This window comes from Verrucomicrobiota bacterium (genome assembly GCA_027622555.1).
Classification (GTDB): Bacteria; Verrucomicrobiota; Verrucomicrobiia; order Opitutales; family UBA2995; genus UBA2995.
Map to the genome: position 1 here is coordinate 57,672 of JAQBYJ010000007.1, position 40,386 is coordinate 98,057.

Annotated in this window: 32 protein-coding genes and 2 tRNA genes (1 of these 34 cut by a window edge); 13 read left to right on the forward strand and 21 right to left on the reverse strand. The window is 46.4% G+C overall.

Going from position 1 to position 40,386, the window contains the following annotated elements; translation table 11 throughout:
- Positions 1-773 carry the 3' portion of a sulfatase gene (locus O3C43_03390; protein MDA1065528.1) on the forward strand. It extends 559 nt beyond the left edge of the window, so 773 of the gene's 1,332 nt are visible here — the last part of the coding sequence; its start codon lies beyond the left edge, outside the window; its stop codon occupies positions 771-773.
- Between the two features lie 577 nt (positions 774-1,350).
- Here the strand turns inward: O3C43_03390 and O3C43_03395 are convergent.
- Positions 1,351-2,343: a DUF697 domain-containing protein gene (locus O3C43_03395; protein MDA1065529.1), complete on the reverse strand. Its 993-nt coding sequence runs from the start codon at positions 2,341-2,343 to the stop codon at positions 1,351-1,353.
- A 166-nt stretch (positions 2,344-2,509) separates the two neighbouring features.
- On the opposite strand from O3C43_03395, the gene O3C43_03400 reads away from it, so the two are divergent.
- Both O3C43_03400 and O3C43_03405 read left to right on the forward strand, forming a co-directional pair.
- Entirely contained in the window at positions 2,510-3,730 is a 1,221-nt protein-coding gene (locus tag O3C43_03400) for an LL-diaminopimelate aminotransferase (protein ID MDA1065530.1), read from the forward strand.
- 255 nt (positions 3,731-3,985) lie between these two features.
- Complete coding sequence (locus O3C43_03405) at positions 3,986-4,510, forward strand: GNAT family N-acetyltransferase (GenBank protein ID MDA1065531.1); 525 nt, start codon at positions 3,986-3,988, stop codon at positions 4,508-4,510.
- A 252-nt stretch (positions 4,511-4,762) separates the two neighbouring features.
- On the opposite strand, the gene O3C43_03410 is transcribed toward O3C43_03405, so the two are convergent.
- On the reverse strand, positions 4,763-5,311 hold the full coding sequence (locus O3C43_03410) for a flavin reductase family protein (protein MDA1065532.1): 549 nt from the start codon (positions 5,309-5,311) through the stop codon (positions 4,763-4,765).
- A gap of 455 nt (positions 5,312-5,766) precedes the next feature.
- On the opposite strand from O3C43_03410, the gene O3C43_03415 reads away from it, so the two are divergent.
- The 3 genes from O3C43_03415 to O3C43_03425 are packed head-to-tail and all read left to right on the forward strand — an operon-like array spanning position 5,767 to position 8,984.
- Complete coding sequence (locus O3C43_03415; protein ID MDA1065533.1) at positions 5,767-6,840, forward strand: FAD-dependent oxidoreductase; 1,074 nt, start codon at positions 5,767-5,769, stop codon at positions 6,838-6,840.
- A complete protein-coding gene (locus O3C43_03420; protein MDA1065534.1) occupies positions 6,837-7,415 on the forward strand; it encodes a methyltransferase domain-containing protein in 579 nt (192 codons plus the stop codon). Before O3C43_03415 ends, O3C43_03420 begins: the two co-directional genes overlap by 4 nt.
- A 57-nt stretch (positions 7,416-7,472) precedes the next feature.
- Positions 7,473-8,984: a pyridoxal-phosphate dependent enzyme gene (locus O3C43_03425; GenBank protein ID MDA1065535.1), complete on the forward strand. Its 1,512-nt coding sequence runs from the start codon at positions 7,473-7,475 to the stop codon at positions 8,982-8,984.
- Between the two features lie 454 nt (positions 8,985-9,438).
- On the opposite strand, the gene O3C43_03430 is transcribed toward O3C43_03425, so the two are convergent.
- From O3C43_03430 to O3C43_03445, 4 genes are all read right to left on the reverse strand, one after another.
- The gene (locus O3C43_03430; protein ID MDA1065536.1) at positions 9,439-9,672 is read right to left on the reverse strand and encodes a hypothetical protein; all 234 of its coding nucleotides are present in this window, start codon (positions 9,670-9,672) and stop codon (positions 9,439-9,441) included.
- A gap of 77 nt (positions 9,673-9,749) precedes the next feature.
- Positions 9,750-10,310 carry a DUF6236 family protein gene (locus O3C43_03435; GenBank protein MDA1065537.1) on the reverse strand — a complete coding sequence of 187 codons (561 nt, stop codon included), beginning with the start codon at positions 10,308-10,310 and terminating at the stop codon, positions 9,750-9,752.
- 216 nt (positions 10,311-10,526) lie between these two features.
- Positions 10,527-11,702, reverse strand: coding sequence for an AI-2E family transporter (locus O3C43_03440; GenBank protein MDA1065538.1), 1,176 nt, complete (start codon positions 11,700-11,702; stop codon positions 10,527-10,529).
- Positions 11,703-11,753: 51 nt separating this feature from the next.
- Positions 11,754-12,038, reverse strand: coding sequence for a glutaredoxin family protein (locus O3C43_03445; protein ID MDA1065539.1), 285 nt, complete (start codon positions 12,036-12,038; stop codon positions 11,754-11,756).
- Positions 12,039-12,260: 222 nt separating this feature from the next.
- Here O3C43_03445 and uvrA point away from each other — a divergent pair, with 222 nt between their 5' ends.
- Together uvrA and O3C43_03455 are read left to right on the forward strand one after the other, a co-directional pair.
- Positions 12,261-15,125: an excinuclease ABC subunit UvrA gene (gene uvrA / locus O3C43_03450; protein MDA1065540.1), complete on the forward strand. Its 2,865-nt coding sequence runs from the start codon at positions 12,261-12,263 to the stop codon at positions 15,123-15,125.
- A gap of 82 nt (positions 15,126-15,207) precedes the next feature.
- On the forward strand, positions 15,208-16,221 hold the full coding sequence (locus tag O3C43_03455; protein ID MDA1065541.1) for a M23 family metallopeptidase: 1,014 nt from the start codon (positions 15,208-15,210) through the stop codon (positions 16,219-16,221).
- 168 nt (positions 16,222-16,389) lie between these two features.
- On the opposite strand, the gene O3C43_03460 is transcribed toward O3C43_03455, so the two are convergent.
- From O3C43_03460 to O3C43_03475, 4 genes are all read right to left on the reverse strand, one after another.
- On the reverse strand, positions 16,390-17,328 hold the full coding sequence (locus tag O3C43_03460) for an MFS transporter (GenBank protein MDA1065542.1): 939 nt from the start codon (positions 17,326-17,328) through the stop codon (positions 16,390-16,392).
- A gap of 406 nt (positions 17,329-17,734) precedes the next feature.
- Complete coding sequence (nadA, locus tag O3C43_03465; GenBank protein ID MDA1065543.1) at positions 17,735-18,718, reverse strand: quinolinate synthase NadA; 984 nt, start codon at positions 18,716-18,718, stop codon at positions 17,735-17,737.
- An 89-nt stretch (positions 18,719-18,807) separates the two neighbouring features.
- The gene (locus O3C43_03470) at positions 18,808-19,170 is read right to left on the reverse strand and encodes a hypothetical protein (protein MDA1065544.1); all 363 of its coding nucleotides are present in this window, start codon (positions 19,168-19,170) and stop codon (positions 18,808-18,810) included.
- A 9-nt stretch (positions 19,171-19,179) separates the two neighbouring features.
- Positions 19,180-19,650 carry a Fur family transcriptional regulator gene (locus tag O3C43_03475; GenBank protein ID MDA1065545.1) on the reverse strand — a complete coding sequence of 157 codons (471 nt, stop codon included), beginning with the start codon at positions 19,648-19,650 and terminating at the stop codon, positions 19,180-19,182.
- Between the two features lie 101 nt (positions 19,651-19,751).
- Between O3C43_03475 and priA the strand changes: the two genes are divergently transcribed.
- Positions 19,752-21,992 carry a primosomal protein N' gene (gene priA, locus O3C43_03480; protein ID MDA1065546.1) on the forward strand — a complete coding sequence of 747 codons (2,241 nt, stop codon included), beginning with the start codon at positions 19,752-19,754 and terminating at the stop codon, positions 21,990-21,992.
- 21 nt (positions 21,993-22,013) lie between these two features.
- On the opposite strand, the gene cysE is transcribed toward priA, so the two are convergent.
- The 4 genes from cysE to O3C43_03500 form a co-directional block, all read right to left on the reverse strand.
- Positions 22,014-22,808 (reverse strand): serine O-acetyltransferase, encoded by a 795-nt coding sequence (cysE, locus tag O3C43_03485; GenBank protein ID MDA1065547.1) that lies wholly within the window; start codon positions 22,806-22,808, stop codon positions 22,014-22,016.
- 94 nt (positions 22,809-22,902) lie between these two features.
- Positions 22,903-23,331, reverse strand: a complete 429-nt coding sequence (locus tag O3C43_03490; GenBank protein ID MDA1065548.1) for an arsenate reductase ArsC — start codon at positions 23,329-23,331, stop codon at positions 22,903-22,905.
- A 106-nt stretch (positions 23,332-23,437) separates the two neighbouring features.
- Complete coding sequence (locus O3C43_03495; protein MDA1065549.1) at positions 23,438-24,115, reverse strand: aquaporin; 678 nt, start codon at positions 24,113-24,115, stop codon at positions 23,438-23,440.
- A 135-nt stretch (positions 24,116-24,250) separates the two neighbouring features.
- Entirely contained in the window at positions 24,251-25,033 is a 783-nt protein-coding gene (locus O3C43_03500; protein ID MDA1065550.1) for a PhzF family phenazine biosynthesis protein, read from the reverse strand.
- Positions 25,034-25,410: 377 nt separating this feature from the next.
- On the opposite strand from O3C43_03500, the gene O3C43_03505 reads away from it, so the two are divergent.
- From O3C43_03505 to O3C43_03515, 3 genes are all read left to right on the forward strand, one after another.
- Positions 25,411-27,087 carry a fibronectin type III domain-containing protein gene (locus O3C43_03505; GenBank protein MDA1065551.1) on the forward strand — a complete coding sequence of 559 codons (1,677 nt, stop codon included), beginning with the start codon at positions 25,411-25,413 and terminating at the stop codon, positions 27,085-27,087.
- Complete coding sequence (locus tag O3C43_03510; protein ID MDA1065552.1) at positions 27,084-30,290, forward strand: fibronectin type III domain-containing protein; 3,207 nt, start codon at positions 27,084-27,086, stop codon at positions 30,288-30,290. Before O3C43_03505 ends, O3C43_03510 begins: the two co-directional genes overlap by 4 nt.
- Before the next feature lie 126 nt (positions 30,291-30,416).
- A complete protein-coding gene (locus O3C43_03515; protein ID MDA1065553.1) occupies positions 30,417-31,091 on the forward strand; it encodes a hypothetical protein in 675 nt (224 codons plus the stop codon).
- A 5-nt stretch (positions 31,092-31,096) separates the two neighbouring features.
- Here O3C43_03515 and larA read toward each other — a convergent pair whose 3' ends face one another.
- From larA to O3C43_03550, 7 genes are all read right to left on the reverse strand, one after another.
- Positions 31,097-32,359 carry a nickel-dependent lactate racemase gene (larA, locus tag O3C43_03520; protein MDA1065554.1) on the reverse strand — a complete coding sequence of 421 codons (1,263 nt, stop codon included), beginning with the start codon at positions 32,357-32,359 and terminating at the stop codon, positions 31,097-31,099.
- Positions 32,360-32,524: 165 nt separating this feature from the next.
- A tRNA-Tyr gene (locus O3C43_03525) sits at positions 32,525-32,610 on the reverse strand.
- Positions 32,611-32,723: 113 nt separating this feature from the next.
- Positions 32,724-33,437, reverse strand: a complete 714-nt coding sequence (radC, locus tag O3C43_03530) for a DNA repair protein RadC (GenBank protein MDA1065555.1) — start codon at positions 33,435-33,437, stop codon at positions 32,724-32,726.
- 128 nt (positions 33,438-33,565) lie between these two features.
- On the reverse strand, positions 33,566-34,561 hold the full coding sequence (locus O3C43_03535; GenBank protein ID MDA1065556.1) for a peptidylprolyl isomerase: 996 nt from the start codon (positions 34,559-34,561) through the stop codon (positions 33,566-33,568).
- A gap of 145 nt (positions 34,562-34,706) precedes the next feature.
- Positions 34,707-38,075 (reverse strand): transcription-repair coupling factor, encoded by a 3,369-nt coding sequence (mfd, locus tag O3C43_03540; protein MDA1065557.1) that lies wholly within the window; start codon positions 38,073-38,075, stop codon positions 34,707-34,709.
- On the reverse strand, positions 38,068-38,772 hold the full coding sequence (rnc, locus tag O3C43_03545) for a ribonuclease III (protein ID MDA1065558.1): 705 nt from the start codon (positions 38,770-38,772) through the stop codon (positions 38,068-38,070). Before rnc ends, mfd begins: the two co-directional genes overlap by 8 nt.
- A gap of 18 nt (positions 38,773-38,790) precedes the next feature.
- Complete coding sequence (locus tag O3C43_03550) at positions 38,791-39,573, reverse strand: ParA family protein (protein MDA1065559.1); 783 nt, start codon at positions 39,571-39,573, stop codon at positions 38,791-38,793.
- A gap of 118 nt (positions 39,574-39,691) precedes the next feature.
- Here O3C43_03550 and O3C43_03555 point away from each other — a divergent pair.
- Positions 39,692-39,766 (forward strand) — tRNA-Cys (locus O3C43_03555).
- Positions 39,767-40,386 lie beyond the last annotated feature (620 nt).

Genomic DNA, 40,386 nt, shown 5'->3' on the forward strand with positions numbered 1-40,386 from the left:
TTATTAGGCACCAGGCGTCAGCGGGGAATCCTTTCTATCTTCAGATTTCTCATTATTTTATTCATCTGTCAGCGGAAGCGTTACCAGTAACTTTGGAAAAGCACAAAGGACGCGAACCAGGAAAAGTTCATACAGCCTATTGGTATGCGGCCATGCTGGAGGACCTGGATCAAGCGGTGGGCCGAATTATTGATACAGTTGAAGAAATGGGTTTGATGGAAACAACCTACATTATTTTCACATCCGATAACGGCGGGACGGCGAGGCAATTCCCCGACTTCAACAAACCCTTGCGAGGAGGGAAGGGGTCTTACTACGAAGGAGGCATTCGTGTTCCGTTTTTTGCTGTTGGGCCAGGCATTGAAGCTGGGACCTATTCGACCGTGCCGATTATTGGGTACGACTTACTTCCTACCTTCGCAGAGTTAGCTGGAATTACGGATCCACTCCCACCCGAAGTTGAAGGAGGTTCCTTCCTTTCGGTTTTGAAGAATGAAGGCAGGGGAACTGTAAAACGTGAGCGCGATGGAATCTACTTCAGCAGGCAAATCGATGCGGTACTCATACAGGGAGCTAATAAACTGATTCTAACTCATCGGACGGGAGAACTTCAGCTCTATAACCTGGCAGAAGACATTTCCGAAATAAACGATTTGTCCGAATCGCAACCGGATATTAAAGAGAAGCTTTTCGCAAAGTTGAAAGACTGGATGGATGCCAATGATGTCCTGACACCTTCGCCGCATGCACCTCGAGCTCAGAGGCGACCATAATAAAGAGATCTTCGTCGATTGTTTATTTCTTCGTCTTAATCTTACTCTTCGTCGGTATTTTGATCCCTGGATTGCTCAGAATATTTATTAGGTTTTCCGAGATCATCGAATGCAAATACGGAGGGGTGCCATTTTATCTGCGGGGAGTATTCGGCCTCTTGGTCGAGCAAACGGCTCAATCCAATTTTCCTTTTAACCGAGATGGGTAGGGCGACTGCGTCCTCGCAGTGCCGTGTATTTCCGGGACCTTCGGCGGCGGTGCCTGCCTTCGCGCAAGGCTACGGCACGGTGCGACAGGGACGCACCCGCCCTACCTGTTTGTCTGTGGGAAACCGGAAATCAATTGAGTTAATCTCCTGACTTCCCGCACTTCTGGTTACGCCCAATACGGATGGTGTGGGTATTTAATTGGCCTTCGAGGATCGGGGCATAAAGCCCCCTCCTACAGCTGGCAGATCGAGATTTGTAGGAGCGAGCTTGCTCGCGATATGAGCCTGGAAAATTGAGGACGAGGGAGAGTAAGATTAAGACGAAGAGTAAGATTAAGACGAAGACGAAGATTAGGATTTAAAGCACATCAATAACGAAATGGCTTACTCACTTTAGACAGCGTATTCTTAACCGATTGACCGACTCCTTTGACGGCACCGCTCGCCTTGCCGATGGCATCTCCGGCTGCACCTTTGGACGCATTCCAGAAAGTGCTGGATACTTTTTGTGAGCCTTCGACAACGATACTTCCGAGATGAATGGCCGCTTCCGTTACCGCCATTTTGCGGGCTCCTGATTTGGTTTCGCGATTCATTGGATCGCAATAGAGTCGGGTGATAGCTCCTACCCGAAGAGTCAGGAATGCGTTTACCGTTCCCTCAAATATCATGTTTGTGAGCATATTTGAAGCAGTGGCGAATCCCGGAATGGCTCCTCCGGCCATGTTGCCCATAACTTTTGAGACGATGGGGGTAACTTGCTGGCTGATATCAATATCCTCCAACTTGCTTGCGAGAAAAGTAGAGCCAGCCACGTTGGAATAGAGCCACAACATTTCCTTCGGGTTGGGACGTTGATTATAGAGATTGGAAATATTCCAAACCAAACGCATCTGAGCCATCAAAACCATGAAGGCATCGAGTCGGCCATTTTGCGAAATCGCTGTGCTGAGAAACACCGCACCCGCTGAGTTTTGGGTAAAAGTGAGTGCCCGTTGTTCGAGCACCTTACTGGCAGAAACCAGGCCATTTTCTTCAAATACATCGATACCCGCTTCTTTGACAATTGGATTCTTTTTTAGCCGGATCCGAAAATCTTGCAGATAGCTTTCGTAAGCTGGTCCCGTTTTATCTTCAGGCGGAACCAAGGCCGGAGGAAGGCTCCACCATAGGTAAAGCGGATAAAAAATGAGAAATCCTATGGCGGTAACAGAAAGTACCAGAACTACCAGACCAAAGTATGAATTAAGATTGTTCGCCAGGCCAACGACACCCGCAATTTGATTAACCAGGAATATGATAAACGCAGTGGCGAGAAGGAGTCCGAGGATCTTTGCAAAGTGCTTTATTTCGTTGATCATGGTATGAAAGTAGGTGTTTCCGTCTTCAAGACACTGAAATCAGGGCAAAAGTTGCAATCAGTATTAATTTGGAGATTTGGTTCGGTATAAGTTTTGAGCATCTTAATTCGACTGGTAAAGCTTTTGACTTTCAAATCCGACTTTATCAACTTCTCGCCCTTAAATTATGATCAAGATCAACGAAAACTTTCTCAAGCTTAAGGCTTCGTATTTATTTGCCGACATCGCCAAGCGTGTGTCCGAGTTCCAGGCAGCCAATCCGGATCGTCCAATTATCAAAATGGGAATTGGAGATGTAACAGAGCCACTGCCGGACAGCGTCTTGAAAGCCTTTCATGAAGGAGTGGACGAAATGGCAGATCGAAAGACATTCCATGGTTATGGTCCTGAGCAAGGTTACGCGTTTCTTCGCGAAGCAATTGCAGCTGTTGATTTTCAGGCCCGCGGAGCTGCGGTTGACGCCGACGAAATTTTCGTCAGTGACGGAGCAAAGTGCGATTGCGGAAATGTGCAGGAAATTTTTTCAAATGACGTTCGTATCGCTGTGCCCGATCCGGTTTACCCGGTGTATGTTGACACCAACGTCATGGCTGGTCGCACGGGCCAGAATGTGAACGATCGCTATGAAGGGCTTGTTTACCTGGAATGCACACCGGACAACGGCTACTTCCCCGCACTCCCCAGCACTCCGGTCGATGTTATCTACCTGTGCTTTCCAAACAATCCCACCGGTGCCACGGCCACCAAGGAACAACTGGAAGCGTTTGTGAAGTACGCGCAGGAAAACAAGGCGGTCATTCTTTATGACGCTGCTTATGTGGCTTTCATACGCGACGAATCGTTGCCTCAGTCGATTTATGAAATTGATGGTGCTGATGAAGTTGCCATTGAATTTCGGAGTTTGTCCAAGACCGCCGGTTTTACCGGAACCCGCTGTGCTTACACAGTAGTGCCCAAAAAGCTGATGGGCTACGATGCTGCTGGAAACGCAGTTAGTTTGCGCAACTTATGGTCTCGTCGGCACAGCACCAAATTTAACGGGACTTCCTATCCGGTTCAAAAAGCTGCCGCTGCGGTTTTCACACCTGAAGGACAGGCCGAGACGCGTGCGTTGACCGACTACTACCTCAAGAATGCAAAACACATTCGCGAGAAAATTCAAGAGCTTGGCCTGGGCTGTGTCGGTGGCGATAATTCGCCCTACGTCTGGATCGATATGAAAACGGATTCCTGGAGCGCCTTCGACATGTTTTTGAACAAGGCTGGTGTTGTTTGTACTCCTGGTGCCGGATTTGGATCCTGCGGTAAAACACACATTCGTTTGTCGGCTTTTAATTCGTACGAGAACGTGGTTAAAGCGATGCAGCGTATCGCCGAAGCTTTATAAGTTTCTTACACACATTGCGGTTGACATATCAAAACAGGAATTATTTCTAAGTATCTTCAATGATACAAAATCTTCACATGCATCTCTCTGCGTCCTTCACTTTTTCGGTGGTGGCGATTGTGATTGTGTCCAAAAAATGGATGCACGGAGCGGGCATGAAGCTGACTGTTAACTAACAGATACCAAAACAAATTTCATGAAACCCGTTCCCGAAAAGGAACGGGTTTTTTTTATGTCCTAAATCCAAAACCCGTCATGAATGACCGAAACTCAAAACCAAAACTGGAACCGTTGGAATGGCGCCACGCTCACGATTTGCAGCGTGTGGTAAATGACCCGACCATGACTGAATGGTCCAACATGCCGCATGCCTACTTTTCAAATGGAGCTCAGTCACTCATTCAACGAAGCCTGCATCAGGCTCGCAATGAGGGGAACCATATGCTCGCACTTTACATCGAAGATGATCTCTCCGGTGTGTTCAGCATTCAGCGGGATTCAGTAGTGTCCGACAAAGGGCATCTCCTCTTTTGGGTCGAGGCAAACTGTTGGAAATCCGGGCGGTCTATCGCCTACCTTACGGATGTTGTCGGATTTGCGATGAAGCAACTTGGGTTATCTCAACTCTTCACCACCTGTCTCGAGCGAAATACAATTTGTACACGTGCCCTGGAAGATGTCGGGTTTCAGCGTTTTGGTCGGCAGCGATCCTGTAGCCTCAGCGGTGACTCAGACGATACCGAGCTGCGTCTTTTTGTTCAGGCAGAACAAGGAATTTGAAGAGAACGACCCTCATTACCAAACGACATTGTTGTTGAAACTGACCTTGCCGGACGGACCCTCAATCGACCCTTGAGGATCGGGGCGTAAAGCCCCTCCTACAAAATACGAATAGAAAACTGTAGGAGCGGGTTTATCCCGCGATTGCTTGGGGGAGATTAGAAAGCAGAGAAGCGTGGTGAGGTCGAAAACTTTCAAGTAAGACGAAGATGTATTTAAATACCTACCAGGACTTGGGGTCGCTGTAGTAAACTAGTCTGGTCGAACGACAGTTATGATGTCACCGATGGTTGAATAATCGTTGCCACCGAGACGGGCAATCGGATCGAGTGCCTTTGCATCGATCTTCAAACGATTGTTTTTCGTGGTGGCGATTCCGTCGTTTATGTATGCTGCCAACACTTTCCCGAGAATCAGGCCTCTTGGACCTTCGCCCACTTCGTGAATTGCAAATCGTTCACAGAGAAAGGCAATACGGGGATCCTTAAGTCTGGGTAGCGGCCAACCTTCAACCGGCTCGGTTTCCAGCTTTAAAAAATCTACCTCGGATATTCCTTCGTCGAGACTTGCCGCAGAACCGCTTACGGCCTCTGCCATTTCTCTATGAGGAATGTGAATTACAAAATCACTTCGTTCCTCGATGTTTTTCCACGTGTCTTTTTGTGATCCGTCCTCTTTGCGTCCCGCGGCGATGGATACAATCGGAGGTGTTCCGCAAACGCCGTTAAAAAAGGAGAAAGGGGCCAGGTTGTGCGATCCGTTTGCATTTTGACTCAACACCCAGGCTACGGGTCGGGGCACAATCGTTTGAATTAGCGTATAGTATATTTGATCGGAACTAAGATTTTGAAAATTGAGTAGCATATTGTTAGAAAAAGAAAAACAGAAACGAAGGCAACATCAAGGGGACATCGATGAGTGGCTTGAGGTTTTCCCTGCCGTTTTTGGTCGTGTAAATGCAGGCAAGCAATTGCCACGGTTGAAATGAGAAGTAAGAAAGAAAATATCCCAAAATCAAGCAGACTCATTATTACTCCTGAAATGAGGTTCACAGAAACCATTATTATCAATAGTGCCTGACGGTTAAGGCCTTGGTTCCCAGCTGGCTGTTTGTCCCAGTTGCCTGAAGAATACCTCCTGCCAAATGAGCCCAGCCGTCACTGCATCCAATGAAAGCTACTGCATTCAACGAAAGAAGAAGATAGCTGTGTTTTCGGTTTTGATACTGACCGAAGTTATGAAATGCTGAACCTGAATTGAAAGAAGTATCTAAAGTGAAGTATGATTATCTCATCGTCGGCCAAGGTATTGCCGGCAGTTTGCTCGCGCTAAATCTAATCGGTCGAGGGAAGCGCGTACTGGTGGTTGATGACGGGCACATCCATTCGGCTTCCAAAGTAGCTGCCGGGTTGATTAATCCCATAACCGGGCGAAGGCATGTTCTGACCTGGCGATTTCTGGAATTCTGGAAATTCCTTCTCGAAGATTATCCGAAATGGGAGACGCAGTTGGGGAGCGTGTTTTTTTATCAAAAACCGCTGCTTCGGTTTCTTAAGACCGCTGACGAGAAAACCTTTTTTGAGCTAAAATATAACGCGGGCGATTTTGAAGGAATTGATTTAGAGTATCCTGTAAAAACAGATTCGTTGTCTGGATTGCTGGTGGAAGAAGCAGCTTATCAACTTCAACAAACGGGTTTTGTGGCCCAGAATGAATTTATTCTAAAGACGAGGACGTGGTTGAATAAAACGGGGTGCTTGCTGGAGGATACCTGGAGTTCACTTGATTTTGATCGAGATCCTGAGGGAGTTCGATGGAAAGAATATCGAGCATCAAAGGTCATATTTACCCAAGGGTTTCAGAACGATTCGAATCCTTATTTCAAAGATTTGCCCTTCCGTCATGCGAAGGGGGAACTGTTGGAATTGGAGGGGCCAAAGCTAGATGGAATGCCCGTTTTGAATCGTGGGAAATGGCTTTTACCTCTTTCACCCGGTCGTTTTCGAGCGGGTGCGACCTACGATCTTAAAACTACAGATTTATCCGTTTCGCTGGAAGGGAAAGAAGAGACACTCCATGCGTTGGGTGAGCTCGTCGATTGGGAGTTTAAGGTGATTGGGCAAGAAGCCGGTGTGCGCCCGGCGCTGCACGATTTTAAACCGGTTGTCGGTCGGCATCCCTGGTATCCTGAGTTGATTATTTTTAATGGACTGGGTTCGAAGGGATCGCTTCAGGCCCCACTATTAGCTAAGGAATTGGTCGATCATCTGGAGGATGGTTCTGCGCTTCACCCTGACTCGGATGTGGATAGGTTTCGAAAGTATCTATGAATCCATTCAGTCCAGTAGAAGTAGCGCATCGTTTTGTGGGATCCTTGGTTTCTGAAGGAGATCACTGCATCGATGCTACTTTAGGAAATGGAAATGATACGGTTTTCCTTGCCCAGCTTGTTGGAATTTCCGGGCACGTCCTTGGTTTCGATGTGCAGGAAACGGCTGTCAAGAATGCTCAAGCTCGGTTACTCGGACTTCAATTACAGAATGTCGTTACCTGTCATCATGGTGGTCATGAGTTAATTGACAGCAGGCTCAGGTCTCTCGGGTGGGATTCAATTCAACTGGCCATGTTCAATCTTGGTTACCTCCCCGGTTCTGATAGGTCAGTCATTACGCATAGTGAAACAACCTTGGTGGCTCTCCGGGCTTGTTTAGGTGCGCTTTCTCCAGGAGGCGCAATCTCGATTGTGTCCTATCGGGGGCATGCCGGAGGAGTTGATGAATGTAACGCGATTGAGGAGTGGTTCCGCATACTCCCGAGAGATGAATTCTTTACCGTGCGCTATGAACGATGGACAAAAGAAAAAGGGATAACTCCGGTATTATTTTGGCTACAGCGGCGGACCTAAACTAGAGGGTTGCCTAGGGCACTCTAATCCACAGATTGTCCCCATCTTCCCTGTAGCATGAACGATCAACTGATAAGCGAAATTCTTCTGGCACGCCAACGAGTCTATGCCTTGGCTCCAGCGACGCCTTTGCAGTCGTTGGAAATTGATTTGGGTTTCGAATGTTTCATAAAGCGCGAAGATCTTTCGCCCATCAATGCATACAAATGGCGGGGTGCATTTAATCGGATGTCTCTTCTCAGCGAAGATGAACTTAAACGTGGCGTCGTAACTGCTTCAGCGGGAAATCATGCGCAAGGCGTGGCTCTGTCTGCTAAAAAGATCGGCACCCACGCACGCATCTACATGCCGCTCTCAACCCCAAAAATGAAGCAGCTGGCGGTCAAGCGACACGGGGGTGATCAGGTGGAAGTTCGTCTTATTGGAGATTCCTACGATGAAGCGGCGAGTGAAGCTAAACGTGTAAGTGCTGAAGAGGGGCTTACCTATATTCATGCATATGATGATCTCCATGTAATGGCTGGGCAGGGTACGATTGCCGACGAGATTGCCATGTCGGGAAAAGGTCCGTTCGACGTGGTATTTCTTCAAATTGGCGGCGGTGGTTTAGCTGCCTCGATTGCCACCTGGCTCAAACAAATTTATCCTTCCATCAAAATCATTGGAGTTGAAGGTGAGCACCAGGCTTCGATGGCCGCAGCGGTGAAAGCTGGGAAGCCCGTTGCTCTCGATTATGTAGATGTGTTTTGTGATGGCACCGCGGTTAAAAAGGCTGGCGATCATACGTACCCGATATGCCGTGACGTTATAGATCAGTTTATGACGGTGACGAACGATGAAGTAAGTGCCGCCATAGAAGTTTTGTGGAATACCATTCGTGCGATCCCGGAACCATCAGGTGCCATGGGATTAGCCGCAGCCATGAAGTTGAAGGATGATCTCCAGGGAAAAAAAGTGGTTACCATCCTTTGTGGTGCGAACATGGACTTCCATCAGCTGGGAAATATTTCGAATGCATCAGGCGTGGGATCTGCCACCAAACGTTATTTCCGTTTTCATATTAAAGAAGAACCGGGAGAATTGTTGCGCCTGCTTGAAAATGGCTTGGATGAGTTCAATATTGTGGACTTTCAATATGGGAAAACCCACGAGACCGGTTCCTGGCCTATTCTTGGAGTTGAAGGAGGAAGCGAAGCCCTGAAGCAGTTGCCCGATCAACTGAAAAGTGCGTCTATTCTTTTTGAGAATGTCACCTCTAGTCCGGACGTTGTATTTCGTGTTATTCCGTTTCGATCTCAAATAATAACGAATCCGTACTTTTTCGAGCTGGAATTTCCCGAGCGAAAAGGGGCCCTACACGACTTCCTGAAATCGGTGAGTTGCTCAGCGAATATTTGTTACTTCAACTACCAGTATACCGGTGAACGGGTAGGCCGTGCTTTGATCGGTTTTGAATTTCCGAATGAGGATGAACGGCAATTATTTGTCGAAGGCATGAGCTCCGGCCATTGGCAATTTAGGGCCTTTGAGGAGATCCCGGTTGAAGCATTGAGGAGAATAATCGGGTAGGGCACGGTCGCCCATTTATGTGGGATTGAGGTACTTCTTGGATTCGTTAAGAATGCCGATACGAAGAGGAAAAGGGTCAATGTTCATATTTCATATTTTTGCTCTCTCCGCATACTTCTTCTCCCATTTCCACTAATTTTCTAAGATTGTTCTTGGTAGAAAGGAAAAAAGGGGACGGACCTGAATGGCGCTAAGTTAAGAGGCATTTTTGAATTATAACTACGATCAAGGTCATTTCATTCGTATTCAATAGATAGGGTTGTTCATCGTATTTTTCGAATAAAAATTGCATTTACATGTAGGAATGGTGCTCCCTCGCCGTCCGCGATTGAAACGAAACCCTCGGTCGCCTGCGGAGAGACGACCCTACCTTTTTTAGCCTAATTTGTTCAATAACCGGCCTTAACTTAGTGTCATTCAGGTCCGTCCCCATCCCCTTTTCCATACCCTTTCTTTATACCTCTTTGTTCCCATCGATGATTCCGTAGTCTCTAGCTGAAGACAGATATCCAAGTTTTTGTTTATCCTTGGCATATGATAAGGTATCAGATGCTTTAGCCTCTATCTTGATAAATGGTGCAATAATACCCCCAATTGTTGCTATTGGGAAAGTCAGACCTGGTGCAAAAAAATCAATAAGTGCACCTTGGGCTGCTCCGGAAAGCATGTCCTTGCCGCTAATATTCAAACCAATACTTAAATCGTATTTTCTTAGCTTCTTGAAAGTTTCAGTCGAGACACGATCAAGGTCTGCAATCGATTCTGCTAATTCAGAAACACTTTTTTAGCTGCTAAATCTTCGTCCGGACTTTTGAGGACATCTATGTAGAGCTCGTCCACTAGATTGTGCAATCTACCCAATTCATCCATTCTCTTTTCTTTAAACTCCAGAATCTCATTGTAAGAGACATCTTCATGAGGCGCTGGAAGGGCGGAGCAAATTGAAGCTTTCAAGTAGTCTCTTTTTGATGACGAATCTGGAGGTAAGATAAATTCGTCTCCGTATTGATGAATACTCCAATCTGTATCTACATCTTTAAATAGATTTTGTGCTACAATCGATTGGCACGCTAGAACTGCATCAGTCACCATATCTCCAGAATAACTTCCAGAGAAATTTATAAGGGGACGTTTCAAAACATCCGATACAGAAGGATCATTTTCTCCTGGAATTCCTATATAAACCAAATTGTTTCCCGGGATTACGACTTGGTCCCAATATAGTAGTAAATATCCAATTTCCTCCTTAGATATGCTGCGTTCCAGTGTGAAACTGCCTTGATGCCGACTAATGACTCCCGGCTGTGCTATTACTCCACGCTTCATTTTGTATAACGTTATTATGCACAACTCAGGTGTGTAACAGGGTAGAGGGTTTGTAGGGAATAACAGGGGGTGCATAACTTCCGTAACTGTGAAATGAACAAGGTAATTGCAGCAATATCAAAGTTTATGCTCTTGGCTTTTAATTGCTTACAAAACCCGTGGCAATTGAGAGAGCGGACCAGAGAACTTAAGAAAATTCTCAAAATTGCCAGAAATCTACCCCGTCGATTCTTCGTCACTGCTATTGAGGAGCAGCGGAATGTATTTGGCACGGGCGAGTCGCCAGAAAGTTACAATGAAAGCTGAAAGTGGGATCGCCAAAATCATTCCCAGGAGTCCATTCAGTGCGATGCCCCAGAAAAATACGGAGAAGATGATCACGACCGGGTGCAGGCCTGTTTGGTTACCCATGATTTTGGGAGTAAGGATCCAACCTTCTATGAGCTGCACGGCAATCATCACGGCCACCACCCAAAGTAGTACTATAAATCCTCCATCGGGCTGGAAGTAGGCGAGTGGCAGAGCAATGGCTACGCCAAGCATTGAACCGAGGTAGGGTATCAAGTTAAGCAGGCCGATCGAAAGGCCGATAAGGAAACCGGATTTTAGACCAGCGAGGGTAAACCCGATCCCCATCAGAAGGCCCATGATCAGAGCAATCAGGATTTGGCCGCGGAAAAAAGCGACAATCATGCCGACAAACTCCCGAACCAGGAAAAGCACATCGTCCTGATGTTCTTTATTCAGGAAGGGCAGAAAGTCGCGCAGGCGAGGAACTGCGTCTTCTTCGAACTGGAGGAAAAAGAAAAGATAAACCGGGATGATGGCCAGTGCGATGCCCCAGCCCAGAATACCGGCGACGCCTTGGCCGAATACTTTGATGGCTCCACCCGAGGCATTTAAGAGTTTCTTTCCTATTGCAACCAGTTGTTCGCTAAATTGGTTCAGGTTCTCCGTGCTGATATGCGACTCAACAACGGCCTGCCAACCCGGCGCAGTTTCGTTCAGGTGCGAAATCAGCCTTTGGTAAACTTCTGGAATCGATTCAAAGAGACTGATTGCCTGTATTACCAATCGGGGAACAACCAGCAGGGCAAGACCGAGAAGAACCAGGACGATCAAACTGTATAGAAGCACGATGGCGAAAACCCGATTGAGTTTTAACCATCTTTGAAAAGTCTGAACCAGGGGCTTAAGCAGCAGGGTCAGGATGGTCGCAACTGCGACGGGCCAAATTACTGATGAAAAAGTGGAAAGGAATCTTCCAACCGTTGTGAATATGCCCAGGACGAGGAATAGAATCAAAGCGAGGGCCAAGCCGGTAATGGCTGTGGCTACTATCTTTTTTTGGTAAGAAGTGAGAAGTGGAGTAGGCGAAGATGGGTCACTCATAAAGGCTCAATTTAAGCCCTTATTAGGTGAATGCCTGCGGATCGACAAGGGTTAAAAGTCGTCCTCTTCTCCCAGCCCCAGTTGAGATTTTATATCAGGCCTTTGTTCAAGTGCATCCAAAAACTCATCTGTCGAAAAATCCGCGACCACAAAGTCATTGTATTCAAATGTCGGAGTGAGCGCTTGCGCACTGCTTTCAATCATTTGCTGCATCGCCCCTTTGTTCGAGCGCACATCTTTTACATCGACTGCAACGCCGTGTTGACCAAAAAAGGCCTGCGCTTGATTACACCATGGACAACCTGGCTTTATGTATAGAATCGGTAATTTGTTCATCAGAATAGAAGTTTAGTTTTCTTAATTTGCTTACGATTAAACCCTATTTCAGTTCTGAGAAATATCAAGTGATTCCGTGTCCAAAACTGTTAGTTTTCCGATTTTTATCCTTCGAGTGTGATGACGATGGATTCCGTGGACCTTGGGCCTTGTCGAAGTGATTGGAGTGTGCATTTTCTTACTCCTTCACACTGAAGCTTCAGGAGCTTTTTGATCCAGACTATGAGCAAGTCCACCCATCTTCCACCGTCTATTTTCATCAAAGGCGCTGCTGAGCACAATCTACAGCGCATTGATGTGACGATTCCGCGTGGACAATTGGTCGTGATAACCGGGGTAAGTGGATCCGGGAAATCTTCCTTGGCATTCGATACTCTGTATGCCGAGGGTTACCGAAAATATGTGGATAGTTTATCGGTGAAAGCCAGGCAGCTTCTGGAGCAAATCAAGCGGCCGGAAGTGGAATATATCCGAGGGCTGTCTCCGGTCATTGCGATCGAGCAGCGATCGGGATCCGGCAACAATCCTCGCGCAACGGTTGCCTCAGTAACCGAAATCGCCGATTATGCGCGCTTGCTTTGGTCTGTTCTGGGTGAGGCTCATTGTCCAAAAGACGGAGGTCTTATTGTGCGCCGCACATTGGAGGATTGTCTGAAGCGAATTTTTGAGGAACCTGAAGGTACCCGGTTGATGATCGTGTCTCCTTACCTCGATCAAAAACTCTCACTTATTCGGGAAGAGATTCCGAAACTTAAGCAGCGTGGGTTTACCCGAGTTCGCATCAATGGTGAGGTTAAATCGATTGATGATTTGAATCTTTTCCCCAAAGGCGTTTCTCAGATTCGATTGGATCTTGTGATTGACCGAGTCGTCGTAAATGAGGACCAGCGAAGCCGGATCGCCGACTCTCTGGAGCTCGCTTTTCGTGAAGGAGAGGATCGGGTTATTCTTTTGTTTCAGAGCGACAAAGATGAACCGTGGCAAGAAGTCGCGCTCAGTCAGAACCTTGCCTGTTCGGTATGCGGTGAAGTCTATGAACCTCTCACGCCGCGATTGTTTTCTCACAATCATATGGAAGGTGCTTGTACGACCTGCGATGGTCTTGGGAAGACCTTACAGTTTGTACCCGAACTATTGGTACCCGATGTAAAGAAATCAGTTAAGAAAGGTGCGTTGAAGGCATGGCGTATCGGATCAAAGCAAATGATTATTCGCCGCAATGCGCTTCTAAAACAGTTGGCCGAACAAGTACCCTTTGATCCCTTAACAGCTTGGGAGGATTTGAGTGAGGAGGTGCGAAAATTGATCCTATGGGGTTCTGGTGAAGAGACCTATTTATTTAAACTTAAACGGGGCAATTCGAAACCTCAACCCGTACCTTTTGAGGGAGTAATTCCTGAATTGGTAAGGACTGCCAAAGATTCCAGTAGCGATGGCTACCGTGCCCGGATGGTTGCTTACCAGATTAGTCAAACCTGTGAAGATTGCCATGGACACCGCCTCAATCCCGTCGCCCGGAATGTCTTTATTGAAGAAACAAGCTTTGATCAGTTTATGGCCATGCCTATTGAAGAAGCTCACGCCTGGGTGAACCAGCACTTACAAGGGTGGGGCGAGTTGAAACAGTTTGAAGAGATTGTCACCGGACTGAATCAACGCTTGGAGTTCGTTGATGAAGTGGGACTTGGGTACTTGAATCTGGAACGGGAATACAGGAGCCTGAGTGGTGGCGAGTCGCAGCGGGTCCGACTGGCGACTCAACTGGGTATGGGCCTGGTCGGGGTCGTTTACGTATTGGATGAGCCATCCATTGGGCTTCATCCGTATGACAATGAAAAGCTGATCCAGACACTCATTGAACTGCGCGACCGTGGAAATGCGGTGGTGGTAGTCGAACACGATGAAGAAATGATGAAGCAAGCTGATACTCTTATAGAGCTAGGTCCCGGTGCGGGTATCGAAGGAGGTCATCTCACTTTCTACGGAACGCCCGAGGAATGTATGGCCTCCACGTCTTCCCGGACGGGACCTTATCTATCGGGGAGGTTGACCGTGATGAAAAATAGTCCAACTCGCTTAGCGGGTGATCGTTTTGTTCAAATACATCAGGCGAGCGAACACAATTTAAAGTCGATCGATGCGAAATTCCCCGTGGGGTTGCTTTCTTGTGTGACGGGTGTTTCGGGATCGGGAAAATCCACCTTAGTAAACGACATACTCGCAAGTGCTGCGGCGTTTAAGTTGAACCGTGCAAAAACGATTCCCGGTAAGCATAAGAAAATTACCGGATTGGAGCATTTCATTCAGGCAGTTCGTGTAGACCAATCACCCATTGGTCGCTCACCACGATCAAATCCAGCGACCTACATCAAGTTGTTCGATTTACTCAGGCAGGCATTCGCCCAGGCCCCGCTGTCTAAAATCCGTGGGTACAAACCTGCCCGGTTTAGTTTCAATGTTAAAGGAGGCCGCTGCGAACGTTGTCAGGGTGCCGGTGTGATAAAACTGGACATGCAGTTCCTGGCCGATGCCTACGTCGAGTGTCCAAGCTGCCGTGGACAACGATACAATCGCGAGACGCTCGAAGTGCGATTCAAAGGATTTACTATTGCGGATATATTGAACATGTCGGTACGCGAAGCGCTCGAGGTGTTTAAGAATTTCCCAAAAGTCTCCCGTAAATTGGAAACTCTCGATGCGGTTGGTTTGGGTTATATCAAACTGGGTCAACAAGCGACAACTTTGTCCGGCGGTGAAGCTCAGCGGATTAAATTGTCTCTTGAGCTTAGTAAGACTGAGCAAGGAGCTTCGCTTTACATTCTTGATGAACCCACTACCGGCTTACATTGGATCGATATTCAGTTGCTCATGGATTTATTACTAAAGCTACGAGACAACGGGAATACGGTTATCATTATTGAGCACAATCTGGACGTTATCAATTTAGCTGATTGGATGGTAGACCTCGGCCCTGGTGGAGGTAATCAGGGAGGTGAATTGATTTATGAAGGGCCGCGGAGCGAAATTAAAAACGCCAAAAAATCTCTTACGGCAAAAATGCTTATCGCTTCCGGTAAACATGTTTAAGCTACCGCTCATTCGAAATAGAGGAATGAAACTCAAAATTGTCTTGGAACAGCTAGGCTCAGTAACTTATCCCATTTGGTAGATGCAGATAAAACCTTTATTAGTGACCGGATTGATCTCCCTTGCAATGAGCCTGTCTGTGTGGGCGAAGCTGAATGTCGTGTGGCCTACCGACCATCCACCTCATGATATGAAGGACTCCTTCTTTTCCCGGTTGCAGCCAACCGAATCTAAAGAGATTCAATCCGGGAATTTTGGCTGTGTCCGCACAAACGGCGATCAGTTTCATGAAGGAATTGATTTGCGATCGTTGACCCGAGACAAAAGTGGAGAGCCTACCGATATTGTTCGATCTGTCCTGCCCGGCGTAGTTATTTACACGAATGTCAATCGTAGTAAATCGAGTTATGGGCGGTACATTATTATCGAGCATTTCGATTCTGAAATGAGTTTCTTCTCACTGTACGCTCACCTCGCTTCGATCGATAAAGGGATAGCGCGCGGAGCTTTGGTCGAAGGAGGTCAGCGTATCGCAGTGATGGGGCGGTCGGCGTCGTATACGATTCCAAAAAATCGTGCCCATTTACACTTCGAGATTTGCCTGCGCCTTTCCGACAACTTTCAAAATTGGTATTCGTGGAAAAAATTCGAAACCAAAAACGACCACGGGATTTTTAACGGCATGAATCTGGTAGGAATTGATCCGGCCAACTTCTTTGAAGAAACCCAATGGAATCAGGTCGACCAAATCCGTCGGGTTCTTGAGCGGGAAAAAACCGCTTTCACAGTTATGGTATCTACGAACACCGTACCTGATTTTGTTCGTCGTTATCCGGCTTTGGTTGAAGGAAAAATTTCAGAGGAAACCCTCGCTGGCTGGAGAGTGGAATTTACCTACTATGGAGCACCCAAGAAATGGACACCATTGGTTTCCAAAAGCGGTCAAATTTCTGAAGGAAAACTTGAACTGGTCGATTACGATAAATCCCTGGTTTCGGTCGACGCATGCCGGGAAATGCTTCGCTTTAAAAATGGTAAACCCATCATCGGTCCCGGTTTGCAAACATCCCTACAACTTCTGTTTGGGTTTAGGTAGTAGGGATTGAGGGAAATTTAATTTTATATAGTCGCAACTACTCTGATTTAGGTAGGGCTCGATCGCCGAGCGAGCCGTCGTGGAAACGGCGAACAGGGCCTGTACAGACCTACCATTTTCAGCGACAGAATAAGGTTAAAATGGTCTAGATGACCGAGAAGAATAATATTATCCAGCTGTTCTTTCTTTGGTTGCAAATTTTGTGACCCACAGATTCCAAGACAAAGTTCCGCCTCCCATCGCAAATCCATTGAGGGCAGTGGAGAATCCAAGGAGCCACATGTTTTTGGTCGAAAAGAAGATTACTATGGAGACCATCTGAATCGCGTTGATGGCCATTCGAAGGATCATGAAATCGACACTGTCGAATAACCTTCCCCAGAATTTTGCGGAGACAAATCGGATGATCGCAGGCAACCCAAGTATTAACCAGCTGACCATGGTTACACTGGCAGCAATGCCGTACTCCGGCTTGAGCAGGTATTCGATTCTCAAGGGAATAATCATAAGGTTGCCCAAACCTACAAAGGTATAACTGAGCAGCATGATTCCGAATTTCCAATCGGTAAAAGCATAGGCTAGGTTTTTAAGCGGGTTTTGAGTGGAGTCTTTGTGGATCGCTGAGGAAGGAATCCGCCTGACAGAAATTCCCATGGCGATACCGGCCAGCCCCAGAGTTCCGAGTATCAGAGTGTAGTTTGAAGCGTCCATATCCAGGAGCTTACCAAATACCAAACTGGAGACTAGGGTTGCCGTCCCCAGGAACATGAAGCTGATGGAAAAATAACTCCCTCGTTTATTGGGCGGATAATTCTCCGCGTACATATGGGCCATCATAGGAAGAGCTTGGACCCCGAAAATGGCTGAGAGAATCAACAGAATCAAATAGGCATTTAGGTTCTGTGCAAATGCTGCTGCAGCCATGAGTAGTCCTGCAACAAAGAGCAAATTGCTGGCGACAATATTGGCCGGTCGATGTAACCAGGCAAAAAATCCCAGGGTCAGCGGCGTCAATAAGAGACCCATTGGGTTTGCGGCGGCGATCAGACTCTTCACTTCGTTAGGCGCGTCAAATACCTGAATGGCAATTACCAGAGTCAGCCCCAAGGAACCAGTCTCGAGAACTCCTTGAGCACTGCCGCGAAATCTATCCCAAAAAAAGTCTGTTTAGCGATAGATTCCTCGTCGGTCATTGAATCCGGATACAGTAGGTCCGAGTTTTTGGATGACGATCACAAAGATCGAGGCGTAGAGCCCCTCCTGCCATTTAAACTTAAACTTGGTATTCCCCGATGCTTGCGTCGGGGTCGGTGACTGAAGGGAAAGTTTGAAATCGCGGAGATCGCCAGCAAGCTGGCTCCTACATTTTGACACGCGAAAGTATCTTTAGGAGTGACCTTGGTCGCGAATCGAATACCAACGATGTCTGCTGGATTCTTGCGAGCAAAAGAGAAAAGAGCTTGTTCTTGTATTTCAGATACCCCGATGCTTGGAGTTTCATTCCTATTGCTTCCTACCGGCTCCAATCGAGCATTCGTTTGATTGGGACAAAGGCTTTTTCGCGAATGGCTTCGTCCATCTCAATAGTGGGTGAAAGTGTCTTAAGCGCATCCCGTACTTTTTCGACGGTATTCATTTTCATGAAGCGACAGTCGTTACAGGCACAGGTATCGGTAGGTCCGGCAATAAACCGTTTTCCAGGGATTTCCCTCCGGAGTCGGTTGAGCATTCCCGTTTCTGTCACCACAATAATATCTTCCGATGGGTGTTCTTTGCAGAAGCTGAGCATTTTTTCGGTGCTACAAACTTCGTCTGCGATATCTCTGACCGTTTCTACACACTCCGGGTGAGCAACGATAGGAGCGCCTGGAAACTGGCCCTTTAATTTCTCCAGGGATTGAACAGTAAAGAGAACGTGTGCGTAACAACTGCCTGGCCACAGCTTGAGCTTGCGACCTGTTTGTTTGGAAACCCACTGTCCAAGGTTTTGATCGGGAACAAAAAGAATATCCTTATCCGGAGGAACCTGGTTTACAATTTTGGCGGCATTCCCACTCGTACAAATCACATCACTCAACGCCTTAACAGCGGCAGAGCAATTGATATACGCTACCACGTAGGTATCGGGATTCGCTGCCTTATAAGTCGCAAGTTTCTCGGCTGGGCAAGAATCGGAAAGCGAACAACCGGCTTCAAGATCAGGGAGAATGACGGTCTTTCCCGGGTTCACGATTTTGGCAGTCTCCGCCATGAAATGTACTCCACAAAAAAGAATTACGTCTGCATCGGCTTCAGCGGCTCGGTAGGAAAGTCCTAAAGAATCTCCCACGTAGTCGGCAATTCTTTGAATGGAATCTACCTGGTAATTGTGAGCCAGGATGACCGCGTTCCTTTCTTTCTTGAGCTCAAGAATTTCTTTCTGAATGGCTGTCAGCGGTTCTTCTTGAAAATCTTTGGATGAGATAATCAGAGGTTCGTAATCAAGCACGTTTGGCATAGCGTAGTTTTCGATTAAATGGGAAATAAAACAGGTTATGCAAAAGCGCTGAGTCTGCAATACCGGTTTCGTGAAAGTCGTCCAAAAACTTAAAAAGAGGCCTTGATCTTTTTGAGAAGTCGATGAAAAGCGGGATGATTGCGTAGATTCTCCAGGTCTGGATCTTCCATCATCCACTGAAGATCCCGATAACCGAGACCTACGGCGTGATTTAAGGCATCAAGTGATTCTTTGAACCGCCGTTTTAGTGCCAGGCTGCACGCCAAATTGTAGTGAACCACCGGGTTATTCGGACGCAGGCGTACCAGTTTCCGGTCCATTTTAAGTCCATCCTCAATGCGACCAGCATTTGTGTAGAGGCCGCCGAGTAGCTCTATTACTTCCTCAAACTTGGGCTCTTTTTTAAGAATACTCTCGAAAAAAGAGATCTCAAAATGGTTTCTGTCACTCATGGAAATCGCTCAGGTCTGGTTCTCGCAAATACCGTTTTCCTTGAGGCGTTCGCAGTTGGCCGAGACTTGTAGACGTTGTGTTCTTACGGAGAGTCCGAGCTTCTGGGCGACTGATTGGCCGTACCATTCGAGGAATGGGGCATCGGTTTCGAAGATTTTTTCACAGTCCGTGCAGATGACTTGGGCTTGAGTAGGTTCTTCAGCTCGTGGTGTGTAGTAAAATTTATAGTCTTTCCCGATATCTACCTCGCGCACCAGCCCACATTCGGTAAGTATCGGCAATGTGCGGTAAACGGTCGCCCGGCTAACGGTGTGGTCGATTTTACGGGAACGGTCGAGCAGGTCTTCTGCCGTAAAATGGTCCTCCGAACAGAAGGCTGCATCGAAAATGGCCAAGCGCTGATTGGTCACCCTAAGCCTTCGCTCAGCCAAATGTGACCTAAAGTTTTCTCTGCTTGAACTGATATCGCTGGTAGCCATTGGGGTGAGTAGGAAATTCCCTAGACTATTGAATTGAAGGTAGCAAAGTGGTCTTCGTCAATGTTTGATCTGATCACAATATTCAAGGAAAGGCTAGCGGTATGGCGGTGAAAATAGCCCGGGTGCTGCCGATTAGCGGATTTGAAAAGCTCCTTGATTATCGGGTGCCTCCCACCATCGAAAACACTCTTAAGTTGGGGTGTTTGGTACGCATTCCTATTCGAAATCGGCATGAGCTTGGCGTGGTTTTGGAGTTTCCCAAAACGGGACAATTTCCGCCGGAGAAACTGAAGCAAATTACCCAGCAGGTGATGAAGTATCCGGCCCTTACCTCCGATTCCACCAAGTTGATGCATTGGATGCATGACTATTATGGGGCAGGTTACGAATCGATCCTTGAAACTTTCATCCCAGCAGCTGTTCGCAAGGGTATGGGCCAAAAGCTGGAGAAACAGATCGTTATCAATGGTCCGTTTTCGGCTGACGAATTTGACAAGCTCAACAAGCGTGCTCGGAAACAAGCGGTGGCGTATCAGTTTTTGAGAGATCAAATTAAACCACTGAAAAAGAGCCTCGTTGTGAAGCGGTTGAGGACATCGGCTTCCGTGATCGATGGCTTGATCGAAAAAGGATTAGTGAAGGAAGTCTCAGAAGTGATTGAACGTACGGCCTATGATGACGAGCTTTCAGAAGAGGAAGAAGTTGAAGATCAAGTATTTGATCTTACAGAGGAGCAAACCCGCTGTGTTGCCTCCATCGAAAAGAGTATCCAGGCGAAAAAATTTCAAGTGCACTTGCTGCACGGTGTAACCGGGTCGGGGAAAACTGAGATTTATCTGAGGGCAATCGCTTCTGTGATTAAGGCCGGTAAAACCGTTATCTTTCTGGTTCCCGAAGTAGCGCTTACACCGCAAACTGTCAGTCGTCTTCGGGGACGTTTTGACCGCTTCGATTTTAAAACGGTGGTTTGGCATAGTCACCTCAGTAGCGGTGAGCGGTTGGATGCCTGGACGAGTCTTGCCGCAGGCGAGGCGAAGGTCGTTGTTGGTGCTCGGTCTGCCTTATTCGCCCCCCTCGCTAATGTGGGGTTGATCATCGTTGATGAAGAACATGAACCTGCCTATAAACAGGAAGAAACGCCCCGTTACCATGCGAGAGACGTAGCGGTTTATCGATCGAAGTTAGCTAATGCGGTATGTGTTCTTGGTTCGGCGACGCCATCACTGGAATCTCTCTACAATGTTTCTACTAAGAAATATATTTCGGATAGATTGTTTAAACGGGTAGATAATCGGCTTATGCCCACTGTTCATGTGGTCGACATGCGACAGGAATTTATTAGCCAAAAGGGGGCGGTTACACTGTCTCGGCGGTTGGTCAATGACCTGCGGGATCGGCTTGAGAAAAAAGAACAGTCGATCCTGTTTATCAACAGGCGTGGTTACTCGAGGAGTATGATTTGCCCGGAGTGCGGCTGGGTAGGAATGTGTAAGCATTGTTCGATCCCCATGACCTTCCACCGAAAAGCAGGGAAATTGGTCTGTCATCTTTGTGCAGCTGAGGAGCAGGCGCACCATCGTTGTCCAGAGTGCCGCTCATCCAAGATCAAGTGGCAGGGAACAGGCACTCAGAAAGTAGAGGAAGTGATTAAACAAGTATTGCCGCACGCCGTTGTTGTTCGGATCGATGCTGATTCCATGCAGAAGAAAAATCTCTTTCGCAAAATACTCGGAGATTTTCGACGGGGGCGTATCGATATACTCGTGGGCACTCAGATGATCGCGAAAGGTCTGGATTTCCCCAATGTAACTCTTGTCGGATTAATTGACGCGGATATATCGATGCACGTACCTGATTTTCGGGCACACGAACGAACCTTTCAGCTTCTGGTACAGGTAGCAGGTCGGGCAGGGCGCGGAGACTTGTCGGGTGAAGTTCTCGTCCAGTCGTTTACACCAAGTGCGGGGCCTATCCAATACGCCCGTCGTGAAGACTTTGATGGCTTTCTTGAAGAAGAACTCCAAACCCGGAAAGAACACCAGTATCCTCCTTACCGGAATTTGATCCACCACATGTTTCGCGGGATGAATCCCGAGAAGGTGGCTTTTTATGCTGAGCAGTGGGTGAAACATCTGGAAAAATCCGATTTGAACTGGTTGGAGATCCGAGGTCCTGTCCCTGCACCCATTGAAAAGATAAAGGACTACTATCGCTACCAAGTTTGGTATTTTACCAAAAATGTTTCCAAAACGATGCCTGCTTTACTCCAACTCAGAGAGAAATTTCCGATGTCGGAGGACGTGATTGACGTCTTCGATGTCAACCCGGTCAACCTCGTCTAACAATAAGCCAAAATTTCCTCTTTAAATCGCAGGGTCGTGCTCCAACTGGTGGTCCATACTCAGGGCCGGTTGGTCGAATTGGCATTTACCAACGATCTTGGCTGGAACGCCCGCTGCTGAGCAATGATTGGGAACGTCTGTAAGTACGACGCTGCCTGCACCGATTTTTGCTCCAATGCCTATCCTTACATTACCTAGAATTTTAGCCCCCGCGCCAATAAGGACGCCGGCTGAGACTTTTGGATGACGATCTCCCTTTTCTTTACCTGTCCCACCAAGGGTGACGTCGTGTAAAATCGACACATTGTTTCCGACTACCGCTGTTTCACCAATGACTAAACAGGTGGCATGATCAATAAGGATGCCTTTCCCGATTTTCGCCGCCGGATGAATGTCTACACCAAACTTCTCTGAGATGAGACTTTGGAGGAAGAGCGCCAGGCATGTGCGATTGGAGGTCCAAAGGTGATGGGCGAATCGATAGGCCGTCAGCGAATGGAAACCTTTAAAATATAGGAAGGGTGCCAACACGCCATTGGACGCCGGATCCCGGTCGGAAATCGCCCTTAGGTCAGTGCGAATCGCATCGCGAAATACTTTATCTTCCTTAGAAATGTGGGTAAACAGGTCAAACAAGGTGATGACTGGAAGATTCTGGCAACCCAGTTTCTGAGCCAGGAGGAAGCTGATCGCCCGATCGAGCGATGCCTGGCTTAAGATAACTTCCTCCAGAAAACTGGATAGCAGCTTTTCGCTGGCTGCTGTTTTTTTTGCTTCTTGCCGGAGTTGATTCCAGACTGGGTCTTCGTTTGGCATAATGAGGGCGATAAAAGAAACAAGATTCTGAAAAACGCAAGCACACTGATCAAACTGAGAGGAAGGTTACCTGCCACAGGGGCGTGAGATATTATCACAAAGCTTGACGGTAACCGTCTACAAAGGCTTCAAAAACCAGCTTTATCTGGTCACGAATCGAGCGAAACTTTTCAATTATTTCTTCCTCAGTTCCCTCCGCATGAGCTGGATCTTCAAAGCCCCAATGGTAGCGGTGGAGGTTTCCCGGAAATACTGGGCAAGCTTCGTTCGCATTTCCACATACGGTGATGACTGTATCGATTTTCTGTTTTAGAAATGGTTCCAACGGTTTCGAGGTATGGCCAGAAATATCGATTCCGATTTCTTTCATGACGGCTATCGCATGTAGATGAACATAACCTGCAGGATTTGAACCAGCGCTGTGGACCTCAAACAGATCGGCAGCGGCAGCTCTCAAAATACCTTCTCCCATGTGACTTCTACATGAGTTGCCCGTGCAAAGAATGAGAACGTGTGGTTTCATAAGTGGTCGGCAGAGACGATTTGGTTCGCTTCGTATGTCTGCAATAAGAAAGTGCCTGAACCGTGTTACGGTTCAGGCACCTTTAAAAAATGGATAGTAACAATTATTAACTCTTTTCGTCCGGGCTTAGAATTTTCAGCAAAAGATTGATGCCGATTATTCCACCTAGGATAGGACCTACCCAGTAAATCCAGATATTGTCGAAATACCCTGCTGCAATTGCAGTTCCGAAGTGACGCGCTGGATTTAGTGCGGCTCCTGTGAGCGGTCCGGTTGCTAGAATTACGAGACCAAGAGTCAGGCCAACGCCGAATCCTCCCAATCCCCCGGGAGCTTTATTTCCTGCAGCCGTTCCAATGATACCCCACATAAGGAAGAAAGTGGTTAGGATTTCTATTCCGAGCCCCATGCCTACGCTTGTTCCTTGCCCTAGTGCGGGAGTTCCGAGGTGTACTGCTTGGGCAGCTTCTGAAGGGAAGAAAGCTAAAAGTAAGAAGCCTGCAATGGTAGCACCAACCAATTGAGCAACAATGTAGGTTATTGCTTTGGCTGCCTCAATTTTTCCTGCTACGAGGAATCCGATGGTTACCGCGGGGTTGATGTGCCCACCTGATACATTCATCGTGGCGGAGACAGCGATTGACAGGGCAAGACCGTGGGCCACCGCAATGCTAATCAAGCCGGAGCCAGTAATCTGATGGATGATGATCGAGCCACCTCCTATGAATACGAAGAATAAAGTTCCGATGGCTTCTGCCAGAGCGGAGCGTGTGTTATCACTCATGATATTATTTGGGTTGAATGGTATTTAATTAGTAATGACGAGAAAGATCGAAATGCTGACCGTGGCTATACTCCAAAGCAAATGTTTTTTCTCATTTTCAGAATGAAAGAAGAGCCAGATTCCTAATACATTTTGCTACACTTCTATATGACCTGTTAGATAAAGCCTTGCCTTTCCAGTCAGGCGTACCCGGTTATCCGAGACTTGGCAGAGTATGTGGCCTTCTCGCTTGGAGCGTTGAATGGCAGTAAGCGTGTTTTTCTTTAATTGGTTGGCCCAGTAGGGAGCAGTCGCGCAGTGGGCTGAACCGGTTACCGGATCTTCATCAATGCCTGACTGAGGTGCAAAGAAGCGCGAAACAAAGTCGCAGTCTTCTCCTCTTGAGGTAACCACAACACCTCTTACTGGGAGCGTAGCCATTTGGCGAAGATCGGGCTGAATGTTAACCAATGTTTCTTCGCTATCCAGTATGGCCATGTAGTCTTCACCTTTGAAGCATTCGATTGGATGTGCGCCGAGGCTTTCCCAAAGTGCCTGTGGTGTAGCGCAACGTTCCATTTTAGCTTTTGGAAAGTCCATCGTTAAGGTGCCTTCTGTATCCTTGGTCACATATAAGGAGCCACTCAGGGAAGTGAAATGGATAGAGTTAGCTGAAATATCCAGGCACTCGAATAACACATAAGCACTTGCGAGCGTCGCATGGCCACAGAGGTTGACTTCAGTAGCAGGAGTAAACCAACGAATGCGGTAGGTATCGTTTTCTTTTACAAAAAAAGCTGTCTCGGCCAGGTTGTTTTCCGAGGCGATCGATTGCATGAGTGTATCTGGCAACCAAGATTCTAGCGGGCAAACCGCCGCAGGATTGCCTCCGAAGATTTGATCGGTAAATGCGTCTATTTGATAAATGGGCAGTTGCATATTGAACAGGATGAAGTTGGACCTCGTCAGGCGGAAGGATGAAATAATAATTATTAGGTCTTAAGGTCCATGTTTTTGCCGAGCTCATAAAGAGCGACTTGGGCTTTGATGAGATGCCCTCGATAGCTCCTTTTTAAAGGCAAATGTTAAAAAGGTTTGAAGGAAATATTTTGAATGGCAGGAGCTTCGGTGCCAGAATAAGGGTTTTGCAGGGTTAGGAGTAAAAGATTGTTAAAAGGGGTCATCCAGATCGCATTCAAATTACTTCTAATAATGGTGTGACTGATAACTGGAGCTCAATTTTTTGTAAACCAACCCGGATCAAATAGATAAAGTTCCGGTTGGATATGACTCCAATGACTTACCGAATATACAAAATGACTTGTTTCAATTTTCTTAGATTATTGACACTTTCCGTATTGGTTGCAGCTCCCCTCGGGGCGGCAACTCTTTCGTTTAATAACTCTGGAGATTTTGATAATCAATTCACTAGAAATTCCGGGACAGGCGAAAATCGATATGAAGAAATTGCTTCGGTTGGTGTTGGTGGAAGTCGTGCCCTACAACGATCATCGAGTGGTTCCGAAACCATCTCGTATGCTAAAAATAATCCGCTTGGGAGTTTAGCGAATACAGCGAGTGTGTCTCTTCGCTTTAAATATTCGACCAACTCAACTGGTAGTGGCGGAGTCCCTCTCTTTTTTGGTATCACAACGAATGTCAATTTTGTTGGGACCGAAACAAATAATCCGTCCGACGACTATTTTGGCGTTGATCTCTCCCAGCGTCTTACGGGATCCAATGAGTCGAAAATAGTTTTGTTTAATGGAAATAATGGCACAAGATCAGTGACAGTCGATTCTGGCTTCGAAAACCTTACTCCGGGTTGGTATGAAATCGAAATCTCCTTGGAACAGGAGTCTGATTTATTCGATCTTGCGGTAGCCATGCATCGTTTATCTTTAGATGGCTTGAACAGGATTACTGAAGATGTTGTTACAGCTGCCGTTTCGAGTCTCACAAATAGTGACTTGTTAAGTGCAAGTAACCTATACTTTTATTTCGGAGGTTCGGACACCTTTACTCGAGGCGTTGAAGTAATTGATGAAATTGTATATTTAGGAATTGAGAATCCCGAAACCTTAACTGCCCCAAGCAATCTCATCGCGGGTGCAATTTCTGAAAGTCAAATTGATATTTCCTGGGTCGATAATTCTGATAATGAAACCAACTTTCGAGTTGAAAGGCGCCAAGGTACAGGAAAATGGAGTGAGCTCGTCGTTTTGCCAGCTAACACAAGCAGCTATTCTGATTCGGGGCTTTCGATAGAAACGAATTATTCTTATCGGGTTTTGGCATTTAATTCAATCGTTAGCTCTAACTTAAGCAATGAGGCTACGGCAACGACTTCAGGTGCTCCAATTCCAAACCCACCTTCTGAATTGGTGGCGTCGGCTTTTTCTTTGACCCAAGTGGATCTTTCCTGGACCGATAATTCTAATAACGAGACAAGCTTTCGGATTGAGAGAAAAATCGGAGGTGGGGCTTTTTCAAAACTGATTGATATCGATGGAAATCTTGAAAACTATTCGGATACCGGGCTTACTCCAGATACAACCTATACCTACCGAATTTTTGCTGAAAATGTAAATGGATTATCTGCTCCCAGTAATGAAGTCTCAATTACTACTCCAAACTCTCCCATCCCTGTTGCTCCGTCGAATCTTCGTTTAACTGATTCAAACCTGGTTCAAGTTTCCCTGGCGTGGGATGATAATTCTAACGATGAGCTTGGATTTCGAATTCAAAGAAAATCATCTGGAGGCGAATATGAGCAAATCGCCGAATTGCCAGCTGGCACTACAACTTTCGATGACACAGAAGTTAACGAGCTTGGAGATTACAGATATCGTGTTGTTTCATTTAATACAAACGGAGCATCCAGTTTTAGCAATCGAGTTAATATTGTCCTGCCTTTCATTGCTCCCAGCAATTTAACTGCACAGGCATTTCTAACTCCCAGGTGGAAATTGCATGGGAGAGTAATTCGATGATTAAAACGGGCTTCAGAATCGAACGGAAGGTGAGTGAAGGTCCCTACATCACTCTAGTCAACGTCGGGGGCAATATTGGTAGTTTTTCTGACGTAACCGTAAGTTCTCAGACTACCTATACATACCGGATTCTTGCTATTAGCTTTGAAGAATTTTCTGAGTATTCCAATGAAGCTTCTGTAACCACTCCGGCTTTGGTTCCATCCCAAGCACCATCCAAGCTGGTTATCGATAGTCAAGGTTTGGATAATGTCATTCTTAGTTGGAAGGACACCAGTAGTGACGAGATTGGATTCCGCATACAACGAGCAATCGGCGATGGTGCATTTGAAACGCTGAATGAGCTTGCTCATAACACAACCCAATACGGTGATTTTGAAGTAGATGAACTTAGTGAATATTCCTATCGTGTTGTTAGTTTTAATGACGCTGGCGAATCGATTCCGAGTAATGAGGTATCAACGCAGATCGAGTTTCGTCAGCCCAACAATCTTTTGGCTTTGGCGATTTCAAGTTCTCAGATCAATCTAAGCTGGAACGACAATTCGGCCGTCGAAACCGGCTATGAAATAGAACGTAAGGCAGGTGACGGAAACTTCGAACTATTGATCCAATTAAACGCTGATGTTACGGCCTTCTCAGACACCACCGTTACACCGTTGTCCACTTACACGTATAGGATTATTGGAGTAAGTGGGATCAATAGATCAAATCCTTCAAACGAATTCAGCACAACCACACCCAACATTCCAGAACCGGGAGCGGCCAGCGACCTGGTTGTTAATTTGGTCGACTCCTCCTTCATAGCACTCAGCTGGACAGATAATTCGCTGATCGAAAATGGATTTTATGTTGAGAGAATGGTTGGTAGCGGATCCTGGGTGGAGCTTATTCAATTGCCTGCCAATTCCACCAGTGTTCAGGATCTGCAGGTTGGCGAACTGGAAACCTTTGCCTATCGTGTGATCGCCTTTAACGATGGCGGAGATTCCGCACCCAGTAACGAGGCCGCGATCCTTTTTCCTTTTATCGCTCCCTCGAACTTGACCGCTAGCGCTACAGATGAGGCCCGTATCGACCTTACCTGGAGTGATAATTCATTAGTTGAAACGGGTTATCAGATTGAAAGAAAGTCTGATGGAGGAGCCTATGAAGTATTAACCACAACTGGTCCTGGAGCTTCCACTTTTGTGGATGAAACCACTCTGGTAAATGTTACTTATACCTATCGTGTGTTGGGTCTTTTTGAAGGAGGAGAATCAACCCCGAGCAACGAAGATTCTGCGACAACCACACCCGATACCATCACCCTTGAGACACCGACAGGGTTGACTGCAAATGCAATTGCTTATAATCAAATCCATCTTACCTGGGTGGATAATTCTGACAATGAGTCAGGTTTTCGCTTTGAACGAAAAATTGGAGAAAGTGGCGATTTTACTTTCATCGGTAACTCACCAGCAAATTCGACCTCATTTACGGATGTGAATCTGAGTCCTGATACTGGCTATATCTATCGGATGACCGCTTTTATAGCTGGTGCCCAAGTATCTGATACGAGCAACGAAGCTTCAGCAACTACGCCTTCCGTTCCTGTGCCGGAAGTTCCCTTGAATCTTGCGATTGTAGCTCAAAATTACAGAAAAGTCAGCTTGAGTTGGGAAGATGCTTCAGGAATCGAAACTGGTTTTCGTGTTCAACGAAAAACGGGAACAGGGATCTATGAAGAATTGGCAACGGTTTCTGAGAACGCAAATTTCTTCAATGATTCTACCGTTGTGGAGTTTAAGGAATATTCGTACCGAATAAGCGCTTACAACTCCTCTGGTTATTCCGAAAATAGTAATGAAATCAAAGTCACGGTTCCATTTGCTTCTCCACGATTATTAGCAGGTGAAGCGATCAATTCTTACAAAGTTAACCTTGAATGGGATGACACATCATTGGTTGAAACTGGATACCGACTAGAGCGAAAGCCAGCCGATGGTAACTACGCAGTTATCGGAATACTTGGCCCCAATACTACCCAATACCTAGATGATTCTGTAGTTCCCGATCGGACCTATTCTTATCGGGTTTTTGCAGTGAAAAATGGGTCAGATTCCTTGCCTAGTATCCTTGTAAATATCACCACTCCAAATATTCCAGCTCCAAGAGCCCCTACAGGGTTACGGCTTACTGTCCTGAGTGATACATCGATTTCAATCAACTGGACTGACAATTCTGATAACGAAGCGGGATTTCGGATCTATAGGAAAGAAGTTTCTGCTGAAGTTTGGGCTGAGATTGGGGATGTAATAGCGGATGTGAATCTTTTTGTTGATGACGATGTTGTAGCTGGAGTTAATTATTCTTATAGAGTTTCGGCCTACAACTCAGGTGGCTCTGTAAGTCCTATTGAATCTGGAGTTATCATTCCGGTTCCCGGGCGATTAATAAATATCTCGACGCGTGGCCTGGTTGAGACAGGTGACAATGTCATGATTGGAAGTTTTGTTATTCAAGGTGATGGTCCCAAGACTGTTTATATTCGGGGAATTGGGCCAAGTATTGCCTCTTCAGTTAATGCTCCGATTTTGGAGGACCCTGAAATTACTCTCGTTAGTGGAGCTGATCTAAATCGACCGATCGCGTATAATGACGATTGGCGTGATATTAACGAAAAGACAATCGTAGACCTTGGACTACCTCCGAAGGCAGACAGAGAAGCAGCCATTGTTATAAAGCTGCAACCCGGTTCCTATTCTGCAATTCTTAGCGGAGTTGATTTCACCGCTGGGTTTGGATTAATTGAAATTTACGAGGTCGATTTCTCCAAAAACATTCGGATGGTAAATATCTCCACCAGGAGTTTCGTTCAAGAAGGAGATAAACGGATGATTGGTGGATTTGTTGTTAGAGGTGATACTCCGACCCGGGTTTACATTAAAGCTTCCGGTCCAAGTCTGCATTCATCCATTGAAAACCGGTTAGCTGATCCTGTAATAGAGCTCTTTTCAGGTCAGGAACGCATGGAAATTAATGATAACTGGGAGCAGAGTCCTAGAATCGCCGAAATCTTTGCAACTGGAATTGCTCCGAGCAATAGCAAGGAGGCAGCAATAGTTGCCACGCTGGAACCGGGCCCATACACGGCAATTGTTGGTGGCGCCAATAACTCATCTGGTTACAGCCTCTTGGAAATCTATTATTATCCTGAATAGTTATTGTCGTCGTTAGACTTACAAAGTGGCGATCATCGTCAGCTTACGGGTTCGAACTATTTTACATTAGTTTGTGATTGGCCTGCTTTGGTGGAAACTATTCACTTAAGAATTGTTCAAAACTGAATGCTCTCATTAACAGGTAAATTCTTTTGGGGTGGGGTATCGCTCTCGGGAATCGCCATTGGCGGTCTTCTTGGATTTGCGTTTCTCAAAACGGGTCTGACAATTGAGGCTCTTCTTACAGAAAATAAAGAGCTTAAACGGGCGATCGAAAACCTGACCATCGAGGAGCAAATAGGCTATGCCAAAGTAGTTTCCCAGGTAGAAAAAGAAGGCCGTTTTTATACGACACTTAAGTTTGTTGAAACGGCCAGAAACGATCCACTCAAAATAGTATTCGAAAGTGAATTTACTTTGGAAGGCGACGTCGTGCATTTCGATGCGTTAGTCGTAAAGTTCAGCAATGACTTTATTCAATCAGGTAAAGGTAGATCGCTTTATATGTGGCGCCGAATCTATGGAGAATACATTTCGCCTAACGAAGGATTTCCGATAGAAGTTCATGGACGTGAGCCTGACCGTTATCGTGGATTGTTGTCTCGCTTACCTTTACCGCATCGGGAGCTTTTTTGGTCCGAAATATGGGATCTGGCTCACAATAAAAATCATCTCATTGAATATGGCATTTCGGCCGTATTCGGAAGTGTCGTTTACACTGAACTAAGACCGGGATTGATTTATGTTTTTAAAATCAGTTCAACCGGGCAGGTATACCCGGAGGTGATTCCAGACCTTTGATTGCGTCAAGCTAAGTAAGGTATCGTTAGTGGGCCTTCTGGAAGAATTGCTATTTTTGCATTTCTTCCAAGTCGGACAATTTCCTCATCAATAGTGGTCCTGATATCCGACACAGGAATCATGTGTGCCTTGGTCACCATCTCGTCTGGAAGTATACTGAACAGACCTACACGCCCTTTTAAAAGGATGATTGCAAGCAGCTGAACTTGCCATTGGTCGAGTAGCTCAAATCCGGGAGAATAAATTTTATCCAGCATGGCCTGGGGAGAGTCATGTTCGAACAGGAAACGCTTGAAATTGCCGTGGTCTGGAAAGCCGTCATTACATCGCGCTGCTGAAATTATCAGCCCGCCTTCCTTCAGGATCTGGGCCGCTGCCGACATTCCTTTAACTGCCTGATAAAGGTTTTGATCCAGTGGGTAGCCGCTGTTGGATGTAACTACTATATCGAAGGCCTCGTCGCATGGAATCATCGCTGTCTCCTTACAAAACTCACAGCCGGCCTTGTGTGCTTCGAAGGGGTCGCCAAGAAAATATCCAGTTATTTCTCGCTTGTTGTTTAGAGTAACGTTGATGAGGAAATCCACTTTTATAAGTGAACCTCCCGCTTGGACATTCTCCTGAGTTGGATTGTTATCCAAATTCCCCCATGTGCTTCCTGGATGCCCAATGTTTTCAGCACTGTGGTATTTCATAATGGTATCTACGCCAGTAACTCCTGGCAATGCTGCTTTGAAACCACCTGAAAAGCCTGCCATGAAATGGGGTTCAATAAACCCCATCAGGATTCTTCTGTCCGCCTTCAAATACTCGCTATTGAAATACACATCGTACCCGAACCTGGATTTCCCTACATTCGTCAGGCATTCGAAATCGAAACCGTTATGGTTAATACATCTATAATTTCTATAAATCGACTTACCGACCATGTATTCCCATTCTTCTTCCGTATTTTCTCTATGGGTTCCTGTTCCAGAAATGATGGTGTAGTTTTCTGCCGGTAGGTGAGCGAGCTCTTTGAATAGCCAGGTCAACAAGCGTTCGTTGGGCAGGGCACGCGTTATATCAGGTATTACAATAGCAACTGTTTCATTGGACCGAATAATTTCTTTCAGAGGAGGACAGCCGATTGGATCGTTTATGGCTTCTTTAAAGGCAGCTCCTTCATCTGCCAAGCCTTGCAGGAATTTTGGAGATAGAATTGTAGCTTCTAAACCTGTGAGCTCCAATTTCAGTCCTGATTGTCCGTAGTCGAGAATCGTATGCATGGTAAGTAGGCAAAATTACTCTTAGCCTAAGCTAGGCAGGATTCGCTTGTTGGTCCAAGCAAAGATTTCATCGAACCAAATGCTATCAGGTTTCCGATCCTGCATTGATTTCACTTCGGTTTGGAGTGGCAGGTACTTGTGGCGTCCATTTACCGAACCTTTTAATGGTGGTGGGAGGCGGATTCGAACCACCGAAGGGTTGCCCCAGCAGATTTACAGTCTGCCCCCGTTGGCCACTTGGGTATCCCACCAGTTTGGTAAAGAGGGGTAAATTGGTTAGTGACCTTGTCTTTGCCAAGCCATTTTTTGAACAATTTGTTCCCTGGATTTTCGGGCAGTAAAATTGCACGGCCTGTGCCACCTCTCAAAGAATTCCCGATTCCTTGAAACTATAGAAACCGAGCTTGCGCGGATCCTGATCCGGGAGGCCTATTATCACGTGGTCAAGTAAATCAATATCCAGGACTTCGGCGGCCTCCCTCAGTTTTCGAGTTACCTGAATATCAGCTGCACTGGGAGCTGGATCTCCACTTGGATGATTGTGGAACACGATAATTGCTGATGCTCCCAGGCGAACGGCTTCTTTAAAAACTTCTCTTGGATGAACCAGACTGCTGCTCGCAGTTCCGATAGTAATTTCAACTTCCCGGATAAGCTTGTTTTTCCTGTTCAAACACAAGGTCCAAAATTTTTCGATTTCGAGACCTCGTGTTATGGGTATCGCAAAGTCAAATACTGCTTCCGGGCTGTCCAGCAAGGGTGACTCACCCAGTTTCCCACGAATTACTCTTCTGGCCAGCTCCATAACCGAAACGAGTTGTAGGGCTTTAATGGTTCCAATGCCCTCCATTTTTACGAAATCATTTTTGCTCCAGTTAATGAGCTGCGGAAGGGAACCTGCTTTGCTCAACAATTCCTCTGAAAGGCTCAGCACATCCAGTTTTGCCGTACCACTTCGTAGGAGCATGGCCAGCAACTCTGAATCTTTTAGTTTGGTAGGACCGTGTTTTTCCAGCCGTTCTTGAGGTCTTTCTTGAACAGCCAGGGATTTTAACCGTGATATTTTTATCTCAGACATAACCGACTTCAGACATCCCTATGTTATGGGATTTGTTGTGATTTTCGTAAAGATAGAAGTTTGCTTTAACGAGTACGCAAAAAAGCAGCCTTGAAAGACTGCTTTTTTTAAAAATGCCTGGTTTATTTTTAGAGGTAGAACTTGATAAACGCTCTTTTTCTTAGGCTTTCGAGCCATTTGTCATGCTCAACTCGCGACATCTCTCCAACAAGTATGCCTTCGATTTGGTCGCGAACCTCGGCCAAAGGTTGGACACCGGCGGATTTACGATCCTCAATTTTTAAAATAAATAGATCGTTTTTAACCTGAACAGGTTGGCTATGTGCTCCTTTTTCCAGGGAAAACGCTACTCCACTCAGTTCATCGCGAATATCTGAGCGGTTTATCCAACCCCAATCGCCTCCGCGGTCTTTACGTGTATCCTGGCTATATTTTTTTGCGAGTTCTTCGAATTCTGATCCGTTTTCCAATTCTTCGATGATTTTGTTAGCAGTCTGCATCAGTAGATCCAGGTTTTCTGAGGCATAGGGTGCCAAGCGAATCAACTTAAGGTGCACACGTTCTTCCTGGTAGAAACGGTTCCGTTGCTCGTTGTAGAAATTTTCAATTTTAGCCGGGCTTAGGATGGAGCGAGATTTCCTTTGTTGGCTGAGCATGATTTGCACAATTACCTCTTCTTGAAGCTTGGTGCGGTATTCTCTCATGCTTAAACCCTGGCTTTTCAAGTATTCGAGGAACTTTCCACGATCGTTGTTAAACTCATTAATCAGCGTATCGTCGAATCGGTTTTCAACAAACGAACGCGGCATTTGGTAGCCTTTGGCAACAAACTTCTCGTTAAACTCCTTCATAATGAGCACCCGGTCGATGAGGTTCATCAATACGGAATGCTGGAGTTCATTGAGCATTTCCTGAAATTCTTCGTTATTCCGGGCCTTTCGTTGTAGGTTAGGTACAAGTGGTGCGAGATCTTTGCGAAGTTCTTCGTGTGTAATAATAGTCGATTCTACGATGGCAGCTATACCGTTCTCCGTTGGTAGCGAATCGTATTCTGATTTTTGTGCACAGAGGCTGCCTCCAATGATTGTGGCTAAGAATCCGGCTAGAATTACTGATTTGTTCATGCGACTATTTGAAATATCTTTTTGAAATTAATCAGGGTTGTAGAGCTTCCATTTCGGTTCGTCAAGAATCCTTGCCCTCAACCCAAAAGACTTCGACTCCGGATTTAAACGAATGTTCACCTGATCTTCGGTCTTCGATTAACGATTATTGGCGGTTAATAAACTGAAGTATCTCCTGAAGTTTTTTAAACGGATTTCTTGCCTCCAGTCGGGGAAATCTTGTCCCGATCATTATGAAATTGTCTTTTTTTTGTCCCGCCAAACGACACTTTAATCTATTTCCTTCAGACTCTACGCTATCAATTCCTTTTTCCTCAGCCAAAGCACGGATCTTGGAAATCTGGATCAATGCTTTTACAGCAGCTGGGAATTTTCCATAACGATCCACTAAGGAGAGTTCTACCTCCTTGAGTTCAGCGATACTATCCGCCATGGCCAATTCTCGATAGACTTCGATGCGCAATCGTGCTTCATCCAGGTACGATGGAGGTATGGACGCTTCAAGAACCCGACCTTGGGTAGCTTCAATTTCTTCGTTCTTTATAGCCTGGTAGCTATCCCTGGCCACTGATTTCACAGCTGTTGGTTTTTCGCCGGTATAGACAAAATCCAGCCGAACGGTTGCTCTTATCCGAAGAGCCGAAGGGTCGCCCTTTAAACGTGAAATACTTTGCTTTAACAGTTGGCAGTATAAATCAAAGCCGACGCCGGCGATGTGACCACTCTGCTCAGCACCCAACAGGTTTCCGGCGCCACGTAACTCAAGGTCGCGCATGGCAATGCGGAAGCCAGCCCCCAACTGGTTATATTGTTTTAAGGCGGCCAGTCGTTTGCGAGCCATGTCCAGGACTCTGGCATGTCTATGCAAGAGTAGATAGGCGTAGGCTTGGCGATTGAAACGTCCTACACGGCCGCGAATCTGATACAATTGAGAGAGCCCAAACCGGTCGGCTGCTTCTATGATGATGGTATTGGCGTTAGGAATATCGAGACCAGACTCAATGATGGTCGTTGAGATTAGGACGTCGTATTTTCCTTCTACAAAACGATTCATGACTCGTTCCAACACACCTTCTGACATTTGCCCGTGTGCAACAACAAAGCTCACCTCGGGCATAAGTTCTTCAAGTCGGGCTGCCACGAAATCGATGGTTTGAACTCGATTGTGTAAATAAAATACTTGGCCTCCCCTTGCTTTTTCTTTGCGTATCGCTTCACAGACGGTTTTGGGATCATACTGTTGAATGATCGTTTGAATCGGCCTCCGATTGATGGGTGCCGTTTCAATCACGCTTAAATCCCTCGCTCCCATCAGAGCCAGATGAAGGGTTCTCGGGATAGGAGTGGCACTCAGGGACAAGACGTCCACATTCAGTCGCAGTTCTTTCAGCTTCTCCTTGTGCTTTACTCCGAAGCGATGTTCTTCATCGATAACCAGTAACCCCAGGTCCTTAAATCCGACGTCTTTGGAAATCAATCGATGGGTGCCAATTATGATGTCGATATTACCCGCGGCGAGATCCTGGAGAATCTTGGTTTGTTCCGCCTTGGTGCGAAACCGGTTTAGCATTTCGACGGTCACGGGAAATGATGCCATTCTTTCGCGAAAGGTTTGGAAATGTTGTTGGGTCAGAACGGTCGTAGGTCCTAGAATCGCTACCTGTTTACCGTCTAGCACTGCTTTGAAGGCGGCCCGGATAGCTACTTCAGTTTTCCCGAAACCCACATCTCCACAAATCAGCCGATCCATGGGCTGAGTTTTTTCCATGTCTTTTTTGGAGGCCTCGATGGCCAGTAACTGGTCTTTGGTTTCTTTGTAGGGAAACGCTGCTTCAAATTCCCTTTGCCAATTGGAATCAGTCGGGAAAGCGTGACCCTTTTCGGAATCGCGTTCGGCCTGGTTTTTTAACAATCGAGCGGCGAGATCCAAGGTAGCTTCCTCAGCTTGCCTCCGTGTTTTTTCCCATCGGTTCGATCCTACCTTGCCCAGAGCCGGGCGAAATTTCTTTAAACCAACATACCGGGAAATCAGGTGCGATTCATTAAGAGGAAGATGAAGAATGATGCCGTCCTCGAACTCCAAGGAGATTACTTCCATGAATCCGGATTGAGGGCCGAGTTTGGTCAAACCGTGGTAGATACAGATTCCGTTCAGGATGTGAACGAGGAAGTCACCCTCGACCAACTCTGAGAAGTCTAATAATTGATCGACTTGCTGTTTGTTCGATTGGAGCCGGTTTTGTCCTGTTGGCATTCGCCTTCGGTAACGTGCGAATATCTCCGAATCAGATACCAGAACAATTCCATGATCTTTTTCTTTGCGTCCCAGAACTTCTTTGATGGTGTTCGAAATCTTCAGCCGAAAGCCTTGAGCCAGTGTTCCAATTGTTATGTCGGAAGCAAACGCTTTGAACGCAGGGTGTTCCTTAAGGAATTCTTCCAGTCTGTCTTTTTCGCCCTGTGTTTGGACGGACAACACGATCTTATAACCCTCTTTTTGCCAGGATTGAATGCGATCAAAAAAACGCAGCCGCTCTTCCTGCTCCTGATAAAATCTGTCCATGCGCATGGCTTCGCTGGCGGCCAAGGGTCGGTAGTGTTCGAGGGTTTCTGAATCCACACTGTCGTGCTTTACTTCCTCATTAAAAAATATGCCTCCGTCATCCAACTCGGAAAACCCGATCCACTTATCTCTTTTACTTTCTCTTTGTTTTAAGAGCTTCGCCAGGGTAAGCTCATCGGAACGATTTGAGAAAAATCCGGGAGACAGTTCTTCGATCCTTGAGGGATCCCAGAATTCCCAAAGAACTGATTCGGGGAGGTATTCAAGGAATCCTGACGATGATTCTTCCAGTTGTTTCCCAGGAGGAGCTGCAATCGTCAAAGATTCGACCTTTAACGATGAACGTTGGGTGTTCGGTTCGAAAGTGCGGATTTCTTCTAATTCATCTCCGAAAAAGTCCAAGCGGTAGGGTAGAAGCGCATTGGCAGGGTAAATGTCGATGATACCTCCGCGGACTGCAAATTGTCCCGGACCTTCTACCTCCGATTCATGATCGTAGCCCAAGTTATTGAGGCGTTTAATCAAGTCACTGAAAGAGCAAGTCACTCCCGGTTTTAATTGGATCTCCGAATCGCGCAGGGCTTGTTTGGCCGGTGTTGATTGTGCTAATGCTCGAAGGGTGGTGACGATGGTTAGTCTGGTATCGGGTGAGTTATTCGCCAAAACAGTCAACGCGCTCAGACGATCCAATTGAGGTTCCAACCCGCCTGAGCCGCCCTTCTGATCCTCAGGGAAAGGCAGAACTGCGGTTTGGTCTGAGTTGGGTAGGGAAGCAAAGAAATTCAGATCTTCTACGGCTTGCTCAAGTTGATTGTTCTCTGAAAGTAGAATTAAGTTTAGCTTACACCTCAAACTTTTAGCCGCGAGCAGGCTAATGTATCCGAAAGCAGGGACCGCAACGCCTTGCAGCAGCCATGCATTCTGCCTGGCCTTTTTTAGCGATTCACGCATTGGGGAAGTTGAATGATTCGAAGACCTGAAGCACTTTTCTCGCTGCCTCTTCTTCGGCTTCCTTTTTACTTTTCCCGGATGCTTTGCTGCATGATCTCTCTCCTACAATGAGCTCAACTTCGAATACCCGGTCATGGGAGGGGCCTGACTCATTGACAACTTTGTATTGGATTTGATCATTACCAAGGCTCGGTTGCAGTCGCTCCTGGAGTTGTCCCTTGGGATTATGAGCTTCGTTTAACTCATTTAAACGTTTGGTTAGATCTCCGTACCAGGGAATGACAACAGCTCGAACAGTTGGAAAATCGCTATCCAGGTATATGGCTCCAACGATTGCTTCCAGGGCATCTTCTTTTGAGGAAGGCAGCTCTTGGGGAGAAGCTTTTGAGTCTGAGCGGTTGACCCGAATGTAGGAGGAAATATTTAGCTCATCTGCTAACTCAACCAAAATAGAGCTTTTTACCAAAGTTGACCTGAATTGGGTAAGCATTCCTTCGCGAATGTTTGGGAATTGTTCATAAAGATATTCCGAAATAACCAGTTCCAAAACTGTGTCACCGAGAAACTCCAAACGTTGATTGCTGGATTCTTTCTCCTCCGCTTTCACCATGTAGGATGGATGAGTTAAGCTTTGGATCAGTAAAGACTCATCCCTGAATTGGTAACCCATTTTTGACTGCAGCTCCGACAGATCCATCTCATTTAGTGACTACCATCAACTCTTCAATTTGAAGCGGTTTATTATTTCTATTGAAAGTTCTTTATACGCAGTGGCTCCCGGGCTCAAAGGGTCGTATTGAAAGATAGTTTGGCCAAAACTAGGGGCTTCGCCTAACCGAATAGATCGAGGAATCATTGTTGCGAATACATCCCGGCCGAAATGCCCGCGCACGTCTGAGACTACTTGGCGGGACAAGTTTGTCCTCACATCGTACATGGTCATCATGATTCCTCCCAGTTCGAGGTTTGGATTCACACTGGCGTCTTTGATTTGCTGAAACACATTTAAAATTTGGCCAAGACCTTCCATGGCCAGGTATTCGGTTTGCATGGCGATGAGTAAATAATCAGCGGCTGCCATGGCATTCATTGACAGCATTCCGAGGGATGGCGGACAATCCAGAATGACTGCATTGAATCGTTTGTCTTCCCGGATGGTCTTCAGTGCTTCACGCAATCGTATCAGGTAATTCTCGGTTTGTGCGAGTTCAGTTTCAACTGCGGCTATGTCTACCTCCGAAGGGATCAGCCATAAATGTGGAGTGGATGTTTCTAAAATCTTGGAGGCCGCATCTTCATCACCCAACAGCGCTTGATAGAGGCTTTGTCCTTCTATTTTTTCAAACCCAAGTCCACTGGTAGCATTGGCTTGGGGATCCAGGTCAATAAGGAGGGTAGGCACCTGCTGTTCAGCGAGTGCCGCAGCGAGGTTGATTGCGGAGGTTGTTTTCCCAACTCCTCCCTTTTGATTGGCTATAGTAAAGAATGTAGCGGGCATAATTAAAAAATGGTGAGTTAGATCAAAGAGATCTTCCGTGAAATACCAACGTCTTTTTTAAAAGAAAAACAACTTGCTTCCAAAAAAGAAGTGGTTTGTTTTACCCTCTCTCTGTTTAGGCGCGGTAGCCAAGTGGTAAGGCCGAGCTCTGCAAAAGCTCTATGCGTCGGTTCGATTCCGACCCGCGCCTCCATTAACCTCCAATTTAAATTGGAGGTTTTTTTGTCTCCGCCACAATGGAAGGTCTTTAAGGAAGGAATCAAATTGCCTGACTGATTACAGATTTCGGTTTTTACATCCTCTCTATGAACCCTCAGTTAATAATTCCTCACTTTTTTCATTGGCTACGACTTTTGGCAGCAAACAGAAGTCGAGGGCTTGTCAAAGATCCTGAGCTAGTCGTAGGGCCCCGGGTTGCAGGCCAAGGGTGAAGATATTCATTTGTTAACAAAACCCTGAACTTCCTCTTTCAATAATATACGACCATAATGAGGTCGTTCAAAAACACTGTTGGAGAAGTAATTTTAAGGAACTACGAAAAACGCCAAAGTGCGCGAAAAGAATTCCTTTTATGCGCAGCATATCCTGTTCGCTGGAGGCGATCCAGTAACCGTAGGGAACAATGTTTTTGAACAAAGAAATGAGAATCAGGCAGGTAGTTATGATTTGCCAAGAGCCGTGGATTTCTCCACAAAAGTAAGAGTGTTATCCCCCATGACCATGAACCCTTCTCGCAGATCCCGCCATAGTTTGAGATTGCCCCGAAAAATGGAGACCCGTTGTGCTTAGGTTATAATTTAGATTCATTTGATT

Bases quoted from the DNA above. Each gene is read 5' to 3' on its own strand.
- O3C43_03470 (MDA1065544.1), bottom strand. From the start codon at position 19,170: ATGAGTGACAGAAACCATTTTGAGATCTCTTTTTTCGAGAGTATTCTT.
- rnc (MDA1065558.1), bottom strand. From the start codon at position 38,772: ATGGATCTGTCGGAGCTGCAGTCAAAAATGGGTTACCAATTCAGGGAT.
- uvrA (MDA1065540.1), top strand. From the start codon at position 12,261: ATGAGCAAGTCCACCCATCTTCCACCGTCTATTTTCATCAAAGGCGCT.
- O3C43_03445 (MDA1065539.1), bottom strand. From the start codon at position 12,038: ATGAACAAATTACCGATTCTATACATAAAGCCAGGTTGTCCATGGTGT.
- cysE (MDA1065547.1), bottom strand. From the start codon at position 22,808: ATGCCAAACGAAGACCCAGTCTGGAATCAACTCCGGCAAGAAGCAAAA.
- O3C43_03535 (MDA1065556.1), bottom strand. From the start codon at position 34,561: ATGAACAAATCAGTAATTCTAGCCGGATTCTTAGCCACAATCATTGGA.
- O3C43_03500 (MDA1065550.1), bottom strand. From the start codon at position 25,033: ATGCAACTGCCCATTTATCAAATAGACGCATTTACCGATCAAATCTTC.
- O3C43_03395 (MDA1065529.1), bottom strand. From the start codon at position 2,343: ATGATCAACGAAATAAAGCACTTTGCAAAGATCCTCGGACTCCTTCTC.
- nadA (MDA1065543.1), bottom strand. From the start codon at position 18,718: ATGCCAAACGTGCTTGATTACGAACCTCTGATTATCTCATCCAAAGAT.
- mfd (MDA1065557.1), bottom strand. From the start codon at position 38,075: ATGCGTGAATCGCTAAAAAAGGCCAGGCAGAATGCATGGCTGCTGCAA.
- larA (MDA1065554.1), bottom strand. From the start codon at position 32,359: ATGCATACGATTCTCGACTACGGACAATCAGGACTGAAATTGGAGCTC.
- O3C43_03420 (MDA1065534.1), top strand. From the start codon at position 6,837: ATGAATCCATTCAGTCCAGTAGAAGTAGCGCATCGTTTTGTGGGATCC.
- O3C43_03495 (MDA1065549.1), bottom strand. From the start codon at position 24,115: ATGAGTGATAACACACGCTCCGCTCTGGCAGAAGCCATCGGAACTTTA.
- O3C43_03490 (MDA1065548.1), bottom strand. From the start codon at position 23,331: ATGAAACCACACGTTCTCATTCTTTGCACGGGCAACTCATGTAGAAGT.
- O3C43_03505 (MDA1065551.1), top strand. From the start codon at position 25,411: ATGACTTGTTTCAATTTTCTTAGATTATTGACACTTTCCGTATTGGTT.
- O3C43_03425 (MDA1065535.1), top strand. From the start codon at position 7,473: ATGAACGATCAACTGATAAGCGAAATTCTTCTGGCACGCCAACGAGTC.
- O3C43_03440 (MDA1065538.1), bottom strand. From the start codon at position 11,702: ATGAGTGACCCATCTTCGCCTACTCCACTTCTCACTTCTTACCAAAAA.
- O3C43_03550 (MDA1065559.1), bottom strand. From the start codon at position 39,573: ATGCCCGCTACATTCTTTACTATAGCCAATCAAAAGGGAGGAGTTGGG.
- O3C43_03400 (MDA1065530.1), top strand. From the start codon at position 2,510: ATGATCAAGATCAACGAAAACTTTCTCAAGCTTAAGGCTTCGTATTTA.
- O3C43_03475 (MDA1065545.1), bottom strand. From the start codon at position 19,650: ATGGCTACCAGCGATATCAGTTCAAGCAGAGAAAACTTTAGGTCACAT.
- priA (MDA1065546.1), top strand. From the start codon at position 19,752: ATGGCGGTGAAAATAGCCCGGGTGCTGCCGATTAGCGGATTTGAAAAG.
- O3C43_03435 (MDA1065537.1), bottom strand. From the start codon at position 10,310: ATGAAGCGTGGAGTAATAGCACAGCCGGGAGTCATTAGTCGGCATCAA.
- radC (MDA1065555.1), bottom strand. From the start codon at position 33,437: ATGTCTGAGATAAAAATATCACGGTTAAAATCCCTGGCTGTTCAAGAA.
- O3C43_03510 (MDA1065552.1), top strand. From the start codon at position 27,084: ATGATTAAAACGGGCTTCAGAATCGAACGGAAGGTGAGTGAAGGTCCC.
- O3C43_03455 (MDA1065541.1), top strand. From the start codon at position 15,208: ATGCAGATAAAACCTTTATTAGTGACCGGATTGATCTCCCTTGCAATG.
- O3C43_03515 (MDA1065553.1), top strand. From the start codon at position 30,417: ATGCTCTCATTAACAGGTAAATTCTTTTGGGGTGGGGTATCGCTCTCG.
- O3C43_03405 (MDA1065531.1), top strand. From the start codon at position 3,986: ATGAATGACCGAAACTCAAAACCAAAACTGGAACCGTTGGAATGGCGC.